A 57671-nucleotide genomic window follows, 5' to 3' on the forward strand; every position below is an offset into this window, starting at 1 on the left:
TGTCCCCGCAACCAAATGGTCCCGTGGTGTAGTGGTTAACATGCCTGCCTGTCACGCAGGAGATCGCCGGTTCGACCCCGGTCGGGACCGCCATTTTAATAAGGCTCGGTAGCTCAGTCGGTAGAGCAGAGGACTGAAAATCCTCGTGTCGGCGGTTCGATTCCGTCCCGAGCCACCATTTTGAAGTCGCAAGCCGGCTTAGCTCAATTGGTAGAGCAACTGACTTGTAATCAGTAGGTTGGGGGTTCAAGTCCTCTAGCCGGCACCACTTTCAAAATGAGCCATTAGCTCAGTTGGTAGAGCATCTGACTTTTAATCAGAGGGTCGAAGGTTCGAATCCTTCATGGCTCACCATTTTCAATTTTATGCGGGTGTAGTTTAGTGGTAAAACAAGAGCCTTCCAAGCTCTGGTCGAGAGTTCGATTCTCTTCACCCGCTTTTCAATTATGGGCCTATAGCTCAGCTGGTTAGAGCGCACGCCTGATAAGCGTGAGGTCGATGGTTCGAGTCCATTTAGGCCCACCATAATTGTTCCGCAGTAGCTCAGTGGTAGAGCTATCGGCTGTTAACCGATCGGTCGTAGGTTCGAGTCCTACCTGCGGAGCCATATTTATAGAGAAGTACCCAAGTGGCTCAAGGGGCTCCCCTGCTAAGGGAGTAGATCGCGAACGCGGTGCGAGGGTTCGAATCCCTTCTTCTCTGCCAGAACTGGCCCGTTGGTCAAGTGGTTAAGACACCGCCCTTTCACGGCGGTAACACGGGTTCGAATCCCGTACGGGTCATACTAAAAGAGATAGCATAATCTGCTATCTCTTTTTTGTTGTGTATAGATATAGAAGAAGCTATGACAAATTATAAATAATAAGTTTAAAATAGGATTACCTTTTCTCATACATAAGAAAAGGTAATCCTATTTTTTGAATATGTTTTAACTTTCTATTGAATGTTCATCTTGTTTAATAACAACATGACTATATGCGGAGTGAAGAGTTTTGTAGCCTAAAAGTGCAATAGTTAAGGCAAGGCCTCCTGCTATAATAGCCACATTAAATCCTACATGGGCTCCAAAGTTATCAATAACTAAACCAGCTATCGCTGATCCTAGGGAGACTCCAATTCCAAGTCCTGTAATTGCCCAAGTCATTCCTTCGGTTATCTTTGATTCAGGTACGATTTTTTCCACAAGCCCCATAGTAATAATCATAGTAGGAGCGACAGATAGCCCTGCAAAGAAAACAATAACTACTAGCCAAGTAATACTGTTTACAAAAACTAGTGGCAGCATTGTTATCATGGAAAGTGTGACCGCTATTAAAAACTGATTATAGGGTGGGGTATTGAGTTTAAGAGTACCGAAAATAAGGCCTGCCAGGCATGAACCGATTGCATAGACAGAAAGTACAAAGCTAGCAGCTACTGTGTTTCCTTGCTGCTCAGCAAAAGCTACACTAACGACATCTATTGTGCCGAAGATAGTACCTATAGCAATGAGTGTGAATACTAGTACTCGCAAAGAACCAATTTTAAATACTGTTCCGTTGTTTGTAATGTCGCGAGGGTGTACAGGCGGTTCTGTGCTTTTTTGCATAGTAAATAGGCATACCCCGATTGTAAGAAAAACAGATGATAAAAGTGGCGCTGCTTCTGGGAAGAACATAACACTTAAACTGACAGATAATACAGGACCAATTATGAAGCAAATTTCGTCGACGACCGATTCGAAGGAAAATGCTGTATGCAATTTATGGGATCCGCGGTATAGTTTAGTCCAACGTGCACGTACCATAGCTGACATATTTGGCATACAACCTGCACATAAAGCGGATAGAAATAGCGTCCAATAAGGAGCTTCATATTTCGTACATAGAAGTAAGAGGATTGTAAAGAAAACGCTAATACCTGTAGTCGGAAGAAGTATGCGAGATTGCCCTAATTGATCAGCCATCCGAGAAATATGAGGAGCTAGTAAAGCTGATGATAATGTAAAGGTAGCTGCAACAGCTCCAGCAAGCCAATAGTCACCACTTACTTGAGATAACATGGTAACAATACCAATACCCATCATTGATATGGGCATACGAGCTATAAATCCTGCTAATGAGAATCCTTTTGTACCAGGAGCACTGAAAATCTCACGGTAGGAATTAAACATGATAATCACCACAATATTTGACGTGTACATATACATTCTTCATTCTTTTAACTCCTCCTCTGTTTCATTAATACCTTCTATAAAAAGGGACAGTGAGTCAATGTAGGGTATAGGTAAGAAGTTATATTATCTTGTAAGCTAGAAATAATTGACATACGCACCGTATGCCAATATCATATTAACATACGGAGCGTATGTCAATTGAAATGTTTTATCTCTGGATAGAGCCGATGTTTAAAGGAGTTATTCTTTTATATAGAGAACGATACTATAGTGCAATTCATTTTGAATAAAGAGAATGAATAGAAGTAGGAGGAAAAGATGATTAAAAAAACGAGAGCAGAAATGATTACTGAAACACGTGCTAAATTGCTGTGGGCAGCAAGAGAGGCTTTTGGTACAGTTGGATATGTAAATACGTCTATGGATGATTTTACAGCATCTGTCGGTTTAACACGTGGTGCAATTTATCATCATTTTGGTGATAAAAAAGGATTGTTAGAAGCAGTTGTAAAAGAAATTGATATGGAAATGGATAATAAATTAGGGAAAGTATCAGATGAAGCGGAAGGAAAATGGGAAGGGTTTGTTGGGCGTTGTCGTGCATATTTAACGATGGCACTTAATCCAGAAATTCAGCGAATCGTACTTCGAGATGCACCAGCAGTATTAGGAACTAGTTATTATCAATCATCACAGTCACAATGTTTAGTGACGATGGCCGAGATGCTTCAGCAATTAATGAAGGACTGTATTATTGAAAAGACGGACTGTGAAGCTTTAGCAAGATATATAAATGGCGGACTAGTGGACCTTGCTTGTTGGATTGCAAATTCTGAAGATGCAGAGGCACGGTTGTCTAAAGCTTTGCATAGCCTATCACTTATATTGAATGGTTTATTATTAGAAAAGAATGCATAATTTTAACGGATATTTTTTAATATATAGTAATGATTAAAAGGGAGGTGATAAAGTATAGGCTAATTCGTTTATTTAACCGTATTCTATATAAGCTAATTGACGTCCATCTTGTAAGGGAATGATGTGATCAGTCAGTTTAATCTTATAATGTGATTACATTTTTTGTGAATGTTAGGATTTTTATTATAGAAAGTGAATTTAGTTACAGTGAGTAATTGAATCATACATTTTTATTCACAATCTAAAGAAAACACCTAATTTGGTATGGATTCCACACCTGATCTAACAACTTTACACTCTATGTGAAAAAGTTCACAAATAGGTCATAAATTGTGAAGTAATTCACAATAATACGTGCTACAATATGAATGTAAAGAAGTTAAACAACATTAAATTAGTATTTTAATTAATTACTTAAACAATCATAAAAAAATATATGTGAACAATAGAGAGGGGAAATTACCATGAAAAAAGGTATCAATCGTGTAGTATTAGTAGGAACAGGAGCTGTAGGTTGTAGTTACGCTTACTCAATGATCAACCAAGGTGTAGCTGAAGAATTCGTATTAGTAGATGTTAATGAAGCAAAAGCAGAAGGGGAAGCAATGGACTTAAGCCATGCGGTACCATTCTCTCCATCACCAACAAAAGTTTGGAGCGGTAGCTATGCAGATTGTAAAGATGCAGATCTAGTTGTTATCACTGCTGGGTTACCACAAAAGCCAGGTGAAACTCGTTTAGACTTAGTTGAGAAAAATACAAAGATCTTTAAACAAATCGTTCGCGGCATTATGGATAGCGGATTCGATGGAATCTTCTTAATCGCAACTAACCCGGTTGATATTTTAACTTACGTAACTTGGAAAGAATCTGGTTTACCGAAAGAGCGCGTAATCGGTTCTGGTACTACTTTAGACTCTGCTCGTTTCCGTTACATGTTAGGTGACTACTTAGATGTAGATCCACGTAACGTTCATGCTTACATCGTTGGTGAGCACGGTGACACTGAACTTCCAGTATGGAGCCACGCTACTATCGGTGTACAAAAACTAGAAACAATCTTAGCTAACAACGAACAGTACAAACAAGAAGACTTAGATAAAATCTTCGAAAATGTACGTGATGCAGCTTACCATATCATCGAACGTAAAGGTGCAACTTACTACGGAATCGGTATGTCACTACTTCGTGTAACTAAAGCGATCTTAAACAACGAGAACAGCGTATTAACTGTATCTGCATACCTTGAAGGTCAATACGGTGAGAAAGATGCTTACGTAGGTGTTCCAGCTGTTATTAACCGCGAAGGTGTACGTGAAATCGTAGAACTTGAGCTAAATGAAGAAGAAAAAGCGAAATTCGCTCATTCTGTAAAAGTATTAAAAGAAACTATGGCACCAGTACTATAATTAATTGCTAAATAATCCGGAAGTGGGGACCTGCTTCTTACTTCTGGATTTATATATAATTCAATATAAATTCCTTTTCCGGTTTCCCTTGTATATCCCCAATATACCCCTTTTGCTGGATAAGGGTCATTTATAGAAAAGAGCACTCTATTTTATATAGAGTGCTCTTTATGATTATTTTTTAGGTGTTAATCCTAACTTCTTTAAAATATCTGTCAGTGTACCGCTTTTTGATTTTTCTACAGGTGTTTGTGATTTAGATGCATCTGGACCTTTTTTCAAGAAGTTCTTTTCAACGAAGTGAATATCTTTTCCGTCGACAATTCCATCTTTATTAAGATCTCCGTCTTTTACAGTTAGTCCTTTTTTAATGTAGTTGCTAGCGATAATTTTAGCATCTTTAATATGGATTACTTTATCACCATTTACATCGCCGGCAAGGTTTTCGTCAGGTCTTGCATAATAATATTGGCCAAGCAGCTTACCGTCTTTTTCAGTACCAAGCTTCGTTGTTAGGCGGCTTGAAATGAGTTACTCGATGTTTCTGAATCACTGAAATAGGCGAATACACCTCCGAATGTAAGGGATAAACCAAGTGAAGCGGTGACAACTCCCATTCCTACTTTTTGTTTTAATGACATAAGAAAGCCCTCCTAGTTAAATTTTCATAGTGACCGTTCGCAACAAGGATAAATAAGTAAACATAGTAGTCCACTATGAATTATAGTTACGGAAGATCTAAGTTCTTTATTGAGAGCGAGTATATGCTTATGAATTTTGCATTTCAATAAAATTGTGACAAAAAATGTTGAGAAACATTTTTTTATGACAGATTATTTTGTTTTGATTTTGAATGAAAAATAGCATGAAAAATAGGATAAATCTAATAAAATAAAGGTTGAGAAAAAATAATAGGTAAAAATATAGAAGAATAATAAAGCGTTTTCAATGAATATTCGTCAAAATTCGATATTTTACACGGAAATGTGAAGAAAAACTAACATTTTTAAGAAAAAAACGAATATTTTTTATAAATTAACAAGGATATTGCAGTTTTTCGCAGAAATAGTTAAAGTATAAAAAATTCTGTCATCTAAGTGAGGTGAGCATATTGAGTGTAATAAATTGTGAAGAAGTGAAACGAGATGAGTTTCATACAGAAAAGTACTATGAAAGTTATAACATCTTTGGCGCACATGTTGTGACGGAAGATGAGATTCAAGGGGTACGATTTACAGTGTGGGCTCCTCATGCGAAAGCAATGAGTGTTGTTGGAGATTTTAATGAGTGGGATTATGAGCAACATAAGATGCTACAAGTGACAGAAGAAGGCATTTGGTCCTTATTTATACCGCATATTGAAGAAGGAGAAATATATAAATATGCGATTGAAACGTTGGCTGGTGACGTCATTTTAAAGGCAGATCCGTATGCTATATATGCAGAAGTAAGACCGAATACGGCATCTGTAGTTTTTGATATAAAAGGATATGAATGGAATGATAAAAACTGGACTCGTAAGAAAAAGAAAAAACCGATTTATAAAGAAGCGATGACAGTTTATGAATTACATTTTGGTTCTTGGAAAAAGAAAGAAGATGGAACGCTGTATTCTTACAGGGAAATGGTAGAAGAGCTCATCCCGTATGTGGTGGAACATCAATTTACACATATTGAAATTATGCCGCTTGTTGAGCATCCATATGATCGTTCTTGGGGATATCAAGGAACGGGATATTATGCAGCGACGAGTAGATTTGGTACGCCGCATGATTTAATGTATTTTGTCGACGAATGTCATAAATATGGAATCGGTGTCATTTTAGATTGGGTGCCGGGGCACTTTTGTAAAGATGCTCACGGTTTATATTTGTTTGATGGCACACCGACCTATGAATATAAAGATAAAGATGTACAAGAAAATCCAGTATGGGGAACTGTCAATTTTGATTTAGGGAAGAGAGAGGTACGTAATTTCTTAATTTCAAATGCGTTATTTTGGATGAGATATTTCCATATTGATGGTTTCAGAGTAGATGCAGTTGCGAACATGTTGTACTGGAATAAAGAAGGACAAGAGCAAAGTAATGAGCATGCTGTTTCATTTTTAAGAGAGTTAAATGAAGCAGTGTTTGCAGAGGATGAAGATTTTCTTATGACGGCAGAAGATTCAACAGCTTGGCCACTTGTAACAACTCCAACGTATGAAGGTGGGCTTGGATTCAATTACAAATGGAACATGGGCTGGATGAATGATGTACTGAAATATATGGAGTGTGCGCCTGAATATAGGAAACACATTCATGAGAAAATGACGTTTTCTTTACTATATGCGTACTCTGAAAACTTCATATTACCACTTTCTCATGATGAAGTCGTTCATGGGAAAAAGTCGTTATTAAATAAAATGCCAGGTGATTACTGGGATAAGTTTGCTCAGCTTCGTTTATTATATGGATATTTCTTTACTCACCCAGGAAAGAAGTTACTTTTCATGGGAGGAGAATTCGGACAGTTTGATGAGTGGAAAGACCTTGAAGATTTAGATTGGAATTTACATGATTTTGAAATGCATCGTTATATGCATGATTACTTTAAAGAGCTCATAGCATTGTATAAGCGCTCAAAACCACTTTGGCAGCTTGACCATTCACCTGAAGGCTTTCAGTGGATTGATGCTAATAATAATGAGCAAAGTATTTTCTCTTTTATCCGCCAAGGGGATAAACAAGAAGATGCGTTAGTTGTCGTATGTAATTTTACGAAAGCTACATATGAAAACTATAAAGTAGGTGTACCAGATTTCGAGTATTATAACGAGATTTTAAACAGTGATGCTGAGCAATATGGCGGTTCGGGGCAAGTGAATAAGAAACGTCTTAAGACGATTCTAGAACCGTACCATAATCAAGCAGCACATGTAGAGATTACAATTCCACCATTTGGCGTATCCATATTACGACCAGTGAAGACGAGAAAGGGGAGCAAAAAACAAGATGGCTCAAAAACAAAAGTGCGTAGCAATGTTACTAGCAGGGGGAAAAGGTAGTCGTTTAAGTGCATTAACAAAAAATTTAGCCAAGCCAGCTGTTCCATTTGGTGGTAAATATCGCATTATTGATTTTACGCTAAGTAACTGTGCGAATTCTGGTATTGAAACGGTTGGGATTTTAACACAATATCAACCACTTGAACTTCATAATTATATCGGAATTGGAAATGCGTGGGATTTAGACCGAGTAAACGGTGGAGTCACAGTATTACCTCCTTATGCGGAGTCTTCAGGGGTGAAGTGGTATACAGGTACGGCAAGTGCCATTTATCAAAACTTAAACTATTTAAGTCAGTATGAACCGGAGTATGTTCTCATTTTATCAGGCGACCATATTTATAAAATGGATTACAGTAAGATGCTAGATTACCATATTGAGAAAGAATCGGACGTATCCATTTCTGTTATTGAAGTACCTTGGGATGAAGCGAGTCGCTTTGGCATTATGAATACAAATGAAGAGATGGAGATTGTTGAGTTTGAAGAGAAACCACAATTTCCAAGAAGTAATCTTGCATCAATGGGAATTTATATTTTTAACTGGGCAATTTTGAAAGAGTATTTAGAGATGGATGCAAGAAATCCTGAATCTAGTAATGATTTCGGAAAAGATGTACTTCCACTTTTATTAGATGAAGGGAAGAAGCTAATGGCGTATCCATTTGAAGGATATTGGAAAGATGTTGGAACGGTGAAAAGCTTATGGGAAGCGAATATGGATTTACTTCGCGATGAAACATCGCTGAATTTAAACGATCGTAATTGGCGTATTTATTCTGTGAATCCAAATGAGCCACCTCAATATATTGCAGAAAAGGCAAAAGTAGAAGAATCACTTATTAACGAAGGATGCGTCATTGAAGGGGACGTGAAGCATTCTGTGTTATTCCAAGGGGTGACGGTGGAAGAAGGTAGTATGGTTATTGATTCTGTCGTTATGCCAGGAGCAAAGATTGGTAAAAATGTTGTGATTGAAAGAGCGATCGTTGGTTCGGAAATGGTTATTGAAGATGGAACAATTATTCGTCCAGAAAAAAATGTCGACGATGTAGTACTCATTGCTGAAGGGAAATAGAAAAGGGGGATGAAATGAATGGGAGAAAAAATGTTAGGAATTATTAATGCAACGGGAAGTTTTCCTTCCTTAAAGAAAGTAACAGGGCATCGTTCATTAGCGGCGTTACCGTTTGGGGGCCGTTACCGACTCATTGATTTCATGCTTTCAAATATGGTGAATTCTAATATTCATAGTGTAGCGGTTTTTACAAGTCATAAAAATCGCTCACTAATGGACCATGTTGGTTCAGGAAAACAGTGGGATTTAGATAGAAAACGAGACGGACTATTTTTATTCCCGCCAAATTGCCAATGTGACCAAGATGAGTTTGGGTCTTTTGCACACTTTAGAAGACATATTGATTATTTTCTAAGAAGCAGAGAAGAGTACGTTGTTATTACGAATAGCCATCTCGTAACAGCATTAAATTTCCAGGCGGTGTTAGAGCGACATATACATACGGCAGCTGATATTACGGAAGTTTGCCATGAAGGGGTTTCGCTTCAAACATACATGTTAAAGAAACAATTATTGTTAGATTTATTTGAGACATATAAAGATGTGGAGCAATACAGTTTATTTGATGTAGTGAGAGAAAAGCGCGGAAAATCACTGCATATTGCTACGTATGAGCATACAGGATATGTAGCTATTATTGATTCGATTGAAAGTTACTATAAACATAGCTTAGAAATTTTGCAGCCTGCTATTTGGAAGCAATTATTTAAGAAAGAAGCGCCGATCTTTACGAAAGTAAAAGATGAGCCGCCAACTCGTTATCTAAAGGGTGCAGTCGTGAAAAATACAATGATTGCAAATGGCAGTATTATTGAAGGGGAAGTCGAAAACAGTGTTGTTTCCCGTTCGGTTAAAATTGGAAAAGGTTCAATTATTCGTAACAGTATTATTATGCAAAAGAGCCAAATTGGAGATAACTGTATAATAGACGGTGTTATTATTGATAAAGACGTGAAAATTGGCGACGGTGTCGTATTAAAAGGAAACATCGATGAGCCATATGTTGTAGAAAAAGGAAGCGTACAAAACAGTACGATTAATAGTTATTCCTAAAGAATCAGTGGGGGCTTTTTCTCCCACTGATTAAAGTTTTAATTTAAATGAAAACTCGAAGGGAGGAAGCTGCAAGAGGAGTATAAAAACTTTTCGCGCAGTGGGACAACAAGTGAATATTTTATTTGCAGTATCAGAATGTGTACCGTTTGTGAAATCGGGAGGATTAGCTGATGTAGCGGGTGCGCTCCCAAAAGAGCTGAAAAAATTAGGAGTGGACGTTCGTATTATACTTCCGAATTATAGTCTCATTCCGCAAAAGTTAAGAGATGGATGTACGTTACATAAAGTAATTAACGTCCCGCTTGGGTGGAGAAATCAATATTGCGGAATTTTAAAAGGTGAGCAAGACGGAATTACGTATTACTTAATAGATAATGAATATTATTTTAAGAGAGATTCTCTGTATGGTCATTATGATGACGGGGAGCGTTTTTCTTATTTCTCAAAAGCAGTGTTAGAGTGTATTCCGCATCTTGATTTTGAAGTGGATGTTCTTCATAGCCACGATTGGCATACGGCTATGGTTAATTTCTTACTTCGTGAAAAGTATCAAGATAACCCGTTATATGAGCGTATTAAAACGGTATATACGATTCACAACTTGCAGTTCCAAGGAGTATTTCCTTCTGAAGTGATGTACGACTTGTTAGAGCTTGGTGATGAATATTTTCATAGTGAGCAGCTAGAGTTTTATGGAAACATAAACTTTATGAAAGGCGGTATTATCGCTTCGGATCAAATTACAGCGGTGAGCCCGACGTATAAAGAAGAAATTCAATATGAATTTTTCGGTGAGAAGTTAGATGGATTACTGAGAAAATATAATGATAAGCTTAGTGGCATTGTAAATGGTATTGATACGAGCGTATATAATCCAGAAACGGATTCATATATTAAGGCTCAGTATGATGCAGAGTCATTATATGAAAAGAGTGAAAATAAACGCGCTTTGCAGCGTTATTTTGGTTTGCCAGAAAAAGAGGATACACCAATTATTTCAATGGTAACGAGATTAACGAAGCAAAAAGGTCTTGATTTAGTACGCACTGTATTCCGCGAAATAATGGAAGAAGATGTACAATGTATTATTTTAGGTTCAGGTGATTCGGAATATGAGCAATTCTTTGAGTGGATGGCATATGAGTATCCGGAGAAGGTAAAAGTTTATATCGGATTTAATGAAGAATTAGCGCACCAAGTGTATGCGGGAAGCGATTTATTTTTAATGCCATCGCTGTTTGAACCGTGTGGACTTGGACAACTTATCGCATTGGCGTACGGTACGATTCCAATTGTAAGAGAAACAGGTGGATTAAACGATACGGTACATTCTTATGATGAAGAAACAGGCGAAGGAAATGGTTTCAGTTTCACGAACTTTAATGCACATGACATGCTGCATACGGTTCACCGTGCAATTGAATTTTATCACGATAAACCAGTGTGGGAGCAGCTTGTAAAACAAGCGATGACTGAAGATTATAGCTGGAGGCAATCGGCTCTTGCTTATAAGGAATTGTATAAAAGTCTCATGGAATAACATGTAGGTGGTGAAAAAATGTTTACTCATGTTGAAAGTTTTAAATCAACTTTTCTAGAAAAGTTAGAGACGATGTATGGGAAAAGTTTCAAAGATTCTACAAATCGTGATCAATATAATACGCTCGGCCATATGGTACGTGAGTATATGAATAGTCAATGGATTGCAACGAACGAGAGTTATCGATCAGGAGAGCAAAAGCAAATGTATTACTTGTCTATTGAGTTTTTGCTTGGACGTTTGCTTGGAAGTAACATCTTGAATTTAGGTATTAGAGATGTATGCGAGCAGGGGTTATCTGAACTAGGGATTTCGTTACAAGAGTTAGAAGAAGTGGAAGCAGATGCAGGCCTTGGTAACGGTGGACTTGGACGCTTAGCAGCCTGTTTTCTTGATTCACTTGCATCTTTAAACTTACCAGGACACGGCTGTGGAATTCGTTATAAACATGGTTTGTTTGATCAGAAAATTGTTGATGGTTATCAAGTTGAATTTCCAGAACAGTGGCTTCTTCATGAAAACGTATGGGAAGTAAGAAGACATGATCAAGCTGTAGAAGTAAGTTATTTTGGCAGTGTTGAACCGCTAGAAATTGACGGGCGTTTAGAGTTTAGGCATACAAATGCAGAAGTCATTATGGCGGTGCCATATGATGTGCCGGTAGTAGGCTATGAGACGAGTACTGTAAATACACTTAGACTTTGGAATGCTGAACCAGTTCCTTTCCCGCAAAACTGCAAAGATATTTTGAAATATAAGCGCGAAACAGAGGCTGTATCGGAGTTTTTATATCCAGATGATACGCATGATGAGGGAAAAATACTTCGTTTAAAACAACAGTATTTCCTCGTATCAGCAAGCTTGCAAAATATCGTTCGAATGCATAGAGAAAGATATGGTGACCTTCGTCAACTACATGAAAAAATTGCGATTCACATTAACGATACACATCCGGTTTTAGCAATTCCAGAACTGCTGCGTATTTTACTAGACGAAGAAAAGTTAACATGGGAAGAAGCTTGGCACATAACGACGCAGACGATTTCTTATACGAATCATACGACGTTATCAGAAGCGCTCGAAAAGTGGCCAATTCACATTTTTAAACCATTATTACCGAGAATTTATATGATTATTGAAGAGATTAATGAACGTTTCTGTCATGAACTTTGGGAACGTTATCCTTATGAATGGCATCGCATTGAAGACATGGCAATTATTGCGCATGATCTTGTGAAAATGGCTCATTTAGCAATTGTCGGTAGCCATAGCGTAAACGGTGTAGCAAAAATTCATACGGAAATATTAAAGCAGCGGGAAATGCGATTGTTTTATGAATTTTATCCAGATAAGTTTAATAATAAGACGAATGGAATTGCTCATAGGCGCTGGCTTATGAAAGCAAATCCACAGTTAACAAATCTCATTTCAGAGGCGATTGGACCAGAGTGGAAGAAAGAACCGATTAAGCTTCAATCGTTGCAAACAGTTCAATATGATGCTAGTTTCCAAGAGAAGTTTGCAGAGGTAAAACAAGAGCGTAAAGAGATTTTAGCGGAGCGCATTCATAATACAATGGGGATTACGATTGATCCAAATTCTATTTTTGATGTGCAAGTGAAAAGATTACATGCTTACAAACGACAATTATTAAATGTTCTTCATATTTTATATTTGTATAACCGTTTGAAAGAGGATGCTAGTTTTACATTTTATCCGCGTACTTTTATTTTTGGAGCGAAAGCATCACCTGGTTATTATTACGCGAAAAAAATTATTAAATTAATAAATGAACTCGCAAGAAAAGTAAATAATGATCCGTATGTTAGTCAATATATGAAAGTTATCTTTCTAGAAAACTATCGAGTTTCTTTAGCTGAAGATATATTCCCGGCGGCGGATGTAAGTGAGCAAATTTCAACGGCGAGTAAAGAAGCATCGGGAACAGGCAATATGAAATTTATGATGAATGGTGCGATTACACTTGGAACGCTAGACGGAGCTAACGTTGAAATAAAAGACCGGGTCGGTGATGATAACTGTTTCATTTTCGGTTTAACAGCAGAAGAGGTTCTTCATTACCATCAAAATGGTGGATATCGTGCAAGTGACTATTATCACCACAATAGGCACATTAAAAAAATAGTAGATCAATTAACAAATGGTTTCTTTGCACAATCGGGTGCTGAATTTGAAGCGATCTATGATTCTCTCGTTATTCAAAATGATGAATATTTCGTTCTGCGAGATTTTGGTCCATATGCTGAAAGACAAGAAGCTGTTGGTAGAGCTTATGAGAACCGAACAAAGTGGCTAGAAATGTCGATTTTAAATATTGCACAGTCTGGTCATTTTGCGAGTGATCGAACGATTTTGCAGTACAGCAATGAAATTTGGGGTATTGGTAATGCAGTTAAACAGTTTTAAAGAGGTTGCTACGTTGGGGGATATATTATCTATTTACTAACAAAAATTAATATTAATAAATAAAACGAGCTTACTTTTTTTAAGCTCGTTTTATTTATTTTGCTTAAGAAAGAAATGGAATAGTGGTATATATTATACCTGCCCCATCATACTCTCCTGTCGCAAAGTATGAAAATGTAAAGAAACCTGTGACCGTAAAAATTACAATAAGAAAAAGTGTGAAGATAAATTTTAACATGTAAGGTCCCCTCATCCAAAAATAACTTCATAGAGTATTATAGTATATGAATATTTTATTTCCAATTGTTTACTGGTTAAAAATGAGAAGTCAGACATGTTTTGTATGTTGTAATGGAATGATTATTTGTAATGGATTTTGTGTTTTTTGTAAATGTCATATTGTGATGGACGTGTGCATACTCCCAATCATGATCATTAAAATTTATGTTTCGGGGAGGGAGAAGTGGAACGACATCGAACAAGTTGACGAAACGAAAGCTACTAGCTACTTGTAGTTTATAATAATTTCGAAAAGCGATATCTCCTACTTTTGGGGAAGCGAATGAATAAAGTCCATACTGTGCGAAGGCAGTATTTATACGTGCATCTAATATGTGTAATGTGGCAAGCGCGCCACCTAGACTATGCCCAGTAGCTAGCAGTTTTTTATGTGCTGGCAATGATACGAGCATATCCATAATAGAATCACGGCAAGACTCATAAATAGAGAGAAAGCCGTTATGGACATTTCCACCATTTAAAGCATAAGGATAAGGTTTTTGATTGACGAGAGAGTCAATAATCCAATCTGGGTCTGTTTGAGTGCCCCTAAAGGCAACGATAATTGTATCCTCAGATTCTAATATAAATCCGAACCATTCTGTTGTTTGAATGGCCTTTCCTTGAAACCCTTGTACATATTGAAAACCATCTGGTATTTCGAAAATACCATTTTGTTTATATTGTTCATACGTTAACTCACAACAAGAAGCTAACAGTATGGCAGTGTCTTTATCAAAGGATAAAGGAGTACGCATTAAGGAAGCCCTCCTTAAGAAAAGGTATAGTTTAATATATGCAGTGAGGAACTTGATTCATTCTTTTGGAAAAAAGCTTGAACCTACAGTTACGTGAGGGAGTATGATTTTTGTAAACATATTGTTAGGAGGAGTGTAAGATGAGTAAAAAGGAAGGCTGTTCAATTGGTGAGTTTTCAAAGAGAACAGGCACATCAATACGGACACTACAATATTACGATGAAATTGGACTACTTAAACCTGAAAAGAACGTTAGCTCTGGTCACCGTGTGTACAAAGGAAAAGATATATTAGAGCTACAGAAAATAGTCAGTCTTAAAGTATTAGGATATAGTTTAGAAGAAATACGCGTCATGCTTACAATTCCAAGTTTGAATGTAAGTTTAAAAGAAACGTTGGAACAACAAAGAAAAGCCTTTGAAGAAAAGAAAAAACACATTGAAGTTTCGATAAAGGCGCTTGAACGAACAAGGGTATGTCTTGAGGAAGATGAAGAGTTGGATAGTGACATATTAATGAGTCTAATTAACAGCATTCAAAAAGAAAACGAACAAAGTTTATGGCTTGAAGGATATGTATCAAAAGAATTGGCTAATGGATTATATAATAAGCCGGAAGAAGAAGGCATAGCACTTGATAAAGAGTTTGTGCGTTTAGCAAAAGAAGTGAAAAGGTTATTTGGAAGAGAAATTGAGGATTCAGAAGTGCAAAAATTGGTTGATGAACATATGAAGGCGACTCTTAAGTATGTTGGTGAAGAGACAATGTATTCTTTAGGTAAATTAGAGAATGTAGAAGAACAATATAATAATATGATGCCATCTCCTTACACGGAAGAAGAAGAGGCATGGCTTAATGACGCGATGGAGTATTATATGATTCGAAATGGTATGTATAGCCCTCCGCAGTAAAAATAAAATGCCATATTCATAAACTTTAGAGAAATGCCTCCAATGTTTTTTGCATTGGAGGCATTTTTTACTCTTTTCCATCTAAAAGGCGAACAAGGCCACCTAATATACTACTTTCACCAGTACTTTATAATGCTGGGCTTGTAAGAGGTTTGAAAAAATAGCCTGTATATATTTGAAAGATGAATAAATCACCTATTTTCTTGTGTTTGTTCGTACTATATACAGAAAATTTCGGGAAACAAAACATATTATTTATCTGTTTATTTTTGCTTCTTTTTCAAATACTCCGCACGCAATTGTTCAAGTTGCTGCTTTTTATCAAATTTGGCAGGCTTCTGTTTTTCATGAAACTTTGCCACAGCTACCTGACTTTTGGAATCTAATTGATATTTTCCCACTTTGTTCACCTACTTTTCTTGTCTTGAAAGAGAATCTATTCAACAAATATAATATACCTTATTTTACTGAAGTAAACCTTATTACTTTATTTCATCTGCTTTTTCTCGTTTGTAGACGTAAATTAAAACACCCTTTCACTGCATTACTGCAAGCAAGGGTGTTTTAATTGTAGTATTATATTAGTCGATGGCCATGCCAACATAAGGGCCCTTTTTACTCTTTCCCATCCAATAAACGACCAAGTCCACCTAATACACTACCTTCACCAGTACTTTGCGCTGCTGGGCTTGTAAGGCGTGCTGCTAATCGGCTAAGTGTTAAGGACTGAATCCAAACTGTTCCAGGACCTTCTAATGTTGCGAAGAATAAACCCTCACCGCCAAATAGAGCTGTTTTTACTTTTCCAACGAATTCGATATCATAGTTAATATCCTTTGTCATGGCAACGAGACAACCTGTATCAATGCGAAGTTTCTCACCAGGTTTTAATTCACGTTTATATACAGTTCCGCCTGCGTGCATGAAAGCGAGGCCGTCACCTTCAAGTTTCTGCATGATGAAACCTTCACCACCGAAGAAACCAGTTCCTATTTTTTTTGTAAATTCAATTCCAATAGAAACACCTTTTGCGGCACAAAGAAAGGCATCTTTTTGACAAACGATTTTCCCTTGGTATTCTGTTAAATCTACAGGAATAATTTTACCAGGATAAGGAGCAGCAAATGAGACGTGGCGTTTGCCGTGCCCTGTATTTGTAAATACAGTCATAAACATGCTTTCACCTGTAACGAGACGTTTACCTGCTCCCATTAATTTTCCGAATAGACCGTTAGATGGGCCAGAACCATCACCGAAGATTGTCTCCATTTCGATGTAGTCTTCCATCATCATCATTGCGCCCGCTTCTGCGACAACGCTTTCCTTTGGGTCTAATTCAATTTCAACAAATTGCATATCATCGCCATATAACTTATATTCGATTTCATGTGCTTGCATTTTTTCACCTCATAAATATGTAGTAATTATATTGTACAGAAGTTAAAAGAATTAGAACACTATAGTTTTGTTAATTTTCAAATAAAAGTAGAATGAAAATTTAAGGTTATACTAGGATTATAAAAAATGATGGAATGAAAGTGTTCTCATTTGACGTTTTCGACATAGCATGATATAGTGAAAACACTATTGAGCTACATAATGTGGTACGGAAATAAAGCACGTTGTATTAAAGGCTGTAAGCTTGTTATACATTCATGTCCTTTATATCCACCTTTTCATGTGGATTCATAGTTTCATTTTTATTTAGGAGGTACATGACATGCAAACAGGTAAAGTTAAATGGTTTAACGGCGAAAAAGGTTTTGGCTTCATCGAAGTTGAAGGCGGAGAAGACGTATTCGTACATTTCTCAGCTATCCAAGGCGACGGCTTCAAAACTTTAGAAGAAGGTCAAGAAGTTTCTTTCGAAATCGTTGAAGGAAACCGCGGACCACAAGCAGCTAACGTTACAAAAAACTAATTAGCTAGCGATAAAAAGCATTCCGATTTTCGGAATGCTTTTTTTTATTCTTTGGAACTAGATTCATTTGAAGATAATTCGCCCTTAAAGGTACGCTCTTCAAAGTCATCAAGCATTTGTTCATATTCTTCATGTTCCTCTGTAGCGAAAACTTGTGGGTTTTTCCCATACATATCCGTACCGATGAAGTTTTCGAAATCCTCCACGTAGCCTACGTTTTCTTCACTATTTACGTACATGCCATTATAGTTTTTTGAATCTTGTCTTTCTAAATCGGACGGCGTTTCAGACGTTCCGTAATTTGCGACATCTTGCCATGCATCCTCCGCATCGTACTCAACAGAGTCGTCTTCATCGTGCTTGTGGAAAGAAGGGGATAATACTTCCTCTTCAACTGGACGCGTCTCCATATTTAATTTATTTGTCGCGTGTTGAACACATGTTGTCGCGGTTGGCATTGCTTCTAATCTTTCAAACGGGATTTCCTCACCAGATACTTCACAAATGCCGTACGTACCCGCTTCAATTTTTTGCAGAGCATGTTTTGTATCATCTAGTTGTTTATGCCAAAATTCGATGAGTCCGAAATCTTTTTCTCGTTCGTATAATTCTGTAGCCATATCACCTGGATGGTTGTCATAGCTAGACAGTTCTCCTACTGAATCGCGTTCAGAAGCACGATCTGTATTTTCATGAGTTTGTATCGTTTGCTCTAGTTCTTGTTTTTGTTTTTCTAAAATGGATTTAAATTGACCTATTTGTTGTGGAGTTAACATAGTCGTCCACCTTCCTACAATTCAGTTTCTTTACATAGTATGAGCGTTGAGAGTAGGAATTATGAGGTGAATTTCAGATATGAAAAAGGAGCCGCATAAGCAGCTCCTTCTTACCCCGCTATTTGCCGGGCAGTAAAACTCCCACCTACAAATTCGGCTGGAGCAAAGAAGCTAGGTGAGAGATCAACTGCCCGTAAACGCCCGATTGGTGAGGGCTGATAATCAGTGGAAATGAACAAACCCTCCATTGATTAAAGTTTCACTTTATAGGAAATATCCAAGTAATAATCCGATTCCCATTAGGAAACCGAAGATTGTATTTGTTTTTGCTGTTGCAATCATCGCAGGTACCATTTCCATTGGAATGCTTTTGCCGATAAAGCCTTTCGTCGCTTTAAATGCTTTCGGTGCACTTAAAAATACGATAAGCATCCATGGTGATACGATGCCCACGATAATTAAAGCAATTGTCCAAATGTAGGAAACGATGAACATTGAAGCAAGTACACCGACAGCTCTTTCACGTCCAACGAGAATTGCTAATGTTTTACGACCGTTTTCTTTATCGCCATCCAAGTCACGAATATTATTAGCTAGTAAAATGGCACCAATTAAAATGGAGCTTGGAATAGATAGTAAAATGACTTCTGATGTTACAGTGCCAGTTTGAATAAAGAATGAAATCCCAATAATAATGACACCCATAAATAATCCGGCTGTCAACTCTCCAAATGGTGTATATGCAATTGGAAGTGGGCCACCTGTATAAAGGTAAGCAACGGCCATACAAACAAGACCGATTGCAGCAAGCCACCAGCTAGAATTCATACAAATATAAACACCTAATAGTATTGCGATGCCGAAAAATCCAAATGCTAAGTTAAGCACTGTTTTTGGCTGAATGCCATCGCGAACGATAGCGCCGCCGATACCAACTGAACCTTCGTGATCAAGTCCTCTTTTATAATCAAAGTATTCATTAAACATGTTTGTTGCTGCTTGAATGAGAAGACAAGCAAGAAGCATCATAAGGAAAAGAGGAAGATGTATTTGATTTATACCTCCGACCTGCATCGAATATGCTGTTCCGATGAAAACAGGTACGAAAGCGGCTGTTAATGTATGGGGACGTAGTAAACTCCACCAGATGCGCCAGCCTGTTTGCTTACTTGGCTTTGGCGCCGTAGGAGAGGAATTCGTTTTGACGTTCATTTCCATGTTGAATCCTCCTTTGGTCACATATTGTACACAACTAAGTGTAGAAAAAGCATCATTTAGTGTCAACGTTTATTTTCTAGGAAGAGAAGGTGAATTTCTCAGAAATGCTAAACGTTGACAGGCCTTTCGTTTGAGGTGTATCTTAAAATCAAGCGTAATTATGACTATTTTTCGCCCATAGGGGGGAGACAATTGTGATTCAAACGAAACAAATAGGCTTGCAAGAAGCTCTTAGTGCAGCCATTAAGCGTGCAACTGATGAAAAAATATTGGTTAGCTTCGTAAAACAAATAGACTGGATGGATCCGCTTCTGTTTTATGCAGCAGGAAAAAGGATTGCATTCGAAAATAGATGTTATTTTGCAGACCCGGCTCAGCATGTAATATTTGCTGGAATTGGCTCTGTTTTCACTATAGCAACTGCTTCTCACAAACGCTTTCAAACTGCTCGTGACGAGTGGGATAAAGTAAAAGAGAAAGCATTTGTACAAAGAGAAAAATACGAATTTGGAACAGGTCCTCTTTTATTTGGTGGATTTTCATTTGACCAAGAAAAAGAGAAAACGGACTTATGGAAAGAATTTGATGATACGACATTTTCACTACCAGCATTTTTATTAACTGTAAAAAATGAAAAAGCATGGTTAACGATGAATACATTTGTCTCAGCAACAGATTGTGCAGAGACTCTTTCTAACGAAATGATTTCTTTAGAAGAGAAAATTTTTTGGGAGAGTAAATGTGCATTAGAAGGATCGAAATTAACAGTTACTTCTAAAGTAGAAGTGGATCCGAAAGGCTGGATGGAGGCCATTGAGAAAGTACAAGATGAAATGAAGCTGGGGAACGTGCAGAAGGTTGTATTAGCGAGGGAGTTAAAAGTAGAGATGGATCATCATATTGATTCTGCTCTTGTCTTAGAAGCACTTCGCATTGGGCAACCGGATTGTTACGTATTTTCTTTTGATTATAAAGGAGCATGCTTCTTAGGAGCGACGCCAGAGAGGTTAATTCGCAAAGAAGATGAGAAGTTTACTTCGATGTGTCTTGCTGGTTCAACTGGTCATGGTCAATCTATAGAAGAAAGTAAGCGAAATAGTAATGCGCTTCTTCATGATGAAAAGAATTTAGCTGAACACGGTTATGTTGTGAATATGATTAGGTCGGTATTAAATGAGCACTGCGAATCCGTTAATATTCCGGAAAGTCCGGGCTTATTAACAACGAAAAACTTAATTCATTTATATACGCCTGTAGAGGCAAAAGGCGATGCGAGTCTTTTAACAATGGTAGAAGAATTACATCCAACACCAGCTCTTGGCGGGACACCTCGTTTGGAAGCGATGAAACTGATTCGTGATGTTGAATTGTTAGACAGAGGATTATATGGCGCACCGATTGGCTGGATAGATGATGAAGGAAATGGTGAGTTTGCGGTTGCACTCCGCTGCGGGTTATTAAATGGCGAGAAAGCATCCTTATTTGCCGGTTGCGGGATTGTAATTGATTCTGTACCGCAACTTGAATATGAAGAAACAAGTTTGAAGTTTAGACCGATGCTTGGTGCTTTGGAGGAATTAATGAAATGAACAATCATATAGAAGCATTATCATATTATTTAGGCGCGTTCGTGGATGAACTGACGCGTCTAAATGTATGTGATGTTGTCATTAGTCCAGGCTCACGGTCAACGCCGATAGCTCTACTAATGGAACAACACGAAGGAATGAACACATATTTACATGTAGATGAAAGATCTGCAGGATTTTTTGCGCTCGGTATCGCAAAAGCGAAAAAACGTCCTGTTGCATTATTGTGTACATCAGGAACGGCAGCAGCTAATTACTATCCAGCTGTATGTGAAGCTTTTCATTCACGAGTGCCGCTTATCGTCTTAACGGCAGATAGACCGCATGAATTAAGAGATGTCGGTGCACCACAAGCGATGAATCAATTCAATTTATACGGTACATTTGTGAAGCAATTTACAGAGATGGCTCTTCCAGAAGCGAGTGAAGCGATGTATCATTACGCTCGCATGACAACGCAGCGTATGATAGCGAATGCTTGTTTAGCGCCGCAAGGACCTGTTCATCTTAATTTTCCAGTACGCGAACCGCTTATCCCGGATTTCTCATTAGAAGGTTTATGGGATAAAGGACGCGGGGAATATACAGGAGTAGTTCAGCAAGGGAACGTGACGATGCCGAGTGAATATGTAGATTCGCTTGTAGGGCGCCTTTCACATATGGAGAAGGGGCTTATTATTTGTGGAGACGATAGTCATTCAGAACTCGCAGCATTTGCGGCAGAATTAGCTGAAAAAACTGGATATCCAATATTGGCAGATCCGCTTTCTAATATTCGTAGCGGACATCACGATAAAACGATGGTAATCGACTGTTATGATACATTTTTACGAAATGAACTGTTAAAAGAAACGTGGAAGCCAGAAGTTATGATTCGCTTTGGTGGTATGCCTGTTTCCAAATCATTAACGCAGTTCATAAAAAAACAAACGAAAGCAGTTCATATCGTTGTTGATGAATCTGGACAATGGAGAGATCCAGCTCTCGTTGCGACAGAAGTTGTCCAAGCAAATGATATTGTATTTTGCAGTGCATTAATAGAAAAAATGCCAGTTATGAAAAAGAATGATTGGTTCGGAATGTGGCAACATATAAACGAAAAAACGAAGGAAACGCTTCGTGAAATGGAAACATATGATACTGCATTTGAAGGGAAAGTTATTACGGATATTGTCCGCGTACTACCAGACGGGGCAACATTCTTTGCGAGTAATAGTATGCCAATTCGTGATACGGATTCATTCTTCTTCACATTGGATAAAAATATTCAAGTTATGGCAAACCGCGGTGTGAATGGGATTGATGGCATCATTTCGACAGCTTTAGGAGCGAGCATTATTTGCGATCCGCTCGTATTAGTGATCGGTGATTTATCCTTTTATCACGACTTAAATGGACTGTTAGCCGCGAAATTACATGAATTAAATATAACAATTGTCGTTGTAAATAATGACGGTGGCGGTATTTTCTCATTCTTACCACAGTATGAGAAAAAGGAACATTTCGAATCATTATTTGGAACACCAATTGGTCTTGATTATGAACACGTTGTTAAAATGTACGGTGGTTCATTTAGCCGTGTAAATGGTTGGGAAAGCTTCCGAGAAGAGGTACAAAAAGGAACGACTACAGAAGGTTTACACGTTGTGGAAATTTGTACGAACCGTGATGAAAACTTAATACTGCACCGGACATTATGGGCAAAAACGATGGACGTGATTACTACATCTTTACAAGGTGAATCGAAATGAACGTAACGCTGCAAGGTGTATCGTATGAATATGAAGTAGTCGGAAGCGGGGAACCACTTCTACTTCTTCATGGTTTTACGGGAAGCATGGAAACGTGGCGTTCTTTTATCCCTTCATGGAGCGAGCAGTTTCAAGTTATTGTAGTAGATCTTGTTGGGCATGGAAAAACAGAAAGTCCCGAAGATGTGAATCATTATGATATTCGAAATGCGGCATTGCAAATGAAAGAACTACTAGATTACCTTCATATTGAAAAAGCGCACGTACTTGGCTATTCAATGGGCGGTAGACTGGCGATTACTCTGGCATGTCTATATCCAGAGTATGTACATTCTCTTTTATTAGAAAATTGTACAGCTGGGCTTGAAAGTGAAGAGGACCAAAAAGAACGTTGTGAAAAGGATGAGCGACTTGCTGATAAAATTGAGCGAGAAGGCATCCGAAGTTTTGTATTAATGTGGGAAAATATTCCGCTATTTGAAACGCAAAAAAGTTTAGCAAAAAACGTACAAGAAGCAGTGCGAAAAGAACGACTTGCTAACAATCCAAAAGGACTTGCCAATAGCTTACGCGGCATGGGAACAGGGGCTCAGCCTTCATGGTGGGATGAGCTACACAACTTGAAAATGCCTGTTCTTTTAATGAACGGGGAGCATGATGAAAAGTTCTTTCGCATATTAAAAAATATCGAAAAATGCGTCTCTGACGCGAAATTTGTCAAAATTGATGGTGCTGGCCATGCAATTCATGTGGAACAACCGGAAAAGTTTGATACAATAGTAAAGGGATTTCTAAAAACTATGCAGTGATACTTTTTTCAGCAAGAAGGAAGCCACGCTTATAGATGAAATCAGAAATATACAAGGAGGTAGTTGTAATGGCTATTGAATGGGTAAAAGAAGGCAATTACGAAGATATTATTTATTCAACATACAATGGTATCGCAAAGATTTCGATTAACCGTCCTGAAGTACATAACGCATTCCGTCCAAAAACGGTAATGGAGTTAATCAACGCTTTTGCACACGCTCGTGATGATGCAAATGTTGGCGTTATCATTTTAACAGGTGAAGGTGGACGTGCATTCTGTTCTGGCGGCGACCAAAAAGTTCGCGGTCATGGTGGATATGTAGGTGACGACCAAATCCCTCGTTTAAACGTATTAGATTTACAACGTCTAATTCGTGCAATTCCTAAACCAGTTATCGCAATGGTAGCAGGTTATGCAATCGGTGGTGGACACGTACTTCATATCGTATGTGACTTAACAATCGCTGCAGACAACGCTGTATTCGGACAAACAGGTCCTAAAGTAGGAAGCTTTGACGGTGGATACGGAGCTGGTTACCTAGCTCGTATGGTAGGCCACAAGAAAGCTCGCGAAATTTGGTACCTATGCCGTCAATATAGTGCACAAGAAGCGCTTGATATGGGCTTAGTAAACACAGTAGTACCATTAGAAGAACTTGAAGCAGAAACAGTACAATGGGCACAAGAAATCTTAGCAAACAGCCCAATGGCACTTCGTTTCCTAAAAGCTGCATTCAACGCAGACACAGACGGTCTAGCTGGTATTCAACAACTAGCTGGAGATGCAACATTATTGTATTACACAACTGACGAAGCAAAAGAAGGTCGCGACGCGTTCAAAGAAAAACGCAGTCCGGACTTCGGTCAATTCCCTCGTTTCCCGTGATCAAAAGCGAAAGCGGCTCGCTTAGAATGTGAGGGGGATGGAGCTTCTGACGTAGAGGCGCTTTTTGCCTCGTAGGAAGGCGTGAAACGACCGACTGTTCTAGCCGATGTAGCTGGATGTTTTAAAAGCGGAGCCGACTGTTTAGCCTCGTAGGCTAAGGTTCTTTCGCACAGAAAGTGTACTTTACTTTCTCGTGCGGAAGGTTCTTAGACGGAAGGGGCTAGGAGGCGCAGCTAGATGAGATCAAACCGGAAACAAAACAACTAAGAGACTTGATGTCATATCAAGTCTCTTTCTTTCATGAAAGGAGAATGTATGATGGAGACGATGCCAAATTGGTTAAAGCAACGTGCATTTTTAACACCAGATCGCACTGCAATTGAAATAGAGGAAGAGAAAGTTACTTTCGTGCAGCTGCATGAAAAAGTAGTATCTGTTTGTGAACACCTCACGTATGTAGGAGTGAAGCGTGGGCAAAAGGTGGCTGTTCTGATGAAAAATGGTATGGAGATGATTACAGTTATTCACGCCCTATCTTATGTAGGGGCAGTAGCTGTACTTTTAAATACGCGTCTTTCAAGAGAAGAGCTACTTTGGCAAATGGAGGATGCTGAGGTTGTATGTTTAGTAACGGATCAAGATTTTGAAGCTAAAGATGTTCCTGTATATCCATTCGCCGAAGTGATGAATGGACCGAAGGCGGAAGCCTCTATACAAGAAGAATTCACTTTAGAAGAAGCGATGACAATTATTTATACGTCTGGGACGACTGGGAAACCGAAAGGCGTTATTTTAACGTACGGTAATCACTGGGCAAGCGCGGTAGGCTCTTCGCTTAATTTAGGGCTTCGTGATGATGATTGTTGGTTAGCCTGTATGCCGATGTTCCACGTTGGCGGGTTATCTCTTTTAATGAAAAATATTATGTACGGAATGCTCATTTTACTCGTTCCGAAATATGATGCTGACTTTATTCATAAAGCACTTCAAACGAGAGGCGTAACAATTATTTCTGTCGTTTCTAAAATGTTAACTGACTTATTAGAGAGACTTGGAGAAGAGACATATCCATCTTCTTTACGATGTATGTTACTTGGCGGAGGACCAGCGCCGAAACCGTTACTCGAAACATGTGTAGATAAAGGAATTCCTGTATATCAAACGTACGGTATGACAGAAACGTCGTCGCAAATTTGTACGTTATCCGCGGATTACATGTTAACGAAAGTAGGGTCTGCCGGGAAACCACTATTTCAGTGCCAACTTCGTATTGAAAAAGATGGTGTAGTAGTGCCGCCGTTAGTGGAAGGCGAGATCGTAGTAAAAGGACCGAACGTAACAGGCGGTTATTTTAACCGTGAAGATGCGACGCGCGAAACCATTCAAAATGGATGGCTTCATACTGGTGACCTCGGTTATTTAGACGAAGAAGGATTTTTATACGTATTAGATCGACGCAGTGATTTAATCATTTCTGGCGGAGAGAATATATATCCGGCCCAAATTGAAGAAGTGTTGCTTTCTCATCCGATGGTAGCAGAAGCAGGTGTCGTCGGTATGACTGACGATAAATGGGGACAAGTACCAGCTGCTTTTGTTGTAAAAAATGGGGAGGTAACAGAAGAAGAAATTATTCATTTTTGCGAGGAGAAATTAGCGAAATATAAAGTGCCGAAAAAAGCGTGTTTCTTAGAGGAATTACCACGAAATGCTTCGAAAAAATTGTTAAGACGAGAGCTAAGACAATTAGTGGAGGAGATGTAGTGGAAATAAAAAAAGCGACACTGTATATAACGGAAATGCCACTCGTAATCCCGTTTGCTGCGAGCTACGGGACTTACGAAAAGCGTGAGAGTATTGTTATTGAATTAGAGGATACAGACGGGTACATCGGATTTGGGGAAGTCGTTGCATTTTCTGAACCGTGGTATACGGAAGAAACGGTGAAGACAGCACTACATGTACTGCAAGACTTTTTGTTACCTGATTTATTAAAGGCTGAAATTTCTCATCCGAATGAGGTACCGGGTCTATTTCAACATATAAAAAGAAACCGAATGGCAAAAGCCGGAATAGAGGGGGCTATTTGGGATTTATATGCGAAGCGTCAAAAGAAATCGCTAGCGACAGTTCTTGGAGGAGCTAGCCCTGAAATTGAAGTCGGCGTTGTAATTGGGATCAATACGATTCCGGTTATGTTAAAACAAATCGAGAAGTACGCAGAAGAAGGGTACGAGCGTTTTAAAGTGAAAATAAAGCCAGAGCATGATTACGAATTATTGAAAGAGATTCGTAAAGAGTTCCCGCACATCCCGTTAATGGCTGATGCAAATTCAGCGTATACATTAGCGGATACAGAGAAACTGAAACGACTAGATGAATTTCAATTGATGATGATTGAGCAACCGCTAGCAGATTACGATTTTCTCGATCATGCACAGCTGCAGAAGAAGATTGAAACGCCGATTTGTTTAGATGAAAGTATCCATAGTTTAGAAGACGCACGCGTTGCGATTACACTTGGTAGTTGCCGCATCGTTAACATTAAACCAGGGCGAGTGGGCGGATTAACAGAATCGGTTCAAATTCATAATTATTGCATGGAGCATAACATACCAGTTTGGTGCGGTGGTATGGTGGAGATGGGGATTTCACGAGCGCAAAATGTTGCTCTTGCTTCATTACCTAACTTTACGATTCCAGGCGACATATCTGCTTCTAGTAGACATTGGCAGAGGGATATTATTTCACCGGAAGTGACGCTTGAGGGCGGGAAAGTGATGGTGCCGCAAAGCGTTGATGCTGAGTATGAAGTAGATCGCGGAAGGCTGGCGGAAATCACGAAGCAGCGGATTGTGTTTGAACGGTAAATGGAAGTTTCATTAGGATGCCCGCAAGTAGCGAGAGGATTTTGTCGTTCATTGTCGGTAAGTCGATATATTTCAATAATCGCTGATATAATTTTATTTACCAAGGTTACTGTAACGAGTAGCCTTTTCGTATTGTACAAATTGAATAGACTAGTTTACAATCGAGCGTATAAAAATGGAATGAAAAAGGGGGAGTAAAATGAAGCGCATTTCAATTTTAATAGCTGATGATGAGGCGGAAATTGCTGACTTAATTGAGATACATTTAGAAAAAGAAGGGTACCATGTTGTGAAAGCAGCGGATGGGGAAGAGGCGGTTCATATTATTGAAGCGCAGCCAATCGACTTGGTAGTTTTAGATATTATGATGCCGAAAATGGATGGTTATGAGGTGACGCGTCAAATTCGCGCGAAACATCATATGCCAATTATTTTTTTAAGCGCGAAAACTTCGGACTTTGATAAGGTGACAGGTCTTGTACTAGGTGCGGATGATTATATGACGAAGCCTTTCACACCGATAGAATTAGTTGCACGTGTAAATGCACAACTGCGTAGGTTTTTTACGTTAAATCAACCGAAAGTAGCGGAGAGTAAATCTGCTTTAGAAATAGGCGGAGTCGTAATTAATCCTGAGCGCAGGACGGTTGATGTGTATGGTGAGCAAATTGAATTAACGCCGAAAGAGTTCGATATTTTATATTTATTAGCGAGTCATCCGAAGAAAGTATACAATGTGGAAAATATTTTTCAGCACGTATGGGCGGATGATTATTATGAAGGTGGAAATACAGTAATGGTACATATTCGTACTTTGCGGAAGAAACTTGGAGAAGATAAAAGAAAGGATAAATTAATAAAAACAGTGTGGGGAGTAGGTTATACTTTCAATGGCTAATATGATGAAAAGTTTTCGATTTAAAATGATTGCCTTATTTGCGTTAAGTATGGTGCTTGCAGCAACTGTAACTTATATAATTTATAAAGGATTGCAGCTGTATTATAAAACAATGGTTCGCTACGAAGAGCCTTTAGCACAATTTAGGTCAATGGTAAGGGAATTTGGAGACATTAACTTCTTTTTAATTTTCTTTATTCCGTTGTCTATTATCTTTTTCTTCTTTTTGACAAAACCGTATTTAAAATACTTTGATGAAATTTCTAATGGGATTCATCATCTTGCGAACGGTAACTTTACGAATAAAGTTCAAGTTTCATCAAATGATGAGTTTGGAAATATCGCGCGTGAAATAAATGTTGCAAGTGAAAAGTTAAAAGAAGCTGTTGAAAGAGGAGATTTTGCTGAAAGTAGTAAAGATCAGCTTGTTGTAAATTTAGCTCATGATTTAAGAACGCCATTAACATCCGTGTTAGGATATTTAGATTTAATTCTTAAAGATGAAAATTTAACAAAAGAACAAATTAAACATTTCTCCACAATTGCATATACAAAATCGCAAAGACTGGAAAGTTTAATTGATGAGCTATTTGAAATTACACGTATGAATTATGGCATGCTAAAGCTGGATAAAAAGCCGATTGATATAAGTGAGTTACTTATACAGTTAGAGGAGGAATTGTATCCGTTATTAGAAAAACATCATTTAGAAGCTAGATTGAATGTGGACCCTCATTTACCGATGCACGGTGATGGAAAATTGTTAGCTAGAGTATTTGAAAACTTGTTAACAAATGCCGTTCGTTACGGATATGATGGGCAATTTGTTGATATGAATGGGTATGTTGATAATAGAGAAGTTGTCGTACAAATTATGAATTATGGAGATAGCATTCCAGAAGAAGATTTACCGTATCTTTTTGATATGTTTTACACAGGTGATAAAGCGAGAACTGAGAACCGTGGCGGGACAGGCCTTGGACTATTCATTGCGAAAAATATTGTCGAGCAGCATAATGGTACGATTTCTGCTGAAAGCAATGTAGTTAGAACGATATTTGAAGTACGATTGCCAAAAGACGAGAATGTAACAATTTAATAAAAATTTAAACTTTACCCCACTTTTTATTTTAATAGTTTTTTCTATTCTATACGTAAGTTACGTTAAGGAGGAACTAGAAATGAAAAAGTGGGTATTTATTTCTTTTTTTATAGCATGCACAGTATGTGTAGGCGTTTATATATCACCTTTATTTCAAAAGGAAATCGATGTTAAAATTGTCGGGAAAGATGAGCTAGTAAAGGCGGCAAACACTGAGAGGAAAGAGATTACGAAGGAACAAATTTATAAGGGTGATTTATTATTAGTTAACAGGGATTATCCAGTAAAAAAAGATAGTATTAGGTCTGATATTATAAATATAAATCATAATAGTGAATTAGTAAGAGGCTATGTAATATTTGATAGAAATCTTCGTTTATCAAAGGATGTTGTGAAAAAGTTTTTGAACGTTGTCGATGCGGCTGGAAAAGAAAGTGTTAACCATTTTTTGATTAGTAGTGGTTATAGAGATTTCCAAGAGCAAAAACAGCTATATGAAAAAATGGGATCTGATTATGCACTTCCAGCAGGATACAGTGAACATAATTTAGGATTATCACTGGACATTGGGTCTACTCAAAAAAAAATGGAGAAAGCGCCTGAAGGAAAATGGATTGAAGAGAACGTATGGAAGCATGGCTTTGTATTACGTTATCCGAAAAATAAAAGTAACATTACTGGAATTCAATATGAGCCATGGCATATCCGTTATGTCGGCCTACCTCATAGCGCAATTATGCAAAAAAAGAATTTTACACTAGAGGAATATTTAGAGTTTTTAAAAGAGGAAAAAGAGGTTTCAACTGAAGTAGAAGGTAAGAAATATACTGTTTCTTATTATAAAGTTTCTGAGAATACGAAAGTGAACGTTCCAGCAAACAAGCAGTATGAAATTTCCGGTAACAATATGGATGGGGTTATTGTGACGGTTCAGGAATAGAGAAAAAGGCTGTGCCATTTGGGACAGCCTTTTCTTATATAAGAAAGGAATTGACGTTTTTTGTCGGTAAATCGATATTCCTTGTCGAATCGTTGATATATTTTGAGTTACGATAGATATAATTAAAAAATCGTTGATATATTGTAAGTTATGATAGATATATTCGAAAAATCGTTGATATAATTTCCTGTACTATCAACATTTTGGAGGAGCATCTTTTTATTTACTTTTAAACATTATAACGTTATATTTACTTCTCCCTTTTTTTGTGTTACGCTAAGCGTGTGAAAGAGATATAAAAAATGAAACTTAAATGTAAGCGTATTCTTATGGCTTCTTATAGAAAAGGGTGGAAATACAATGACAGAACGATTCGTACTACGTAATGTGAAACGTGTGAACGGGGAAGAGATTGACATTGTAATTGAAAATAACAAAATCGCACAGGTGACGAAAGCTGGTGCTGGCGAGGGTGGAAAGGTTCTTGATTACTCTGGTACTTACGTATCGAGTGGTTGGATTGATTTGCACGTTCATGCTTTTCCAGAGTTTGATCCGTATGGCGATGAGGTGGATGAAATTGGCGTTAAGCAAGGGGTAACGACAATTGTTGATGCGGGTAGTTGCGGTGCTGATCGCATTGCAGATTTAGTAAAAAGTAGAGAGCAGGCAAAGACAAATTTATTTGCCTTTTTAAATATTTCTCGCATCGGTTTGAAACGAATTGATGAATTATCCAATATGGAATGGATAGATAAAGAGAAAGCGATAGAAGCAGTAGAAAAGTATAAAGATGTAATCGTTGGGTTAAAGGCGAGAATGAGTAAAAGTGTCGTTTGTGATAGTGGAATTGAACCGCTGCATGTAGCGCGCGCTTTATCTCGAGAAACATCATTACCGATTATGGTACATATCGGTTCAGCGCCTCCTCGCATTGAGGAAGTTGTACCTCTTTTAGAAAAAGATGATGTCATTACACATTATTTAAACGGGAAAGAAAATAATTTATTTGATGAAGAAGGTAAACCACTACCTGTGTTACTAGATGCAGTGAATCGCGGTGTGCATTTAGATGTTGGTCACGGTAACGCTAGTTTTTCTTTTAAAGTAGCAGAAGCAGCGAAGCGTTACGGTATTGCCTTTCGTACAATTAGTACAGATATTTACCGGAAGAACCGTATACACGGTCCAGTTTACAGTATGGCTCACGTTCTTTCGAAATTCCTTTACTTAGGTTATCCGCTAGAAGAAGTGATTGATGCGGTTACGAAAAATGCAGCAGAATGGCTTAAGAAACCAGAGCTTGGCCGCATTCAAGAAGGAGATATTGCAAACTTAACTTTATTTACGGTGAAAGATGAGAAGGTTACGTTAATTGATTCAGAAGGGGATCAGCGCATTGCTGAAAGAAGAATTGATACAAAAGGGGTTGTAATTAATGGGTCATTCATTGAATGCTAAGTACGGATTAAAAAGAGTGATTAATGCGAGCGGTAGAATGAGTATTTTAGGTGTATCCGCTCCGGCAAATACAGTGATGGATGCGATGAAACATGGTGGACAAAATTATGTAGAAATTGCTGATTTAGTAGATAAAGCAGGAGACCATATTGCGAGAATTCTAGATTCAGAGGCAGCAGTTGTTGTAAATTCAGCATCAAGCGGAATTGCGCTTTCTATCGCTGGTATCGTTACGGAAGGAAATCGCCGTAAAAGTGAAAGACTTCATCAAGAAGTAATCGCGAAAAACGAAGTGATTATGTTAAAAGGTCATAACGTTCAATACGGTGCACCTGTTGAAACGATGATTTACTTAGGCGGCGGTAAACTCGTTGAAGTTGGCTATGCAAATGAAGGGAAAGCAGAGCATATTGAAGATGCAATTGGTGAAAATACAGCAGCGATTCTGTATGTGAAATCACATCATGCAGTGCAAAAAAATATGATTTCTGTTGAAGAAGCATGGGAAGTTGCGCAGCGAAATAACGTACCGCTTATCGTGGATGCAGCAGCTGAAGGAGATATTCAAAAATATGTGAAGTATTCAGATCTTGCCATTTATAGCGGTTCAAAGGCGATTGAAGGGCCTACTTCTGGTATTGTTGGCGGGAAACGAAAATACATCGAGTGGCTGAAAGTACAATTACATTGCATCGGAAGAAGTATGAAAGTTGGGAAAGAGACGACTTTCGGTTTACTTCAAGCGCTTGATGAGTACGGAGTAAAAGAAGATAAGAGCGAGCAAGAAAAAGAGCTATTACAAGTACTTATGCCGCTAAAAGAATTAAATGGTGTAAATGTAACGATCGTTCAAGATGAAGCAGGAAGAGCAATCTTTAGAGCTCGTATTCATATTAACGAGAAAGAGTTAAACAAATCAGCAAAAGAAGTTGTGACTGCATTACGCGAAGGGGAAATCGCCATTTATACACGTGATTACGGAGTAAGACAAGGATTCTTTGATATTGATCCACGTCCACTTCAAGGTGATGACATACATGTGATTGAAGAAAAATTGAGAGAAATCGTAGGGGGAAACTAAAATGACAAACATTCAAAAACGTTTTTATAAAGGCCACGTAGCATTAAATGTATTAGCAAACAATATAGAAAATGCAAAAGATATTTTTGAAGCAGCAGAAGGTTATGTAGTAGTGGGAGTGTTATCAAAAGACTACCCAACAGTAGAAGAAGCTGTTACAGCTATGAAAGCATACGGAAAAGAAATTGATGACGCTGTATCAATCGGACTAGGCGCAGGAGATAATCGCCAAGCAGCAGTTGTAGCTGAAATTGCGAAGCATTATCCTGGTAGCCATATTAACCAAGTGTTCCCTTCAGTTGGAGCAACGCGAGCAAATCTCGGCGAAAAGGATAGCTGGATTAATAGTTTAGTATCACCAACAGGAAAAGTAGGTTACGTAAATATTTCTACTGGCCCAATTAGTGCGGCTGGAGAAGAAAAAGCAATCGTTCCAATTAAAACAGCGATCGCACTTGTACGTGATATGGGCGGAAATTCACTGAAATACTTCCCGATGAAAGGGCTAGCTCACGAAGAAGAATATCGCGCAGTTGCGAAAGCTTGTGCAGAAGAAGGATTCGCATTAGAGCCAACAGGTGGAATTGATAAAGAAAACTTTGAAACAATTGTACGTATTGCGCTTGAGGCAAATGTAGAGCAAGTTATCCCGCACGTATACTCTTCTATTATTGATAAAGAAACTGGTAATACGAAAGTAGAAGATGTTCGTGAATTATTAGCAGTCGTGAAAAAGCTAGTTGATCAATATGCGTAAGAAAATTGCAGCGTTCGGTGAAGTAATGATGCGCCTGCAAGTACCTGGATATGAATTGTTGTCGCAAGCTAGCACGTTAAATTACTCATTTTCAGGTACAGGTGTGAACGTTGTAGCGGCACTTTCTCACTTAGGGCATGAAGGGCTTCTTATTTCAACTTTACCGGAAAATTCGGTTGGAGATGCAGCTGTATCTTACATTCAAAAGTTAGGGATTCAAACTTCTCTTGTTTCAAGAGGTGGTAAATATGTAGGTATGTATTTTTTAGAAAATGGATTCGGTGCACGTGCAAGCCGCGTTACATATTCGAATCGATTAGAAAGTAGCTTCAATACGGCATGTGAAGAAATGTATCAATTTGAAGAAATCGCAAAGGAAATTGATATCGTTCATTTTTGCGGTATTACACTTGCAATGAATGATACTGTGCGTCATCATATGAAATCTTTAGCGAGAGCAGTTAAAGAAAACGGAGGAACCGTCGTTTTTGATTGTAATTATCGTCCCTCACTTTGGGGAGAAGACGGATATGAACAGGCAAAACCGCATTATGAAGAAATGCTAGGGCTTGCTAATATCGTTATGATGAATGAAAAAGATGCGATGTTCGTTCTTGGGATGAAAACAGAAGAGATGGAGCGTGAGGCGCAGCTGCTGGATCTCATTCCAAAGGTAGCTGAAACGTATCATATTGCTACAATCGCTGGTACTCATCGCTCTATTAACAGTGATAATACACATTCGCTTCGCGGGTTTATATGTAAAGATGGATCGTTCACTTTTGCAAAAACACTTACGTTTTCTGTATATGATAGAATAGGTGCTGGAGATGCTTATACGAGCGGAATTATTCATGGCGAGATAAAAGAGTTCGCACCAGAGAAAGCTGTTTCATTTGCGTCAGCAGCTGGAATGCTAGCACATACAATCGTCGGTGATACGCCAATGTCATCAGAGAAAGATATACTTCGGGCAATGACGGCATCAGTAGGTGATGTAGAAAGGTAGTGGGTGTAACAGTGAACGTAACGAGGAAAAAAGGACCATTATATTTACAAATAAAAAATATTATTCGTGATCGCATATTACATGGTGTATATGCGATTCATACGAATATTCCTTCAGAACCGCAATTAGAGGAAGAGTTCAAAGTTAGCAAGATTACAGTACGAAATGCCATTAAAGAACTCGCTCAAGAAGGATACTTGGAAAAAAAAAGCGGTAAAGGAACGAAAGTAATTCGTAATACTTCGGCGACAAAGTTGTCAAAGGGTAAGAAATTTACAGAAGTGTTAGTGGAAGAAGGATATAAAGTACAGAAGAAATTGCTAAAAGCAGAAGTCGTACATAATGAGGAAGGAACAGTGCCATTTCGATTATTCGGGAAAGAGAGTTTCCGTATCGAACGTTTATATACGTTAAATGATACACCGTACATTCATTATACGCACTATTTCTCAGCACACATGGCAAGTACAGATTTATCGGACTTTGATTTACAATCGCTTTATGATTTAGTTGAAGACCGAGGTATACATTTAGAAAACTTCAGAGATGAATTCGCTGTTGGGCTTGCGCCTAGCTTCGTTGCAGAAGCGCTAGGTGAAAAAGAGGGGACAGCGTTATTAAAACGTATGCGCTATTCTTATGATGAAGTTGGCGAAGTAATTGAATATAGCGAAGGCTACTACAATACAGAAATGCAGCATTATGTAGTGAATTATGACGTATAAAAAGAGGGGATGTTCCCTCTTTTTTTATAAAGTAAAACTTTAATTAGTGGAGGAGGGCATCACCCACTAATTATTAGCCCACACCAATCGGGATAAAAGTAAGGAGAATGAGAGATGGATATATACTTATTAATCGTCACGTTACTTGCGATCACAATTGTTATTTTAGGGGTATCATGGTGGAAATGGCATGCATTTATTAGTTTAACAGTTGCGAGTTTGTTTTTAGCTATTATGTCTGGACTGAACTTAACGAAAATAGTGGCTGCCTATGAAACTGGTGTTGGTAGTGTACTAGGACATTTAGTTGGTATTTTGGCACTTGGAACTATATTAGGGAAAATGATGTCTGATTCAGGGGCAGGCATGCAAGTTGCAGATTTCTTTATTCGATTTTTCGGCGTAAAAAAATTACCTTGGGCTATGTTATTTGCAGGGTTTGTTATAGGGATTCCTGTCTTTTTTGAAGTAGGGATCGTCATTTTATTACCACTTGTTATTTCCATTCGAAAAACGACGAAGCAAAATATATTATTAATTGCGTTACCTGTTATTGCGGGATTATCTATCGTACATGGGCTAGTACCACCACATCCAGGTGCCATGACAGCAATCGGTATTTATAACGCGAACTTAGGAAAGGTACTTTTATATTCATTACTTATCGCGTTACCAACGGCTATTATAGCAGGGCCAATATTTGCAAAGTGGGTACATAAGAGGGTTATACCGGAAAATGAACCGGAGCTTGTTCGAGTTACGACAGTATCAACTGATTTGCCAAGTCGTAAAGTATCATTCTTTATTATTTTATTACCAGTTGTATTGATGATTTTATCAGTAGTTGCACCATATATTTCATTACCGGAAAAGTTAACTGAATTTTTTGTTTTTATAGGGAGTCCAGTAATCGCTTTACTTATTTCATGTTTCGCAGCATTTTATTTACTTGGAATAAGACAAGGAATTAATAAAAAGATAATTAAAAAATTAACGGATGAAAGTTTATTACCGGTCGGCTCCATTATCTTAATTATTGGTGCAGGCGGTGGATTTAAACAAATATTAATTGAAAGCGGCGTTGGAACGGCTATTGCACAAATGGCAGAACATATTTCGTTATCACCAATTGTATTAGCTTTCATGGTAGCTGGATTAATTCGAATTGCAACAGGTTCAGCGACAGTCGCACTAACGACAGCAGCAGGAATTGTTTCACCGGTTATTCAGCACATGTCTGGTGTGAATTTAGAGCTTCTCGTTATTGCAACCGGTGCAGGTTCATTAATGTTTTCTCACGTAAATGATGCAGGCTTCTGGCTTGTAAAAGAGTATTTAGGATTAACGGTGAAGGAAACATTTAAAACGTGGACGGTGCTGGAAACATTGTTGTCATTTATTGCATTCGGTTTTGCCCTTTTGTTGAATATGTTTCTTTAAAAGATACCTGAATAGGTATCTTTTTTTTGATTAAGCCCAATTGCTAAAACAAGCCCGTTTTTAGGTAAGCCAAGCTTCCTATTCGCCCTGAAAACATAATATAAATGGAATCCCCTCATTTAGAACAAGAGGAACTTGTTATGAATGATACTAAAGGAGGAATAGGGTAATGAGCGAAAAGTGTGAACACAGACATGATGATTGTAACCGCAGAAATGGTTGCGGAGGCGGTTTTGCGCTTCTAATCGTATTGTTTATTTTATTAATTATCATCGGTGCTAGCTGCTTCGGCGGAGGCGGCTCTTGTGGATACGGTGGTTACGGCGGTTATGCTGGCGGCTATGGTGGATATTGCTGCTAATTAAAAACTATTGAAAATGGCCTTGTGCAATACGCACAAGGCCATTTTATTCATATTTTTATATGCTGTGATAATTTATTAATGTACAGAGAACGGATTAAGAAGAAGAAAATGATCTCGATAATCCCGAAAAAGGTGAGTACGATACATGTCTCTTTTAGTAAGGAGAAAGAAAACATGCTTTGTAAAAACTTAACCGCAAATAACGTGTGAACACCAGCAACGATGTAAGGAACAAAAAATAAAATTCCTAATTGAATGGTTGCAGAGCGAAACATTTCTAATTCAGTTAAGCCAAGTTTTGTAATCGTAATATACTTTTGTCTTTCAGTTGTTAAGTCATTATACATACGGAAATATAAGACACTAGCCGCACCGATAAAGAAGATAAAACCAAGAAATGCCCAAATAAAGAATTGAGCAACTGCATTTCCTTTACCGTAAATGAGTTCATCCGTAGCCGTATGTATGAAGAAAGGAACTTGAGCGTTCTCTTCTGTATGCTTTTTGTAGAACTCACGTGCATCACCACTAATAACACGTAACATATTTCTGGTTGGAACTATTGCATTTTCCCAGTTTTCTACGAAGTAGTTATAGATTACGGTTGTCTCAATATGAGGAATCATATTATCAAATACATAATCTTGTACGACAGCTAAATGTGGGAATGCAAAGGATGGTTCGATTCCCTTATTAATAAACCCTTTAATATGAAATTCTTTTTTATTAGACCCGAGTGTAATCGTATTTTGCTTTGCAAATGGATTAGATACGAGATCGAGAAGTTCTGGTGAGTGCCGAGAAATAATATAAACTTCTGTAGAATCGATTGTTATTTCCGGTCTTTTCAATTGTTTAGCAATTGCGTTATAATCACTCATCTTCATAAGCATAATATCTTCTTTGGAAGCTGTATCTTTTAATACTGTAAACTTATATTTTTTGTACTGAAAATTACTAGTTGTAAGCTCCGTTTCAATTGTAGAAATATGCTTTTGTTCAAGGGAATTGTCACCTTCTGATGTATAAGTGAAGGGGACGGGATATCGCTCTAGTACTGATGCCTTCGTATTGTTATTAGCGGCGAATAACCCAATAATAATTGTAAATGCAAGTGCAGATAGCATAGAAACGATAAAGAGTACGTTAATATTACTACGGGTACGAGCAACTAAGTCCGAAATCCATAACATATTTATTTGTTTCAAATAAAACTTTCTACGCTTCTTTAAAATATAGATAAAAAGAAGAAATGTTTGTGAAAAGAATAAATATGTCCCGACTACTACGAGCGGTAAAATAGATAACATAATAAAAAAGACAGATCCATTTTGCACATTTTTTTCCGTTACGTAGCCTCGCGGATAACCAGCGATATAATAGCATAGCCCTAAACAAATTAAAGCAAATAAAGAGATGAGTATAGATGGTCTTTTTTCAGCTGGTATTTTCTTGTTCCCTTTAATAAGGTGGGCTGTTTTTCGAGTACGAATAAACATTGGTGTAAACGTAGAAACGATTAAAAATAAAATGATAAACGTTACGGTTGTCACGATAATCGCTTCTGTTGGCCAATATAAATAGAGACCTTTAGCACTTGTTAATTTCGAAGTGACTAATAAGAAAAAGTTAGAAAATACAAGGCCACCTTGAATGCCGATAAAGATAGACAATATCCCGATTATCATATTTTCAGTAAATAACAGTCTTTTTAATTGTCGCTGTGAGATACCGAGAATTGTGAGTATCCCGAATTGCTGCTTCCGTACATTTAAAAATGTTCCAATTGAATATAAGAGAAAGAAGAACGAGAACATAACAATCACAAGCTGTGCTGTACTAGCTAAGTTCATTAGAGGATCACGTTCTTGAAAGTTTTGTACACTCTGTAACCGCGGGTGATACGCGTATACAGTAAATGAAAAGAAAACCATGATAGAAAAGGCACTACTGACAAAGTAGGCGAAATATGCTTTCGAATTACGCGAGACATTTTTAAATGCGAATTGCCAAAATGTCATCCACGTCTTCCTCCTAATAACGCTAGAACATCTAATATTTCTTGATAAAATTTCTCGCGATATAATCCGCGGTGTAGTTCGTTGTAAAGCTCGCCATCTTTAATGAAAATGACGCGGTTACAATAACTTGCTGCAAACGGATCGTGCGTAACCATTAAAATCGTTGCATCTTCTTCTTTATTTAATTTCGTAAATAGCTCCATTACGTCAATTGCTGCTTTTGAATCTAAGTTCCCTGTTGGTTCATCAGCAAGTAGAAGTGAGGGATGATGGATAACAGCACGTGCTACTGCGGTACGCTGTGCTTGTCCTCCAGAAACTTCAAAAATACGTTTGTCCAAAATATGATCAATTCCAAGCTTTTTTGAAATGTTATCAAGCTTTTCATCCATTTCTTTTAATGGAACATTATCTAATGTTAAAGGTAGTACGATATTTTCACCGATTGTTAGTGTATCTAGTAGATTAAAATTTTGGAAAACAAATCCTAACTCTTGGCGGCGGAAAATGGCTAACTTCTCTCTACGAAATGTGTGCGGTTTTTTTCCATTAATAACGACATCACCAGAAGTAGGGGAATCAATTGTAGAAATAACGTTTAAAAACGTAGATTTACCGCTACCAGATGGCCCCATGATAGCAACAAATTCACCTTTATCTACGTGTAAATTTATATTTTTTAAAGCGGTATGAGGTACTTTTCCCTCATACACTTTTGAGACGTTTTTTATGTGTAATACTTCTTCCATAATAATCACCTTTCTATTCTCTAAAACTTAATGTGTTGTGATAATTTTTGCATATAGAAGGAACGAATTAAAAGGAAAAATAGAATTTCAACCGTTCCAAAAATCATAAGTACGACTGTAATCTCAGCGAAAAACGAGAGATGTAATATTTCTTGTAGCATCTTTGTCGCAAACATCGTATGGATCGATGACATAATGTAAGGCACGAAGAAAAGAATCGCAAGCTGAATTGTCGCTGAACGTTTCATTTCAGTCTCAGTTAAGCCAATTTTCGTAATCGTTATATATTTTTCTTGCTCATTTGTTAAATCTGTATACATTCGGAAGTAAAGAACACTGCCAGCACCGATAAAGAAAATAACCCCTAGGAAAGTACCAATTAAGAAGAACGAAGCGACATTTAGTTTTGTTTTATATAGAGAATCGCTCGCTTCACTTGCATGGAACGGTGGATGCTCTGCTTGAATCGCTGCATTGTCGTTATCGATTTTTGTTATAAACGCTGAACCGATATTATGTGCTTTCTCCCAATCTGTAACCTTGAAGTTATATACACTCATTTGTTTGGAAACGGTGGATAAGGCTTCTACATTTTCATCAGATAGTATGAGTACTTGGTATATTAAGCTGTTTGGGAATGGGTTATAACTTTTATATTCTTTCACTTGTAGTTGTAAATTGTTTTGAGTAAGTGTAAGAGTATTTTTCTTGTCTTTATTGTGAAGTGTTCCAATAACTTGATCATCTAAGTCTTTCATAAGGATATAAGATTCATTCTTATTCACCGTGAGTTTTTCCCAATTTAACGCCTTAGCGAGTACATTATAGTCACTTTGTTTAATTGCGTAATAGAGCTGTGTGTTATCTTCAGCTGAAGATACTTCATATATATCTGTTTTAAATTTTGTATAAGTAAAGTGCTCTTCATTAAATTTCTGCTCTAACCAGTTTAAATGTTCATCAGCTAATGTATTTTCAGTATGTGATAAATAAGTAAACGGGAAAGGGTTTTGTCTAATCGCATCAAACTTTGTAAATTTCCCGAATCCATATAAGAATGTAATCATTGTAAAAGCGAGCGTCGATAGCATCGCCACAATAAAGAGCATATTAATATTCGTACGAATGCGTGATGCTAAATCAGAAATCCAAAGCATATTAATTCGTTTCATATAAAACGTTCTTCGCATTTTTAAAATACGAATAAGTAAAAAACTAATTTGTGAAAAGAAAAAGTATGTTCCAGCTGCAATAAGCGATGGGATGACAAATATACTAGAGATGGCATATAAAAGCCCAATGATGTCACCTAGCGACATAAAATACAGCGGATTTGCGGCTAACGCATATCCACATATTAAACACATCGCACCAAATAGAGAGATGAGAACGGATGCTTTTCTTTCTTTTTGTTTTGTTCCTTCTTTTAAAAGACGTACGGCTTTTCTCGTACGAATGAGCATGGGTGTAAAAGATGATACGAGAATGAAGAGCCCAAGAAAGATGATGATAGTTAAAACGATAGCACTTGTAGGCGGATATAAATATAAACCAGGTACGTGTGTAATTTTGGCGGTAACTAATAAAAAGAACTGTGAAAAGACGACTCCAAGTTGAATGCCAAAAAATATAGAAAGAGCACCAATTAACATATTTTCTATAAATATGAGTCGTTTTAATTGTTTTTGAGATATGCCAAGTACTGTTAAAATCCCGAACTGTTTTTTTCGTACTTTTAAAAACGTACCGATTGAATACAGTAAAAAGAAAAATGAAAAGAACACAATGACAACTTCTGAAATTGTCATTAATATGTTCAGAGAATAATTCACGTCTGTCATATGCAATTTAGGATGAAATAAATAAACTGCAAATGAGAAAAAGATTGCGATGGAGAACGCACTGCTTACAAAATAGGCGAAATAAGCTCTGGCGTTCCGCGTCACGTTTTTAAATGCAAACTGCCAAAATGTCATTCACCTAGCCTCCTAATGGGGTGAAGATGAGAAGAGCATAGAAATACTCTTTTCATCAAGTTTGTTTTAAATATTTTGTCCACTCGTGTACTGTGATAATTTTTGCATATAAAGTGAACGAATAAATAAGAAAAATACGATTTCAACGAATCCAAAAATAATAAGAACGGCTGAAACTTCTTTGAACAGAGATAAACCAATTACATCTTGTAGCATTTTTGTTGCGAACATTGTATGAATGGATGCCATAATGTACGGAATGAAAAATAAAATACTAAGTTGAATGGTTGCAGATCGTTTCATCTCTGTATCTGTTACACCGATTTTAGAAATCGTTATATATTTCTCTTGTTCGTTCGTCAAATCCGTATACATTCTAAAGTAAAGAACGCTACCAGCTCCAATGAAGAAGATAACTCCTAAAAATGTCCCGATTAAGAAGAATGCGGCACTACCAGATGTTATTTTGTATAACGATCCTGCTGATTCAAAGGATCGAATAAGAGGTCCTTCATACTGGGATTTATTTCGATCTTTTTGCACCTTTTCTATAAAATTATCAGCAATTTCATATGTCTGTTCCCAGTTTTGAATTTTGTAATTGTATGCTGATATATGTTTTACGGTGTTAGGTAAGTTATTTACGATAATATCAGGCAACACTATCGTTTGATATGAAAAGTCAGATGGGATTGCGTTTACATGCTCATAGCCTTTCACTCGTAATTTCGTATTTGTACTAGAGAGTGTAATGTAATCTCTTTTGTAGCTTTGCTCAAATTCGTTGAATATGGTGATATAAGATGTCCCTGTTAGCACATATGCTTCGTTATCATCCATAAATAGTTGTTTCATTCGTAAAGAATCTGCAAGTTTGTTATAGTCACTTTGCTTAATTGCGTATACGTCATTATAAATGGCTATATCTTTATCTTCTTTTAGTGGTGTTTCATATATATCAGCTTCTATTTTTTGATAAGGGAAATGCTCTTTTTGTAATTGTTGCTCAAGCCAATTTAAATGCTCTGTAACAAAAGGGTTCGCATCATAAGAAAAATAAGAAATTGGAAAAGGAGAAGTTCTATTAACTTCTAGCTTAATAAATTTCCCGAATCCATATAGAAACGTAATCATTGTGAAAGCGATCGTAGATAGCATCGCTACAATAAAAAGCATATTAATATTCGTTCGAATACGGCTCGCTAAATCCGAAATCCAAAGCATATTAATCCGTTTCATATAAAACTTCCTTCTTTTCTTTAAAATATAAATCAGTAAGAAACTAATTTGTGAAAAGAAGAAATATGTTCCGATTGTAACAAGCATTGGGATAACGAAAATACTTGAAACCATATATATAACACCGATTTGCGGGCTTACTGATACGAAATATTTAGGATTTCCAGCTAACGCATAACCACCAAATAAACAAATCGCACCAAATAATGAAACAAGTATGGATGGTTTTCTTTCTTTTTGTTTTCCACCATTTGTTTTTAAAAGGTGTACCGCTTTTTTTGTACGAATAAGCATTGGTGTGAATGCAGATACAATGATAAAAAGACTAAGGAAAACAATGGTTGTTAGAATAAACGCGTTAGTAGGACCGTATAAATATATTCCTGGAACATGCGTAAGTTTGGATGTTACTAATAAAAAAAATTGAGAAAAAACAACTCCAAACTGCATGCCGAAAAATATAGATAAAATCCCGATTAACATATTCTCCATAAAAACAAGACGATGTAATTGTTTTCTCGATATCCCTAAAATGGTCAAAACACCAAATTGTTTTTTTCTAACTTTTAAAAAAGTACCAATGGAATATAGTAAAAAGAAGAAAGAGAAAAATACAATTACTACTTCTGAAAATATCATTAATCCTGAAATTTCAGAGGTCATGCTAAAATTTTGTAATTTCGGATGAAACAAATAAACAGCAAATGAAAAGAACACAGCAATGGAAAAGGAACTACTTACAAAGTAAGCAAAATAAGCTCTTGAATTACGCGTTACATTTTTAAATGCAAATTGCCAAAATGTCATAGATTATACCTCCGGCTAGAAGATATAGAAGTAGTTGTATTGCAAAAAATGTATGAGATTGAGTTCTCATACATTTTGCTTGCATATGTTACGATCATGCTTCGGTCACCTTCTCCGTATGTTCTGCTTGATTATTTGCAGCGTTGTGGAAGATGATTTTAATCGTCGTTCCTTTACCAACTTCAGAATCTAGTTTGACAGAGTGACCTAAATAATCACAAATTTTACTTACAATATAAAGTCCCATACCAGTAGATTCTCCGAATGCGCGACCGTTTTTCCCAGTGTAAAACGGTTCAAATACTCTTCGAATATCTTCTTGCGGAATACCAACACCTTCATCACGAACTTCTAAAATAATATCTTTTCCGTTTCGATAAGCAGATAAGAAAACTTTCTTTCCGCGTTCACCAGAGTAACGAACAGCATTTGTCATTAACTGATAGATGATAAATTTTAGCCATTTCGCATCAGAAGCAACTTTTAAATCAGAATGGACTTCTAAAACAGGGAAGACACCATTACGAATGAATAGTTCTTTTAATCCGTTAATATTTTTTGTTACCGTATCTTTTAATGAAATCGTCTCGACATGGAAATCTTCATGGAAGTTATTTAACCTAGCCATGTATAAAGCCATATCAAGCCCTTGGTTTAGACGCTCTAATTCTTTTTTAAACTTTGGAATTAAATGCTCGTCTTCCATTTCTAGCACCATAAGCTGCATAACAGAAACAGGTGTCTTCATTTGATGTACCCAATGGTTAATAAATAATTGATGTTCTTGTTGTTTTACTTCATACGATTGTAGTTCTTTTTGGAAGAGGCGGTACTGCGTACGCACGAGTTCATTGACACCGTGAGGCATCGGAGCAGTCGCTCTTTCAATAAACGCATCTTCCATTTTTTCTGGTTGCTCACTTAATCTATGGTACATTCTACGATTGCGAACGTAACGATAAGCGAGGAAACAAATAAATAAGTATAAACTTAAAACAACGAAGTAAAATTTATTGTTTTGAAATCCATCTACTGCATCATAAAGAACGAAGATGATACCGAAGTTTAATACGTACAGTAGGAAAAATGCAAAATGATCACGTAAAAATAGCTTCATGCTTATTCACTCCAAGTTGCGTTAAAGCGATATCCAAGTCCACGTACTGTTTCAATAGAGTTCTCAATACCAAGCTCATTAAACTTTTTACGAAGACGCGTAATGTTTACGTTCAATGTATTTTCCTCAACGAAACTTTCATCATCCCAAAGCGCAGCTAATAAATCTTCACGGCTCGCTGTACGAGGGAATTTTGATAATAACATTTCTGCTAAAATAGCTTCTTTCTTCGTTAAAAGAACTTGTTCAGATCCAAAATGAATTTCTGGACGTTCTGGAAATAGTTTTAACCCTTCTACTTCAACGATACGTTCAGAAATATTTGGTGCATAATCACCGTAAATACGGCGTAATTGTCCTTTGATTTTCGCCATTACAACGTCGTAGTGGAACGGCTTTGTAATGTAATCATCCGCACCGCTTTCAATCGCCATAATTTGTTCCATCTCACCAGCACGCGCTGAAATGAAAATAATTGGACAAGTAGATTCATGACGAATTTGACGGCACCAGTAGAAACCATCGAATTTCGGTAAGTTTACATCAAGTAAAACAAGATGTGGTTTCACAGCGTTAAACGATTCCATAATATCATCGAAATTCTCCGCTACAACAGCCTCATAACCGTACTTCTGAATGTGAGATTGCAGTAATGATGAAATATTTGGATCGTCTTCAACGATTAAAATTTTATACATATGTATATTCCTCCTCAAAAAAAACAATTGTAGCTATAGTGTATCATGTGTTTCAAGTCTTTTCATTATGTTGAAAGATAAGCTAGTAAACAGTATAGGTTAAAAGTTAGAAAAGTAAAAAGTATTATAGGAATAATTCAATATATTTTCCTTTTAAATATATGAATGAATAAAAAGTATTATATTTTTTATGAAATTTGGAACTTTATTTTGCTTACCGTCCAATATATAGTGAGAACATCGTTAAGGAGGGGGCACTACTTGGCAAGTAATGAAGATATACATATTTGGATAGAGCGTTTACTAAAAGGTGACGAGGAGGCTTTTGAATTTATATTTAACTTAACGAGTCAGAGAGTCTATGAAACCGTCTTTGCTATAGTTAAAAATCGGCATGATACAAATGAAATCGTAAATGAAATCTACTTTCAACTTTGGAAATCTATTTCAACATATGATCAATCTAGACCGTTTCTATTTTGGTTGAATGGAATTGTTTACAAACAGATTAGTCAATGGAGAAAACACATATGGAAGAGGCTGCGCTTATTTGAAAAACAACAACTAAGTGATGAGACAGTTGTAGAAGTTCCAGAAAAAGTATTATTAAGAAAAGAAACAGAAGAGCTGCTTTCCTTTTTAACCTGCGTAATCTTTAGATTTTATTCAATATAGAGTAATTGGCGTAGGGTACAAAATAAAAAGGGGCGTATAGATGATTGACAATTAACTAAAATCATTTTAACATTTAGATAAATATCTAAATGTCTAATTAATGAGGGGAAGAAAGACATTGAATCAAGCATTCAAAGCATTAGCAGATCCAACAAGGCGAAAAATTTTAGATTTATTAAAAGAAGGCGATCTAACCGCTGGTGAGATCGCTGAACATTTCAATATGACAAAACCAAGTATTTCACACCACTTAAACGCACTTAAAAATGCTGAACTTATTCAAGATGAAAAGAAAGGGCAATTCGTTGTGTACTCTTTAAACACAACGGTCTTTCAAGATTTGTTGACTTGGGTGTTTACATTTACGAATAAGGGGGAAGAGGGGAAATGAAAAAACATCTTTTTGCAATCTTATTAATCGTTATAACTTGTTTAGCTTGGGCGTTTGCTTGGCCGCATTTGCCGGATACAATTGCGACACATTGGAGCGGCGGTAAGGTAGATGGCTATTCGTCTAAATTTTACGGAATGGTTTCTATGGTCGGAATTATGATTGCATTATATATATTTCTAAATGTGATACCAAAGATTGATCCAAGGAAAGCAAATTACGAGAAATTTTCTAAAGCCTTTATGATGATGAATAATGGGGTACTATTGCTACTATTTGTAGGAAATATAGATATTATTACAAGTGGATTAGGATATAACTTATTCATTAATCGGGTGCCTGAATTATTAGTTGGTGTTTTATTTTTAGTAATGGGTAATTATTTACCACAGTGTAAGCCAAACTTTTTTGTCGGGATGCGTAATCCATGGACGTTAAGTAATGAAGAAGTATGGCGGAAAACACATCGGTTTAGCGGAAAAGTATTTGTGGCGTTAGGAGTTATTATGATTATAAGTGTTTTCGCTCCGGCTGATTGGAGAACTTATATAATGCTTGGGATTATAGTAGTTGCTGTCATTATAACGAATTTATATTCTTACGTTTTGTATAAAAAAGAAATACAAATGTGAGTTATATTAGTCAAATTTTATATTTATAGTTTCTATGTGTTAAGGGATTTTAATACTCAGTGGGAATAATGAAAAGCTCACTGAGTAAATTTTTCGTTTTAAGGTCTGAAAATTCAATCGAAAAGGTGATTTGGGGGGGATTTACATGTTAGAAATTATAAATTTTAGCAAGGCATATAAAGAGGGTAAGAAAGCAGTTGATCATTTGAATATTGCTGTTAAAGCAGGGGATATCTTTGGATTTATTGGACATAACGGTGCGGGGAAAAGTACAACAATTAAGTCGTTAGTAGGAGTTATAGATTTTGAAGAGGGTGAAATTTTTATTGATGGACATTCAGTAAAAAAGGATCCGATTGCATGTAAGAGAGTAATGGCGTATATTCCTGATAATCCAGATTTATATGAGCAATTAACAGGAATTCAATATTTGAACTTTGTTGCGGATGTGTTTAAAGTGCCTGCGAGGGATCGGGAAGAACAGATACAGAAGTATGGGGATGCTTTTGAGATTACACCGTACTTAGGGGACTTAATATCTTCTTATTCACACGGTATGAAACAAAAAGTAGCGATTATATCGGCGGTTTTACATAAACCAAAATTATTAGTTTTAGATGAACCTTTCGTTGGTCTTGATCCAAAGGCAGCCGTAGTATTGAAAGGTATTATGAAAGAGCTTTGTGAAAAAGGAAGTGCGATTTTCTTTTCTACGCACGTTTTAGATGTAGCTGAGAAGTTATGTAATAAAGTAGCGATGATTAATAGAGGGAAATTAGCACTTTCAGGAGAAGTAAATTCTTTAATTAAGGAAGGCTCATTGGAAGAGCTCTTTATGAAGGAGCTTGCTAATGAATACTAATAGTTTAGGTCTTTTGAAAATTCGGTTGATAACGCAGCTCGGTTTAAACACCTTTAAATACGAAAAAGATAAGAAAAAGAAGCAGAATAAGATTTTGCTGACAGCATCTATTGCTCTAGTTGGTGTCATGTTAATGTTATATTGCGGAGCTTCGGCATATGGGTTGGTAAAACTAGGAATGAGTGAAATTATTCCCGTCTATGCACTAGTTATTAGCAGTGTATTAACGTTGTTTTTCACTATATTTAAGGCAAATGGAGAAATTTTTGCTTTTAAGGATTACGACTTTTTAATGTCATTGCCGATTCGCGTAAGTACTGTTATTGCAAGTAGATTTTTGTATTTATACCTGCTGAATACAATCTTTTCAATCATAATCATGCTACCAATGGGAGTTGTGTATTGTATACATGAAAATCCATCAGTTTCTTTTTACTTTATGTGGTTCATCAGTATGTTTATCGCATCTTTAATCCCAACAACAATCGCAGCAATCTTTGGAGCTTCGATTACGGCAATCGCTTCTAAATTTAAAAATACGAATAAAATAACTACGATTTTAAGTTTTATAGTAATTATTACATTCGGTTCCTTTATGCTAAAAAACGGAAATGCTCAATATAGCCTTAATGATATGAACGGAATTGGTGCAATTGTTTCGGAGCAATTAACTAAAGTGTATCCATTAGCTAACATGTTTCAAAAAGCAATTGTTAATGCTGATATGGTAGCTTTCATCTTATTTGTGGGGATATCAGTGATTTGGTATTATCTTTTTATAAAAATACTTTCGTTAAAATATAAGCAAATAAACACAGGGATCACCACTTATCATATGCTTTCAAATTATGAGATTAATAGCATGAAAAAAGAGAGTGTATTGGTCGCATTGTATAAAAAAGAGCTGACACGTTTCTTCTCTTCTACAGTGTATGTTATAAATAGTGGAATGGGAGTCGTGATGGCGCTAGCTTTCTCGCTAGCTATAGTTGTAGTAGGACCAAGCCAATTAATAGCGTATCCTGGAATTGAGCCCCTGTTGCAAAAGATTGCCCCATTTGCTATTGCAGCAGCGATTTCGATGACATGTACAACATGTGTGTCATTGTCTTTAGAAGGAAAAAATGTATGGATTATTAAATCATTGCCTATAGCGCCAAAGGTGATTTATGATAGTAAAATTCTTATGAATCTTTCATTGAGTATACCTGCATCACTTATTAGTGCTGTATTACTAATAATCGGGTTAAAGCTAGATGTTTGGAGTTCTCTTTTCATCGTCATAACACCGATAATATATTCATTATTTTCAGCAGTATGGGGGATTTTCATTAATAATCGATTTGGTTATTATGATTGGATATCAGAAACTCAAGTAGTAAAACAAAGTATAGGATCGTTTGTTGGTATGTTTGGCGGCTTAATTGTGGCGGTTATACCTGCCTTGTTAATTGGTACTGCTACTATCTCGAACTACAGAGTATTTACTTTTGCAGTTATTATAGTGCTTACGATTATTACTATTTTCTTGTATAAGAACGAGTCGAGAAGAAGTATAAAATAAAGGAGCTGCTTTTCCTTTAAAAAGGAAGAGTAGCTTCTTTATTTTGGAAAGGTTAGATTCTTATATTACTTTTTTAAAACAGGTACCCATATTTCACTTCTGAAATTCGGAGAGGATACGTCTTTACTTTCATTCCACAATATCTCTGGTCCTTCCGCTAGTTCATAGTTCGAAGAAGGGAACCATTCAGAATAAATACGTCCCCACACATTTTGTAATGCATCAGGAAATGGACCGACAGCTTCAAATATAGCCCATGTTGAAGCTGCGACTTCAAGTTGCGCGAATTGCTCTGGACAATCTTTCGTTGTGGCTACTCCAATATAGTGATCAAGTTCTCCTTTTTCCTCCATTCTCCCTTCAGAAAAATTAGTAGAGGCACTAATAATTCCAGTAGGTTCAATGTTTGAAAGGGACTTTAATGTTTGAATGGAGTCTGGGTTTAAACTTTTCCACATAGAAGCGATTTCTTCATTTACACCATTGAAAACGATTGATACTCGTTTTGTAATACCTATAATTCGAAATGGCTCTTTTTCTTCAATTCGATAATTCATTTCATTTCCTCCTTGAATGGATAACTGGAAGGTCATTGGTGAATAAGCCTTCAAAGAATGGCTACTATTTCGGGCCTCTGAAGGTGTTATACCGTGCAAGTTTTGAAATGCACGAGCGAATGAATCTGGTGAGTTGTAGCCATATTTTATAGCGACATCAATGACTTTTACATTGCTGTTTTTTAGTTCAAAGGCAGCGAGAGTAAGACGTCTACAGCGAATATAATCAGATAGTGATATGCCTGCTAAAAACGAAAACATTCTTTTAAAGTGATACTCAGAACAGAGAGCTAGCCTCGCAACTTCTTTAAAATCAATTTCATTCGTAAGGTTACCTTCAATATAGTGCATTGCATTATTCATATTTTTAAGTGAATCCATATTATGACCTCCTCTGTACATAGAATAACAGGAACGAAATAACCCCATCCGACATTTCGTGCACAACTTTGTAGGTGCATTTTTTACCTTACAAAATTGTAATGTTCCTGTAAGGAGAATGAATGGATGGTATGATATCCCAATGTTATAGTAGCAAAGTACTTTAATTCATTATGTTAACTTTTTGATGTCTTTACTTATGTGCCTTACATAACTGTCATGTTTGTGTAAGAAACATCGATAGTGGCAAGAGTAGAGAGTGTATATAGTTGAAAATAGAGAATAGAAGAAATGAGGGATGTCGAGATGAAAACAGTGTTAGAAGCAAAAAATATCGAAAAAGTGTATGACACGGGTGGTAATAAATTTGCAGCGTTAAAAGGTATTAACTTACAAGTAAAAGAAGGTGAATTCGTTGGAATTATGGGACCTTCTGGTTCTGGTAAGACGACTTTACTAAATGTTCTTTCTACAATTGATAATGCGACGAACGGTGAAATTTTAATTGATGGAAAAGATATTGTGAAGATGAATGATGATAAGTTAGCGTTATTCCGCCGCGATCATTTAGGTTTCATTTTCCAAGATTATAATTTATTAGATACGTTAACAGTGAAAGAGAATATCGCTTTACCACTTGCGTTATCAAAGGTGAAAGCGAGTGAGATTGATCGCCGCGTTCTTGAAATCTCAAAGAAATTCGGTATTGATCATATTTTAAGTCAGTTCCCATATCAAGTGTCGGGTGGACAGAAGCAGCGCTGCGCAGCATCACGTGCAATTGTTACGAATCCAAGTATGATTTTCGGAGACGAGCCAACTGGAGCGCTTGATTCTAAATCTGCAACAGATTTACTTGAAAGTATGAAGTCATTAAATGAATATGATAACTCAACAATTTTAATGGTAACGCATGATGCATTTGCAGCAAGTTATTGTAAACGAGTTATTTTCATTAAAGATGGTGAACTATATAAAGAATTGCACCGCGGTGAATCAACGCGTAAACAGTTCTTCCAAAAAGTCGTGGACGTAATGTCTTCTATTTCTGGAGGTATGGCTGATGACCTTATCTAGCATTGCCCTCCGCAACATACAGCGGAACTTTAAAGACTACTTTGTATATTTCGCATCTATGATTTTTAGTATTGTTATTTATTTTACATTTAAAGCACTGCAATATAATTCACAAATGGAAAAAGCAGCAGAAGCTTCTAAAAAGATTAGTGGTGCATTTCAAGTTTCCAGTGTGATGCTTATCATTTTCGTAGCAGTGTTTATTATATATTCGAACGGATTCTTTACACGTAAACGTAAAAAAGAAGTTGGCTTATATTCGTTATTAGGTATCCGTAAAAGACAAATTGGTAAAATGCTCTTTTATGAAAATATGTTAATGGGATTAATGTCATTAGTAATTGGGATTGCGATCGGTAGTGTCCTTTCGAAATTATTCCTTGAGTTATTAGTAAATATGATGGGATTAAATTTAAACGTTCATTTTGAAGTACCAATGGCAGCAATTATTGATACAGCAATTATTTTCTTTGTGATTATTTTATATACATCACTCCAAGGATATCGTTTAATTTATCGCTTTAAGTTAATTGAACTTTTCCGCGCAGAACGTGAAGGAGAAGCAATGCCAAAAGGATCTGTCATTATGGCGTTAATTTCAGTTTTCTTAATCGGCTCAGGTTATTTCTTAGCGTTAATGTTTATGAAAGCAGTTATGTATGCAAACTTTATGGCAGTCGCACTTTATATATTACTTGCGACAGTATTAGGTACGTATTTACTATTTATGTTCTTTACAGTATTCGTATTGAAACGTGCAAGAAATAATAAATCATCGTTTTATAACGGTATGAATATGGTAACGACGTCACAGTTACTATATCGTATTAAAGGAAATGCAAAGTCACTTGCGACGATTTCTATTTTAAGTGCGGTAACATTAACAGCGGTTGGTACGTCAGTTACGATGTATTACAACACATTTACACAATCAAAAGCAGCTATGCCATACAGTTATTCTTACGAGAAAAAAGATGCAGAGCTTGATAAGAAAGTAAATGCGATTTTTGCAGAAGAGAAGAAAGATCATCCGATCAAAGATCAAGTTGAAATTGAGACAGTTCCTGTAAAAGGGAAGTTTGAAGGAGATAAAGTTAATTTCATTCTTAATATGAATTACACGATTTCAGAGAAATATCAATTTATGTCTCAATCTGAATTTAACAAGCTTGCTAAAAAAATTGATGCGGAAACAGTGAATGTAGCTACTGGCGAAGCATTTATATATGATAGTTCTTATATGGAAGGGTATGAGTTTAGCCCCGAATATAAAGGAAATAAAGCGGTATTCCAAATTGAAAATGAAACGAAGACGTTGAAAATCCAAGGTGCAAATAATAATGCAATTACAAACTTAGGTGAACTAGTTGTTGTCGTTTCAGATGAAATGTATGAACAAGCGAAACAAGCATTTGGAACACGTATTGTAAAAAATATTGATGTAAAAGATGAAAGAAACAGTAAAGTGTTAACGGAAAAATTAGCAAAAGTGATGCCAACTGGTGTATCAGAAATGGCACCACCATTTAGAGACTTCTATACTGGTTTCCATATGGGACTGGAAGCAACTGGACTAATGATGTTCATCGGACTATTCTTAGGTTTAGTCTTCCTATTAGCGACAGGCTCAATCATTTACTTTAAGCAGCTTACAGAAGCAAGTGCTGACCGTGATCGTTACATTGTCCTTCATAAAGTCGGGGTAACGAAACAAGAAATGAAAAAAGCTATTGCAAAACAAGTGAGCTTTATCTTTGCAATTCCACTAGTAATCGGAATTCTGCACAGCTTGTTTGCATTAAAAGGTTTAGGGAACATACTGCCATTTGAAATTATGATTCCGCTTTTAATTAGTATTGGAGTATATAGTGTTATTTATATTGGATATTACTTCATCACAGTTCGTTCTTATTATAAAATCGTGAGTGCGAAGTAATAAAGGGACAGCTATCGTAATAGGGATAGCTGTTTTTTTATTCTTCATAAAATCTTAAGAAACTTCCTCAATTTTTATTAAGAAACGATAGTTATACTTAGAAACAAGTTAAAAACTATTGAACGAATGGGGAGAAGGTTACATGCAACTCATAACATTCTTACATGAATTTATTAAACATCCGAAACATACTGGTGCAATTGCGCCAAGTTCAAAAATATTAGCAAAGAAGATGGTAGATGTAATTGATTTTAATAGAGCGAAATGCATTGTAGAGCTAGGGCCGGGTACAGGAGCTTTTACGAAAGAAATTATGAAGAGAAAGAAGAAGGAGACATTATTTCTTCTTATTGAAATTAATGAAGTATTTTTCAAAGAGTTAAAGAGAAAATTTAAAGATGAGCAGAATGTGATTGTTATACATGGCTCAGCGGAAAATATAAAGAAGTATAGGGAACAATTGAATATAGAATGTATTGATTATATCTTATCAGGATTGCCTTTCACTTCTTTACCAGAAGAGGTTTCAAAGCGCATTTTAAACAGCGTAATGGAAACGATACATGAGAATGGAGAATTTATTACATTTCAATATTCACTTGTGAAAAAAGGATTTATACAGCATTTCTTCCCTGAAATTACACTAGAAAAAGTGTGGTTCAATTTCCCGCCAGCTTACGTCTTTAGCTGTAAAAAAGAGCTAAGGAGAGCATATGCATAATGGAGCTAAATGAATTAATGTCATACATTGAGCAGTATGGTTATTGGGCTTTATTTTTCTGTTTATGGTTAGGTATTATCGGTATGCCGATTCCAGATGAAATGATTGTAATGAGCGGTGGATTAGTATCATCGATGGGTATATTGGATTTGATTCCCGCCTTTTTACTAACGTATTTAGGCGTTGTATCCGGCCTTTCTTTAGGGTATATACTCGGGAAAATTTTTGGCATAAAAATACTTAATAAATTGATGAAAAAGAAAAAGACGAAGTATCTTTTAAAATCGCAAGAGATGATAGCAAAATATGGTCATTATACATTAGTTATAAGTTATTTTATACCTGTTGTGAGGCATATCGTACCGTATTTAGTAGGAATGAATAACATGTCTTTTAAAACGTATGCGATTTATTCATATGTAACAGGATTTGTATGGACGTTAGTTTATTTCTTACTAGGTTCTATATTTGGAAAGCATATAGAAGTAATAGTAACACTTGCGACCGAGTACGGTATATATTTTGGTGGCATTGTTATTGTAGTTTGTAGTATTTCTTATATGTATATGCATAAGAAGAATGCCGTAGTGAGTGAAATAAAGCAACATTCATAGTTTGGTAAATGATGCTGGAGGAGATTTTGTGAGTAAAGGAACGATACTTATCGTGGACGATGAGAAGGAAATTAGAAAACTTATCACTATCTATTTAAAGAATGAAGGTTATGAAGTATTACAAGCTGGAGATGGTGAAGAAGGTTTAGAAATAGTAAAGAAAAGAGACGTGCATCTAATCGTCCTTGATATTATGATGCCGAAAATAGATGGTATTCATATGTGTATGAAAGTGAGAGAAATAGCGGAAATGCCTATTATTATGCTGTCGGCAAAAACGCAAGATATGGATAAGATTTTAGGATTAACAACTGGGGCAGATGATTACGTAGCTAAACCATTTAATCCACTGGAACTCATTGCTCGTATTAAATCACAACTTCGGAGATATATGAAAATGAGTGGGACAAGTGTACAAGATGAAAATGAAATAGAGATTGGAGATATGAAAGTTAATATAGTAACACGGCAGGTCATTATTGCAAATGAAGAGGTGAAATTGACACCGAGAGAGTTTGAGGTATTAGAATTGCTTGTACGAAATCAAGGAATGGTATTAAATGCAGCACAAATTTATGAAAGAGTATGGAAAGAGCAAGCTTTCCAATCTGATAATACTGTGATGGTACATATTCGGAAAATACGTGAAAAGATAGAGGCGATTCCAAGGAAGCCTCGGTACATTAAAACAGTATGGGGAGTTGGCTACAAGATTGAGAAAGATATTTGAACCGATAATATGGATGAATCAAGTTTTAAAAAAAATGACAGGTAAAATAGTGAGTTATTTGGAAAAGAGCATACGGATACAGCTAATGGCTACATTTACTTTTTGTACGTTACTCGGTGTATTAGTAGGATGGTCTTCATCTTCTTTTTTTGAGGATGCGAATAAAATTTCTATCATTGATTATGCATCAGGTATGGAAGCCATTGATGGACAGACACAAAGGCTTGTTGAAAGTATGACCGAGGAAGGTAAGGAAATTAATATACAAGAACTGCTTGATCAATTGAATGAACAAAATCAACTAAAGATTTTAATAATAGACGAGGATGGGAAAGTCGTTTATAAAACAAAGGGAGCGCCGGAAGAACAAATCAATCTTCATGAGACGATGCGTAATGTGATGGATTTTAAAATGGATCAAGTACGATATGTAGAGGCGCAAAATTTAATTCAAGATGGAACTGAACAAAAGCGTAAGGAGTTTACAACTTTTTATCCGGTTACTGTTAATACGAAAAATATGTATATTATTGCAAGTGGTATACCACAAGGAAATGTGAAGTATATAGTGAATGATAGCAGTCCATTTCCATCTTTACTAGGTTTTATCACTTTTATACTATCTTTCTTTTATATAACGAAAAGGAAAATGAATCAGATTGAAGCGATGGCAGAAGGAGTAAGGGAATTTTCGAAAGGTAATTTACAATATAAAATCAAACAGGCAGGTCAAGACGAAATAGGTTTATTAACTTCTAATATTAATCAAATGGCAGAAAAGCTCTTGGCTAATATAGAAAAGGAAAAACAAATAGAGAAGCAAAAAAGTGAATTGATTACAAATGTATCACATGATTTAAGAACACCACTTACTTCTATTATGGGGTATTTACGTTTACTAGGTGATGCGAAATATGAAAATAAAGAACAGCATGATGAGTATATAAAAATTGCCTTTTCAAAATCAGAGCAGTTGAAGATGTTAATAGAAGATTTGTTTGAGTATACAAAACTAACAGATGAAAATATGGCGTTAGATTCGCAAGAAGTGTGTATAAATGAACTACTTGATCAATTAATAGAAGAGCTAGTACCACAAGCGGAGGAGCATAATCTTTTTTTTGTAAAAGAATTTCAGGAAGATCGTATATATGCTGTGGTGGACTCAGAAAAAATGGTGCGTGTGTTTGAAAATCTTTTAATAAATGCAATTAAATACAGTATAGATAAAGCAGAAATTCGGGTTTTACTTCAAAGAGAAGAGCAGCATATCAAAATTTCTATAGCTAATCATAGTGAAGAATTTACAAAAAAAGAATTAGAGAATTTGTTTGAGCGTTTTTATAAAAAAGATCAATCGAGAAGTAGAGCTGTAGAAGGTTCAGGTTTGGGGCTTGCAATTGCAAAAAGCATTGTTGAATTGCACAAAGGAGAAATTCGAGCAAAACATGAAAATGGGGTTATTCAATTTATTATATTATTGCCAATTTAATTAGAAGAGCATTAGGAAATTTGGTTACATTTTAATAAGTAATAGTGCCACAATTGATTTAGAGGAAGTCTTTTAAGTGGAAGTATCTGAGAAGAGGAGAATAGAAAGTTTCATGAAAAAAATAAGCGCGTTTATCGCATTGATTATAGTTGGAGTTACATTACTTATAGTGAAGGGTGGATCTATTGTAGATCAACTCAATCCATTTATTAAAGAAGGTATTTATTATGCTGTTGTTGATAATGATGGTAAAT

At 36.6% G+C, this 57671-nt stretch carries 51 protein-coding genes, 9 tRNA genes and 2 pseudogenes (1 of these 62 running past the window's edge); 46 read left to right on the forward strand and 16 right to left on the reverse strand.

The features are described 5' to 3' along the window. Positions 1-17: 17 nt before the first annotated feature. From ASE54_RS20860 to ASE54_RS20900, 9 genes are all read left to right on the forward strand, one after another. A tRNA-Asp gene (locus ASE54_RS20860) sits at positions 18-93 on the forward strand. Positions 94-102: 9 nt separating this feature from the next. Further along, positions 103-178: transfer RNA gene (locus ASE54_RS20865), tRNA-Phe, on the forward strand. A gap of 14 nt (positions 179-192) precedes the next feature. Next, positions 193-268, forward strand: a tRNA-Thr gene (locus ASE54_RS20870). A gap of 10 nt (positions 269-278) precedes the next feature. Then, a tRNA-Lys gene (locus tag ASE54_RS20875) sits at positions 279-354 on the forward strand. A gap of 13 nt (positions 355-367) precedes the next feature. Next, a tRNA-Gly gene (locus ASE54_RS20880) sits at positions 368-438 on the forward strand. A 10-nt stretch (positions 439-448) separates the two neighbouring features. Beyond that, positions 449-525 (forward strand) — tRNA-Ile (locus ASE54_RS20885). 7 nt (positions 526-532) lie between these two features. Continuing rightward, positions 533-607: transfer RNA gene (locus ASE54_RS20890), tRNA-Asn, on the forward strand. Between the two features lie 7 nt (positions 608-614). After that, positions 615-705 (forward strand) — tRNA-Ser (locus ASE54_RS20895). A 5-nt stretch (positions 706-710) separates the two neighbouring features. Beyond that, positions 711-782, forward strand: a tRNA-Glu gene (locus ASE54_RS20900). Positions 783-928: 146 nt separating this feature from the next. On the opposite strand, the gene ASE54_RS20905 is transcribed toward ASE54_RS20900, so the two are convergent. Further along, on the reverse strand, positions 929-2152 hold the full coding sequence (locus tag ASE54_RS20905) for an MFS transporter (protein ID WP_015945917.1): 1224 nt from the start codon (positions 2150-2152) through the stop codon (positions 929-931). A 321-nt stretch (positions 2153-2473) separates the two neighbouring features. Between ASE54_RS20905 and ASE54_RS20910 the strand changes: the two genes are divergently transcribed. Both ASE54_RS20910 and ASE54_RS20915 read left to right on the forward strand, forming a co-directional pair. Further along, positions 2474-3073, forward strand: coding sequence for a TetR/AcrR family transcriptional regulator (locus ASE54_RS20910; protein WP_000592778.1), 600 nt, complete (start codon positions 2474-2476; stop codon positions 3071-3073). Positions 3074-3537: 464 nt separating this feature from the next. Then, entirely contained in the window at positions 3538-4482 is a 945-nt protein-coding gene (locus ASE54_RS20915) for an L-lactate dehydrogenase (protein WP_000715339.1), read from the forward strand. 174 nt (positions 4483-4656) lie between these two features. Here ASE54_RS20915 and ASE54_RS35900 read toward each other — a convergent pair. Continuing rightward, positions 4657-5010: pseudogene (locus tag ASE54_RS35900) on the reverse strand (dockerin type I domain-containing protein); the annotation flags it as partial. After that, a pseudogene (locus tag ASE54_RS34975) lies at positions 5001-5123 on the reverse strand (TasA family protein); the annotation flags it as partial. The pseudogenes ASE54_RS35900 and ASE54_RS34975, both read right to left, overlap by 10 nt. 470 nt (positions 5124-5593) lie before the next feature. Between ASE54_RS34975 and glgB the strand changes: the two are divergent. From glgB to glgP, 5 genes are all read left to right on the forward strand, one after another. Beyond that, a complete protein-coding gene (gene glgB / locus ASE54_RS20925) occupies positions 5594-7531 on the forward strand; it encodes a 1,4-alpha-glucan branching protein GlgB (RefSeq protein ID WP_000111401.1) in 1938 nt (645 codons plus the stop codon). Beyond that, the gene (glgC, locus tag ASE54_RS20930; RefSeq protein ID WP_000057602.1) at positions 7479-8609 is read left to right on the forward strand and encodes a glucose-1-phosphate adenylyltransferase; all 1131 of its coding nucleotides are present in this window, start codon (positions 7479-7481) and stop codon (positions 8607-8609) included. The genes glgB and glgC overlap by 53 nt, the downstream gene beginning before the upstream one ends. 18 nt (positions 8610-8627) lie before the next feature. Then, positions 8628-9662, forward strand: a complete 1035-nt coding sequence (gene glgD, locus ASE54_RS20935) for a glucose-1-phosphate adenylyltransferase subunit GlgD (protein ID WP_000504151.1) — start codon at positions 8628-8630, stop codon at positions 9660-9662. Positions 9663-9774: 112 nt separating this feature from the next. Then, positions 9775-11205, forward strand: a complete 1431-nt coding sequence (gene glgA / locus ASE54_RS20940) for a glycogen synthase GlgA (RefSeq protein ID WP_002081949.1) — start codon at positions 9775-9777, stop codon at positions 11203-11205. Between the two features lie 18 nt (positions 11206-11223). Beyond that, on the forward strand, positions 11224-13632 hold the full coding sequence (gene glgP, locus ASE54_RS20945; protein WP_000494092.1) for a glycogen phosphorylase: 2409 nt from the start codon (positions 11224-11226) through the stop codon (positions 13630-13632). Between the two features lie 103 nt (positions 13633-13735). Here glgP and ASE54_RS37415 read toward each other — a convergent pair whose 3' ends face one another. Next, the gene (locus ASE54_RS37415; protein ID WP_000911076.1) at positions 13736-13870 is read right to left on the reverse strand and encodes a hypothetical protein; all 135 of its coding nucleotides are present in this window, start codon (positions 13868-13870) and stop codon (positions 13736-13738) included. 76 nt (positions 13871-13946) lie between these two features. Next, complete coding sequence (locus ASE54_RS20950; protein ID WP_001260110.1) at positions 13947-14669, reverse strand: lipase family protein; 723 nt, start codon at positions 14667-14669, stop codon at positions 13947-13949. Between the two features lie 140 nt (positions 14670-14809). On the opposite strand from ASE54_RS20950, the gene ASE54_RS20955 reads away from it, so the two are divergent. Then, positions 14810-15580 carry a MerR family transcriptional regulator gene (locus ASE54_RS20955; RefSeq protein WP_000037218.1) on the forward strand — a complete coding sequence of 257 codons (771 nt, stop codon included), beginning with the start codon at positions 14810-14812 and terminating at the stop codon, positions 15578-15580. A gap of 263 nt (positions 15581-15843) precedes the next feature. On the opposite strand, the gene ASE54_RS36450 is transcribed toward ASE54_RS20955, so the two are convergent. Continuing rightward, positions 15844-15981: a hypothetical protein gene (locus ASE54_RS36450; RefSeq protein WP_000521641.1), complete on the reverse strand. Its 138-nt coding sequence runs from the start codon at positions 15979-15981 to the stop codon at positions 15844-15846. Positions 15982-16195: 214 nt separating this feature from the next. After that, positions 16196-16978, reverse strand: a complete 783-nt coding sequence (locus ASE54_RS20965; RefSeq protein WP_001147844.1) for a TIGR00266 family protein — start codon at positions 16976-16978, stop codon at positions 16196-16198. Positions 16979-17300: 322 nt separating this feature from the next. On the opposite strand from ASE54_RS20965, the gene cspD reads away from it, so the two are divergent. Continuing rightward, the gene (gene cspD, locus ASE54_RS20970; RefSeq protein WP_001193052.1) at positions 17301-17501 is read left to right on the forward strand and encodes a cold-shock protein CspD; all 201 of its coding nucleotides are present in this window, start codon (positions 17301-17303) and stop codon (positions 17499-17501) included. A gap of 44 nt (positions 17502-17545) precedes the next feature. Here the strand turns inward: cspD and ASE54_RS20975 are convergent, their stop codons facing one another. Further along, the gene (locus tag ASE54_RS20975) at positions 17546-18277 is read right to left on the reverse strand and encodes a yteA family sporulation protein (RefSeq protein ID WP_000957356.1); all 732 of its coding nucleotides are present in this window, start codon (positions 18275-18277) and stop codon (positions 17546-17548) included. A gap of 264 nt (positions 18278-18541) precedes the next feature. After that, positions 18542-19495 (reverse strand): 1,4-dihydroxy-2-naphthoate polyprenyltransferase, encoded by a 954-nt coding sequence (locus ASE54_RS20980; RefSeq protein WP_000425770.1) that lies wholly within the window; start codon positions 19493-19495, stop codon positions 18542-18544. A 194-nt stretch (positions 19496-19689) separates the two neighbouring features. Here ASE54_RS20980 and ASE54_RS20985 point away from each other — a divergent pair, with 194 nt between their 5' ends. The 16 genes from ASE54_RS20985 (at position 19690) to ASE54_RS21060 (ending at position 37175) form a co-directional block, all read left to right on the forward strand. Further along, complete coding sequence (locus ASE54_RS20985; protein ID WP_000616702.1) at positions 19690-21084, forward strand: isochorismate synthase; 1395 nt, start codon at positions 19690-19692, stop codon at positions 21082-21084. Then, the gene (menD, locus tag ASE54_RS20990) at positions 21081-22835 is read left to right on the forward strand and encodes a 2-succinyl-5-enolpyruvyl-6-hydroxy-3-cyclohexene-1-carboxylic-acid synthase (protein WP_001059211.1); all 1755 of its coding nucleotides are present in this window, start codon (positions 21081-21083) and stop codon (positions 22833-22835) included. The genes ASE54_RS20985 and menD overlap by 4 nt, the downstream gene beginning before the upstream one ends. Then, positions 22832-23644, forward strand: a complete 813-nt coding sequence (gene menH / locus ASE54_RS20995; protein WP_001103351.1) for a 2-succinyl-6-hydroxy-2,4-cyclohexadiene-1-carboxylate synthase — start codon at positions 22832-22834, stop codon at positions 23642-23644. Before menD ends, menH begins: the two co-directional genes overlap by 4 nt. Before the next feature lie 68 nt (positions 23645-23712). Continuing rightward, positions 23713-24531: a 1,4-dihydroxy-2-naphthoyl-CoA synthase gene (menB, locus tag ASE54_RS21000; protein ID WP_000963888.1), complete on the forward strand. Its 819-nt coding sequence runs from the start codon at positions 23713-23715 to the stop codon at positions 24529-24531. A 318-nt stretch (positions 24532-24849) separates the two neighbouring features. Beyond that, the gene (locus tag ASE54_RS21005; protein WP_000449559.1) at positions 24850-26295 is read left to right on the forward strand and encodes an o-succinylbenzoate--CoA ligase; all 1446 of its coding nucleotides are present in this window, start codon (positions 24850-24852) and stop codon (positions 26293-26295) included. Beyond that, entirely contained in the window at positions 26295-27401 is a 1107-nt protein-coding gene (menC, locus tag ASE54_RS21010; protein WP_000403313.1) for an o-succinylbenzoate synthase, read from the forward strand. Before ASE54_RS21005 ends, menC begins: the two co-directional genes overlap by 1 nt. Before the next feature lie 199 nt (positions 27402-27600). After that, a complete protein-coding gene (locus ASE54_RS21015) occupies positions 27601-28299 on the forward strand; it encodes a response regulator transcription factor (RefSeq protein WP_000822507.1) in 699 nt (232 codons plus the stop codon). Beyond that, entirely contained in the window at positions 28292-29398 is a 1107-nt protein-coding gene (locus ASE54_RS21020) for a HAMP domain-containing sensor histidine kinase (protein WP_000002603.1), read from the forward strand. Before ASE54_RS21015 ends, ASE54_RS21020 begins: the two co-directional genes overlap by 8 nt. Before the next feature lie 82 nt (positions 29399-29480). Then, positions 29481-30341, forward strand: coding sequence for a D-Ala-D-Ala carboxypeptidase VanY (locus ASE54_RS21025; RefSeq protein ID WP_000759400.1), 861 nt, complete (start codon positions 29481-29483; stop codon positions 30339-30341). A 360-nt stretch (positions 30342-30701) separates the two neighbouring features. Then, positions 30702-31802 (forward strand): amidohydrolase/deacetylase family metallohydrolase, encoded by a 1101-nt coding sequence (locus tag ASE54_RS21030; protein WP_000139936.1) that lies wholly within the window; start codon positions 30702-30704, stop codon positions 31800-31802. Then, positions 31780-32883 carry a DgaE family pyridoxal phosphate-dependent ammonia lyase gene (locus tag ASE54_RS21035; RefSeq protein WP_000510079.1) on the forward strand — a complete coding sequence of 368 codons (1104 nt, stop codon included), beginning with the start codon at positions 31780-31782 and terminating at the stop codon, positions 32881-32883. Before ASE54_RS21030 ends, ASE54_RS21035 begins: the two co-directional genes overlap by 23 nt. Before the next feature lies 1 nt (position 32884). Further along, positions 32885-33640, forward strand: a complete 756-nt coding sequence (locus ASE54_RS21040; protein WP_000181897.1) for a KDGP aldolase family protein — start codon at positions 32885-32887, stop codon at positions 33638-33640. Beyond that, positions 33633-34649, forward strand: coding sequence for a sugar kinase (locus ASE54_RS21045; RefSeq protein WP_001227520.1), 1017 nt, complete (start codon positions 33633-33635; stop codon positions 34647-34649). The genes ASE54_RS21040 and ASE54_RS21045 overlap by 8 nt, the downstream gene beginning before the upstream one ends. After that, the gene (locus ASE54_RS21050) at positions 34649-35374 is read left to right on the forward strand and encodes a GntR family transcriptional regulator (protein WP_000539293.1); all 726 of its coding nucleotides are present in this window, start codon (positions 34649-34651) and stop codon (positions 35372-35374) included. The genes ASE54_RS21045 and ASE54_RS21050 overlap by 1 nt, the downstream gene beginning before the upstream one ends. A 114-nt stretch (positions 35375-35488) precedes the next feature. Continuing rightward, positions 35489-36814 (forward strand): gluconate permease GntP, encoded by a 1326-nt coding sequence (gntP, locus tag ASE54_RS21055; protein ID WP_000356190.1) that lies wholly within the window; start codon positions 35489-35491, stop codon positions 36812-36814. A gap of 169 nt (positions 36815-36983) precedes the next feature. Then, positions 36984-37175, forward strand: coding sequence for a YjcZ family sporulation protein (locus ASE54_RS21060; protein ID WP_001290406.1), 192 nt, complete (start codon positions 36984-36986; stop codon positions 37173-37175). 50 nt (positions 37176-37225) lie between these two features. Here the strand turns inward: ASE54_RS21060 and ASE54_RS21065 are convergent, their stop codons facing one another. From ASE54_RS21065 to ASE54_RS21090, 6 genes are all read right to left on the reverse strand, one after another. Then, entirely contained in the window at positions 37226-39199 is a 1974-nt protein-coding gene (locus ASE54_RS21065; RefSeq protein WP_000144938.1) for an ABC transporter permease, read from the reverse strand. Then, the gene (locus ASE54_RS21070) at positions 39196-39948 is read right to left on the reverse strand and encodes an ABC transporter ATP-binding protein (protein WP_000393250.1); all 753 of its coding nucleotides are present in this window, start codon (positions 39946-39948) and stop codon (positions 39196-39198) included. Before ASE54_RS21070 ends, ASE54_RS21065 begins: the two co-directional genes overlap by 4 nt. Positions 39949-39968: 20 nt before the next feature. After that, on the reverse strand, positions 39969-41924 hold the full coding sequence (locus tag ASE54_RS21075) for an ABC transporter permease (RefSeq protein ID WP_000145001.1): 1956 nt from the start codon (positions 41922-41924) through the stop codon (positions 39969-39971). 66 nt (positions 41925-41990) lie between these two features. Continuing rightward, positions 41991-43970, reverse strand: a complete 1980-nt coding sequence (locus ASE54_RS21080) for an ABC transporter permease (protein ID WP_000145077.1) — start codon at positions 43968-43970, stop codon at positions 41991-41993. A gap of 94 nt (positions 43971-44064) precedes the next feature. Beyond that, entirely contained in the window at positions 44065-45087 is a 1023-nt protein-coding gene (locus tag ASE54_RS21085; RefSeq protein ID WP_000765341.1) for a sensor histidine kinase, read from the reverse strand. Positions 45088-45089: 2 nt separating this feature from the next. Beyond that, the gene (locus ASE54_RS21090; protein WP_000276738.1) at positions 45090-45785 is read right to left on the reverse strand and encodes a response regulator transcription factor; all 696 of its coding nucleotides are present in this window, start codon (positions 45783-45785) and stop codon (positions 45090-45092) included. A 261-nt stretch (positions 45786-46046) separates the two neighbouring features. On the opposite strand from ASE54_RS21090, the gene ASE54_RS21095 reads away from it, so the two are divergent. From ASE54_RS21095 to ASE54_RS21115, 5 genes are all read left to right on the forward strand, one after another. After that, the gene (locus tag ASE54_RS21095; RefSeq protein ID WP_000157858.1) at positions 46047-46460 is read left to right on the forward strand and encodes a sigma factor; all 414 of its coding nucleotides are present in this window, start codon (positions 46047-46049) and stop codon (positions 46458-46460) included. A 118-nt stretch (positions 46461-46578) separates the two neighbouring features. Beyond that, positions 46579-46851 carry an autorepressor SdpR family transcription factor gene (locus ASE54_RS21100; RefSeq protein ID WP_001070526.1) on the forward strand — a complete coding sequence of 91 codons (273 nt, stop codon included), beginning with the start codon at positions 46579-46581 and terminating at the stop codon, positions 46849-46851. Further along, complete coding sequence (locus tag ASE54_RS21105; RefSeq protein WP_000716351.1) at positions 46848-47483, forward strand: SdpI family protein; 636 nt, start codon at positions 46848-46850, stop codon at positions 47481-47483. Before ASE54_RS21100 ends, ASE54_RS21105 begins: the two co-directional genes overlap by 4 nt. 145 nt (positions 47484-47628) lie before the next feature. Continuing rightward, entirely contained in the window at positions 47629-48345 is a 717-nt protein-coding gene (locus ASE54_RS21110) for an ABC transporter ATP-binding protein (RefSeq protein WP_000889751.1), read from the forward strand. After that, positions 48335-49909 (forward strand): hypothetical protein, encoded by a 1575-nt coding sequence (locus tag ASE54_RS21115; RefSeq protein ID WP_001095680.1) that lies wholly within the window; start codon positions 48335-48337, stop codon positions 49907-49909. Before ASE54_RS21110 ends, ASE54_RS21115 begins: the two co-directional genes overlap by 11 nt. Positions 49910-49974: 65 nt before the next feature. Here the strand turns inward: ASE54_RS21115 and ASE54_RS21120 are convergent, their stop codons facing one another. After that, positions 49975-50847, reverse strand: coding sequence for an AraC family transcriptional regulator (locus ASE54_RS21120; RefSeq protein ID WP_000377725.1), 873 nt, complete (start codon positions 50845-50847; stop codon positions 49975-49977). A gap of 306 nt (positions 50848-51153) precedes the next feature. Here ASE54_RS21120 and ASE54_RS21125 point away from each other — a divergent pair, with 306 nt between their 5' ends. The 7 genes from ASE54_RS21125 to ASE54_RS21155 form a co-directional block, all read left to right on the forward strand. After that, on the forward strand, positions 51154-51924 hold the full coding sequence (locus tag ASE54_RS21125) for an ABC transporter ATP-binding protein (protein WP_000859656.1): 771 nt from the start codon (positions 51154-51156) through the stop codon (positions 51922-51924). Further along, on the forward strand, positions 51911-53860 hold the full coding sequence (locus tag ASE54_RS21130; RefSeq protein ID WP_000176147.1) for an ABC transporter permease: 1950 nt from the start codon (positions 51911-51913) through the stop codon (positions 53858-53860). Before ASE54_RS21125 ends, ASE54_RS21130 begins: the two co-directional genes overlap by 14 nt. 142 nt (positions 53861-54002) lie before the next feature. Next, positions 54003-54581 carry an rRNA adenine N-6-methyltransferase family protein gene (locus ASE54_RS21135; protein ID WP_001176071.1) on the forward strand — a complete coding sequence of 193 codons (579 nt, stop codon included), beginning with the start codon at positions 54003-54005 and terminating at the stop codon, positions 54579-54581. Next, complete coding sequence (locus ASE54_RS21140) at positions 54581-55195, forward strand: DedA family protein (RefSeq protein WP_000422376.1); 615 nt, start codon at positions 54581-54583, stop codon at positions 55193-55195. Before ASE54_RS21135 ends, ASE54_RS21140 begins: the two co-directional genes overlap by 1 nt. A 28-nt stretch (positions 55196-55223) precedes the next feature. Further along, positions 55224-55925: a response regulator transcription factor gene (locus ASE54_RS21145; protein ID WP_000033682.1), complete on the forward strand. Its 702-nt coding sequence runs from the start codon at positions 55224-55226 to the stop codon at positions 55923-55925. Further along, complete coding sequence (locus ASE54_RS21150) at positions 55909-57417, forward strand: HAMP domain-containing sensor histidine kinase (RefSeq protein ID WP_001225803.1); 1509 nt, start codon at positions 55909-55911, stop codon at positions 57415-57417. The genes ASE54_RS21145 and ASE54_RS21150 overlap by 17 nt, the downstream gene beginning before the upstream one ends. 112 nt (positions 57418-57529) lie before the next feature. Continuing rightward, a protein-coding gene (locus ASE54_RS21155) for a YxeA family protein (RefSeq protein ID WP_000723891.1) crosses the window boundary here: on the forward strand, positions 57530-57671 show its 5' portion. Its footprint extends 224 nt past the window's final position; only the first 142 of its 366 coding nucleotides appear in the window; the start codon lies at positions 57530-57532; its stop codon lies off the right edge, out of view.

The sequence above is a fragment of the Bacillus sp. Root131 genome (assembly GCF_001429475.1).
Classification (GTDB): Bacteria; Bacillota; Bacilli; order Bacillales; family Bacillaceae_G; genus Bacillus_A; species Bacillus_A thuringiensis_S.

Excerpts from the sequence above, each read along its gene's own strand:
- ASE54_RS21075 (WP_000145001.1), bottom strand. The coding sequence starts at position 41,924 with ATGACATTTTGGCAGTTTGCATTTAAAAACGTGACGCGGAACGCCAGA.
- ASE54_RS21125 (WP_000859656.1), top strand. The coding sequence starts at position 51,154 with ATGAAAACAGTGTTAGAAGCAAAAAATATCGAAAAAGTGTATGACACG.
- ASE54_RS20965 (WP_001147844.1), bottom strand. The coding sequence starts at position 16,978 with ATGCAAGCACATGAAATCGAATATAAGTTATATGGCGATGATATGCAA.
- ASE54_RS21015 (WP_000822507.1), top strand. The coding sequence starts at position 27,601 with ATGAAGCGCATTTCAATTTTAATAGCTGATGATGAGGCGGAAATTGCT.
- ASE54_RS21080 (WP_000145077.1), bottom strand. The coding sequence starts at position 43,970 with ATGACATTTTGGCAATTTGCATTTAAAAATGTAACGCGTAATTCAAGA.
- ASE54_RS21070 (WP_000393250.1), bottom strand. The coding sequence starts at position 39,948 with ATGGAAGAAGTATTACACATAAAAAACGTCTCAAAAGTGTATGAGGGA.
- menD (WP_001059211.1), top strand. The coding sequence starts at position 21,081 with ATGAACAATCATATAGAAGCATTATCATATTATTTAGGCGCGTTCGTG.
- ASE54_RS21105 (WP_000716351.1), top strand. The coding sequence starts at position 46,848 with ATGAAAAAACATCTTTTTGCAATCTTATTAATCGTTATAACTTGTTTA.
- ASE54_RS21135 (WP_001176071.1), top strand. The coding sequence starts at position 54,003 with ATGCAACTCATAACATTCTTACATGAATTTATTAAACATCCGAAACAT.
- ASE54_RS21060 (WP_001290406.1), top strand. The coding sequence starts at position 36,984 with ATGAGCGAAAAGTGTGAACACAGACATGATGATTGTAACCGCAGAAAT.
- ASE54_RS20955 (WP_000037218.1), top strand. The coding sequence starts at position 14,810 with ATGAGTAAAAAGGAAGGCTGTTCAATTGGTGAGTTTTCAAAGAGAACA.
- ASE54_RS20905 (WP_015945917.1), bottom strand. The coding sequence starts at position 2,152 with ATGTTTAATTCCTACCGTGAGATTTTCAGTGCTCCTGGTACAAAAGGA.
- ASE54_RS20975 (WP_000957356.1), bottom strand. The coding sequence starts at position 18,277 with ATGTTAACTCCACAACAAATAGGTCAATTTAAATCCATTTTAGAAAAA.
- ASE54_RS21025 (WP_000759400.1), top strand. The coding sequence starts at position 29,481 with ATGAAAAAGTGGGTATTTATTTCTTTTTTTATAGCATGCACAGTATGT.
- menH (WP_001103351.1), top strand. The coding sequence starts at position 22,832 with ATGAACGTAACGCTGCAAGGTGTATCGTATGAATATGAAGTAGTCGGA.
- glgC (WP_000057602.1), top strand. The coding sequence starts at position 7,479 with ATGGCTCAAAAACAAAAGTGCGTAGCAATGTTACTAGCAGGGGGAAAA.
- glgP (WP_000494092.1), top strand. The coding sequence starts at position 11,224 with ATGTTTACTCATGTTGAAAGTTTTAAATCAACTTTTCTAGAAAAGTTA.
- ASE54_RS21005 (WP_000449559.1), top strand. The coding sequence starts at position 24,850 with ATGGAGACGATGCCAAATTGGTTAAAGCAACGTGCATTTTTAACACCA.
- ASE54_RS21140 (WP_000422376.1), top strand. The coding sequence starts at position 54,581 with ATGGAGCTAAATGAATTAATGTCATACATTGAGCAGTATGGTTATTGG.
- ASE54_RS21130 (WP_000176147.1), top strand. The coding sequence starts at position 51,911 with ATGACCTTATCTAGCATTGCCCTCCGCAACATACAGCGGAACTTTAAA.
- ASE54_RS37415 (WP_000911076.1), bottom strand. The coding sequence starts at position 13,870 with ATGTTAAAATTTATCTTCACACTTTTTCTTATTGTAATTTTTACGGTC.
- ASE54_RS21085 (WP_000765341.1), bottom strand. The coding sequence starts at position 45,087 with ATGAAGCTATTTTTACGTGATCATTTTGCATTTTTCCTACTGTACGTA.
- ASE54_RS21030 (WP_000139936.1), top strand. The coding sequence starts at position 30,702 with ATGACAGAACGATTCGTACTACGTAATGTGAAACGTGTGAACGGGGAA.
- ASE54_RS21090 (WP_000276738.1), bottom strand. The coding sequence starts at position 45,785 with ATGTATAAAATTTTAATCGTTGAAGACGATCCAAATATTTCATCATTA.
- ASE54_RS21110 (WP_000889751.1), top strand. The coding sequence starts at position 47,629 with ATGTTAGAAATTATAAATTTTAGCAAGGCATATAAAGAGGGTAAGAAA.
- ASE54_RS21035 (WP_000510079.1), top strand. The coding sequence starts at position 31,780 with ATGGGTCATTCATTGAATGCTAAGTACGGATTAAAAAGAGTGATTAAT.
- ASE54_RS20910 (WP_000592778.1), top strand. The coding sequence starts at position 2,474 with ATGATTAAAAAAACGAGAGCAGAAATGATTACTGAAACACGTGCTAAA.
- ASE54_RS20980 (WP_000425770.1), bottom strand. The coding sequence starts at position 19,495 with ATGGAAATGAACGTCAAAACGAATTCCTCTCCTACGGCGCCAAAGCCA.
- menB (WP_000963888.1), top strand. The coding sequence starts at position 23,713 with ATGGCTATTGAATGGGTAAAAGAAGGCAATTACGAAGATATTATTTAT.
- ASE54_RS21115 (WP_001095680.1), top strand. The coding sequence starts at position 48,335 with ATGAATACTAATAGTTTAGGTCTTTTGAAAATTCGGTTGATAACGCAG.
- ASE54_RS20950 (WP_001260110.1), bottom strand. The coding sequence starts at position 14,669 with ATGCGTACTCCTTTATCCTTTGATAAAGACACTGCCATACTGTTAGCT.
- ASE54_RS21065 (WP_000144938.1), bottom strand. The coding sequence starts at position 39,199 with ATGACATTTTGGCAATTCGCATTTAAAAATGTCTCGCGTAATTCGAAA.
- ASE54_RS21040 (WP_000181897.1), top strand. The coding sequence starts at position 32,885 with ATGACAAACATTCAAAAACGTTTTTATAAAGGCCACGTAGCATTAAAT.
- ASE54_RS21020 (WP_000002603.1), top strand. The coding sequence starts at position 28,292 with ATGGCTAATATGATGAAAAGTTTTCGATTTAAAATGATTGCCTTATTT.
- ASE54_RS21120 (WP_000377725.1), bottom strand. The coding sequence starts at position 50,847 with ATGGATTCACTTAAAAATATGAATAATGCAATGCACTATATTGAAGGT.
- glgD (WP_000504151.1), top strand. The coding sequence starts at position 8,628 with ATGGGAGAAAAAATGTTAGGAATTATTAATGCAACGGGAAGTTTTCCT.
- gntP (WP_000356190.1), top strand. The coding sequence starts at position 35,489 with ATGGATATATACTTATTAATCGTCACGTTACTTGCGATCACAATTGTT.
- ASE54_RS20915 (WP_000715339.1), top strand. The coding sequence starts at position 3,538 with ATGAAAAAAGGTATCAATCGTGTAGTATTAGTAGGAACAGGAGCTGTA.
- ASE54_RS21045 (WP_001227520.1), top strand. The coding sequence starts at position 33,633 with ATGCGTAAGAAAATTGCAGCGTTCGGTGAAGTAATGATGCGCCTGCAA.
- cspD (WP_001193052.1), top strand. The coding sequence starts at position 17,301 with ATGCAAACAGGTAAAGTTAAATGGTTTAACGGCGAAAAAGGTTTTGGC.